General features: G+C 53.9%; 49 protein-coding genes and 1 tRNA gene (2 of these 50 cut by a window edge). 38 read left to right on the top strand and 12 right to left on the bottom strand.

The window, feature by feature from the left end; genetic code table 11:
- From leuB to ABO_RS07520, 17 genes are all read left to right on the top strand, one after another.
- Positions 1-564, top strand: partial view of a 3-isopropylmalate dehydrogenase gene (gene leuB / locus ABO_RS07600; RefSeq protein WP_011588748.1) — the 3' portion only. It extends 513 nt beyond the left edge of the window; the window shows 564 of its 1,077 coding nt (coding positions 514-1,077); the start codon falls outside the window, past its left edge; the stop codon is at positions 562-564.
- A 77-nt stretch (positions 565-641) separates the two neighbouring features.
- The gene (gene asd, locus ABO_RS07595) at positions 642-1,754 is read left to right on the top strand and encodes an aspartate-semialdehyde dehydrogenase (RefSeq protein WP_011588747.1); all 1,113 of its coding nucleotides are present in this window, start codon (positions 642-644) and stop codon (positions 1,752-1,754) included.
- Positions 1,755-1,777: 23 nt separating this feature from the next.
- Complete coding sequence (locus ABO_RS07590) at positions 1,778-2,794, top strand: aspartate-semialdehyde dehydrogenase (RefSeq protein ID WP_011588746.1); 1,017 nt, start codon at positions 1,778-1,780, stop codon at positions 2,792-2,794.
- 161 nt (positions 2,795-2,955) lie between these two features.
- Positions 2,956-5,994 (top strand): FimV/HubP family polar landmark protein, encoded by a 3,039-nt coding sequence (locus ABO_RS07585; RefSeq protein WP_011588745.1) that lies wholly within the window; start codon positions 2,956-2,958, stop codon positions 5,992-5,994.
- 101 nt (positions 5,995-6,095) lie between these two features.
- Entirely contained in the window at positions 6,096-6,899 is an 804-nt protein-coding gene (gene truA, locus ABO_RS07580) for a tRNA pseudouridine(38-40) synthase TruA (RefSeq protein WP_011588744.1), read from the top strand.
- Between the two features lie 40 nt (positions 6,900-6,939).
- The gene (locus ABO_RS07575) at positions 6,940-7,596 is read left to right on the top strand and encodes a phosphoribosylanthranilate isomerase (RefSeq protein ID WP_011588743.1); all 657 of its coding nucleotides are present in this window, start codon (positions 6,940-6,942) and stop codon (positions 7,594-7,596) included.
- The gene (gene trpB / locus ABO_RS07570; protein ID WP_011588742.1) at positions 7,589-8,800 is read left to right on the top strand and encodes a tryptophan synthase subunit beta; all 1,212 of its coding nucleotides are present in this window, start codon (positions 7,589-7,591) and stop codon (positions 8,798-8,800) included. Before ABO_RS07575 ends, trpB begins: the two co-directional genes overlap by 8 nt.
- Before the next feature lie 108 nt (positions 8,801-8,908).
- Positions 8,909-9,712 (top strand): tryptophan synthase subunit alpha, encoded by an 804-nt coding sequence (gene trpA, locus ABO_RS07565; RefSeq protein WP_011588741.1) that lies wholly within the window; start codon positions 8,909-8,911, stop codon positions 9,710-9,712.
- A 12-nt stretch (positions 9,713-9,724) separates the two neighbouring features.
- Positions 9,725-10,606 (top strand): acetyl-CoA carboxylase, carboxyltransferase subunit beta, encoded by an 882-nt coding sequence (gene accD, locus ABO_RS07560; protein ID WP_011588740.1) that lies wholly within the window; start codon positions 9,725-9,727, stop codon positions 10,604-10,606.
- A complete protein-coding gene (locus ABO_RS07555; protein WP_011588739.1) occupies positions 10,599-11,831 on the top strand; it encodes a bifunctional folylpolyglutamate synthase/dihydrofolate synthase in 1,233 nt (410 codons plus the stop codon). The genes accD and ABO_RS07555 overlap by 8 nt, the downstream gene beginning before the upstream one ends.
- A gap of 53 nt (positions 11,832-11,884) precedes the next feature.
- Positions 11,885-12,508, top strand: coding sequence for an SPOR domain-containing protein (locus ABO_RS07550; protein ID WP_231483461.1), 624 nt, complete (start codon positions 11,885-11,887; stop codon positions 12,506-12,508).
- A 218-nt stretch (positions 12,509-12,726) separates the two neighbouring features.
- Positions 12,727-13,221 (top strand): CvpA family protein, encoded by a 495-nt coding sequence (locus ABO_RS07545; RefSeq protein ID WP_011588737.1) that lies wholly within the window; start codon positions 12,727-12,729, stop codon positions 13,219-13,221.
- A gap of 11 nt (positions 13,222-13,232) precedes the next feature.
- Complete coding sequence (gene purF, locus ABO_RS07540; RefSeq protein ID WP_011588736.1) at positions 13,233-14,753, top strand: amidophosphoribosyltransferase; 1,521 nt, start codon at positions 13,233-13,235, stop codon at positions 14,751-14,753.
- A 79-nt stretch (positions 14,754-14,832) separates the two neighbouring features.
- Positions 14,833-16,047, top strand: coding sequence for an O-succinylhomoserine sulfhydrylase (locus ABO_RS07535; protein ID WP_011588735.1), 1,215 nt, complete (start codon positions 14,833-14,835; stop codon positions 16,045-16,047).
- A 180-nt stretch (positions 16,048-16,227) separates the two neighbouring features.
- Positions 16,228-17,139, top strand: a complete 912-nt coding sequence (locus tag ABO_RS07530) for an AAA family ATPase (RefSeq protein WP_011588734.1) — start codon at positions 16,228-16,230, stop codon at positions 17,137-17,139.
- Positions 17,140-17,148: 9 nt separating this feature from the next.
- Positions 17,149-18,105: a DUF58 domain-containing protein gene (locus ABO_RS07525; RefSeq protein WP_011588733.1), complete on the top strand. Its 957-nt coding sequence runs from the start codon at positions 17,149-17,151 to the stop codon at positions 18,103-18,105.
- Entirely contained in the window at positions 18,105-20,141 is a 2,037-nt protein-coding gene (locus ABO_RS07520) for a transglutaminaseTgpA domain-containing protein (protein WP_011588732.1), read from the top strand. The genes ABO_RS07525 and ABO_RS07520 overlap by 1 nt, the downstream gene beginning before the upstream one ends.
- A 349-nt stretch (positions 20,142-20,490) precedes the next feature.
- On the opposite strand, the gene ABO_RS07515 is transcribed toward ABO_RS07520, so the two are convergent.
- The gene (locus ABO_RS07515; RefSeq protein ID WP_011588731.1) at positions 20,491-21,057 is read right to left on the bottom strand and encodes a hypothetical protein; all 567 of its coding nucleotides are present in this window, start codon (positions 21,055-21,057) and stop codon (positions 20,491-20,493) included.
- A gap of 140 nt (positions 21,058-21,197) precedes the next feature.
- On the opposite strand from ABO_RS07515, the gene hrpB reads away from it, so the two are divergent.
- The gene (gene hrpB, locus ABO_RS07510) at positions 21,198-23,642 is read left to right on the top strand and encodes an ATP-dependent helicase HrpB (protein WP_011588730.1); all 2,445 of its coding nucleotides are present in this window, start codon (positions 21,198-21,200) and stop codon (positions 23,640-23,642) included.
- 137 nt (positions 23,643-23,779) lie between these two features.
- Here the strand turns inward: hrpB and ABO_RS07505 are convergent.
- Positions 23,780-23,856 (bottom strand) — tRNA-Pro (locus ABO_RS07505).
- Between the two features lie 142 nt (positions 23,857-23,998).
- Here ABO_RS07505 and ABO_RS07500 point away from each other — a divergent pair.
- On the top strand, positions 23,999-25,171 hold the full coding sequence (locus tag ABO_RS07500) for a class I SAM-dependent methyltransferase (RefSeq protein ID WP_041704954.1): 1,173 nt from the start codon (positions 23,999-24,001) through the stop codon (positions 25,169-25,171).
- On the opposite strand, the gene mtnC is transcribed toward ABO_RS07500, so the two are convergent.
- The 5 genes from mtnC to ABO_RS07475 form a co-directional block, all read right to left on the bottom strand.
- Entirely contained in the window at positions 25,155-25,835 is a 681-nt protein-coding gene (gene mtnC / locus ABO_RS07495; RefSeq protein WP_041704953.1) for an acireductone synthase, read from the bottom strand. The two genes, ABO_RS07500 and mtnC, sit on opposite strands and share 17 nt — an antisense overlap.
- 94 nt (positions 25,836-25,929) lie before the next feature.
- The gene (locus ABO_RS07490; protein WP_011588727.1) at positions 25,930-26,475 is read right to left on the bottom strand and encodes a 1,2-dihydroxy-3-keto-5-methylthiopentene dioxygenase; all 546 of its coding nucleotides are present in this window, start codon (positions 26,473-26,475) and stop codon (positions 25,930-25,932) included.
- A gap of 52 nt (positions 26,476-26,527) precedes the next feature.
- Positions 26,528-27,163, bottom strand: coding sequence for a methylthioribulose 1-phosphate dehydratase (locus tag ABO_RS07485; RefSeq protein WP_011588726.1), 636 nt, complete (start codon positions 27,161-27,163; stop codon positions 26,528-26,530).
- A gap of 1 nt (position 27,164) precedes the next feature.
- Positions 27,165-28,205: an S-methyl-5-thioribose-1-phosphate isomerase gene (gene mtnA / locus ABO_RS07480; protein WP_011588725.1), complete on the bottom strand. Its 1,041-nt coding sequence runs from the start codon at positions 28,203-28,205 to the stop codon at positions 27,165-27,167.
- Entirely contained in the window at positions 28,195-28,650 is a 456-nt protein-coding gene (locus ABO_RS07475; RefSeq protein WP_011588724.1) for a PGPGW domain-containing protein, read from the bottom strand. Before ABO_RS07475 ends, mtnA begins: the two co-directional genes overlap by 11 nt.
- Positions 28,651-28,704: 54 nt before the next feature.
- Between ABO_RS07475 and ABO_RS07470 the strand changes: the two genes are divergently transcribed.
- A complete protein-coding gene (locus ABO_RS07470) occupies positions 28,705-29,076 on the top strand; it encodes a hypothetical protein (protein WP_041704952.1) in 372 nt (123 codons plus the stop codon).
- Positions 29,061-29,546, top strand: a complete 486-nt coding sequence (locus ABO_RS07465) for a DUF2489 domain-containing protein (RefSeq protein ID WP_046962306.1) — start codon at positions 29,061-29,063, stop codon at positions 29,544-29,546. Before ABO_RS07470 ends, ABO_RS07465 begins: the two co-directional genes overlap by 16 nt.
- Here the strand turns inward: ABO_RS07465 and ABO_RS07460 are convergent.
- Together ABO_RS07460 and ABO_RS07455 are read right to left on the bottom strand one after the other, a co-directional pair.
- Entirely contained in the window at positions 29,483-30,265 is a 783-nt protein-coding gene (locus ABO_RS07460; RefSeq protein ID WP_011588721.1) for a DUF3108 domain-containing protein, read from the bottom strand. The two genes, ABO_RS07465 and ABO_RS07460, sit on opposite strands and share 64 nt — an antisense overlap.
- 863 nt (positions 30,266-31,128) lie before the next feature.
- Complete coding sequence (locus tag ABO_RS07455) at positions 31,129-31,746, bottom strand: hypothetical protein (protein WP_011588720.1); 618 nt, start codon at positions 31,744-31,746, stop codon at positions 31,129-31,131.
- Between the two features lie 315 nt (positions 31,747-32,061).
- On the opposite strand from ABO_RS07455, the gene ABO_RS07450 reads away from it, so the two are divergent.
- The 3 genes from ABO_RS07450 to thrH all read left to right on the top strand — a co-directional run bounded on the left by ABO_RS07450 (position 32,062) and on the right by thrH (position 34,955).
- Positions 32,062-32,982, top strand: coding sequence for a 5'-nucleotidase (locus ABO_RS07450; RefSeq protein WP_011588719.1), 921 nt, complete (start codon positions 32,062-32,064; stop codon positions 32,980-32,982).
- Positions 32,983-33,188: 206 nt separating this feature from the next.
- On the top strand, positions 33,189-34,166 hold the full coding sequence (cysB, locus tag ABO_RS07445; RefSeq protein ID WP_011588718.1) for an HTH-type transcriptional regulator CysB: 978 nt from the start codon (positions 33,189-33,191) through the stop codon (positions 34,164-34,166).
- A 171-nt stretch (positions 34,167-34,337) separates the two neighbouring features.
- On the top strand, positions 34,338-34,955 hold the full coding sequence (gene thrH / locus ABO_RS07440; protein WP_011588717.1) for a bifunctional phosphoserine phosphatase/homoserine phosphotransferase ThrH: 618 nt from the start codon (positions 34,338-34,340) through the stop codon (positions 34,953-34,955).
- A gap of 73 nt (positions 34,956-35,028) precedes the next feature.
- Here the strand turns inward: thrH and ABO_RS07435 are convergent, their stop codons facing one another.
- Positions 35,029-36,165: an anthranilate synthase component I family protein gene (locus ABO_RS07435; RefSeq protein WP_011588716.1), complete on the bottom strand. Its 1,137-nt coding sequence runs from the start codon at positions 36,163-36,165 to the stop codon at positions 35,029-35,031.
- A gap of 500 nt (positions 36,166-36,665) precedes the next feature.
- Between ABO_RS07435 and ABO_RS07430 the strand changes: the two genes are divergently transcribed.
- The 6 genes from ABO_RS07430 (at position 36,666) to ABO_RS07405 (ending at position 45,181) form a co-directional block, all read left to right on the top strand.
- A complete protein-coding gene (locus tag ABO_RS07430) occupies positions 36,666-37,364 on the top strand; it encodes a GntR family transcriptional regulator (protein WP_011588715.1) in 699 nt (232 codons plus the stop codon).
- Between the two features lie 9 nt (positions 37,365-37,373).
- A complete protein-coding gene (prpB, locus tag ABO_RS07425; protein ID WP_011588714.1) occupies positions 37,374-38,264 on the top strand; it encodes a methylisocitrate lyase in 891 nt (296 codons plus the stop codon).
- Between the two features lie 102 nt (positions 38,265-38,366).
- Positions 38,367-39,512, top strand: coding sequence for a bifunctional 2-methylcitrate synthase/citrate synthase (gene prpC / locus ABO_RS07420; protein ID WP_035460365.1), 1,146 nt, complete (start codon positions 38,367-38,369; stop codon positions 39,510-39,512).
- A 121-nt stretch (positions 39,513-39,633) separates the two neighbouring features.
- Positions 39,634-42,225 (top strand): Fe/S-dependent 2-methylisocitrate dehydratase AcnD, encoded by a 2,592-nt coding sequence (gene acnD, locus ABO_RS07415; RefSeq protein WP_011588712.1) that lies wholly within the window; start codon positions 39,634-39,636, stop codon positions 42,223-42,225.
- A 146-nt stretch (positions 42,226-42,371) separates the two neighbouring features.
- On the top strand, positions 42,372-43,550 hold the full coding sequence (gene prpF / locus ABO_RS07410) for a 2-methylaconitate cis-trans isomerase PrpF (RefSeq protein WP_011588711.1): 1,179 nt from the start codon (positions 42,372-42,374) through the stop codon (positions 43,548-43,550).
- Between the two features lie 146 nt (positions 43,551-43,696).
- Entirely contained in the window at positions 43,697-45,181 is a 1,485-nt protein-coding gene (locus ABO_RS07405) for a bifunctional 2-methylcitrate dehydratase/aconitate hydratase (RefSeq protein ID WP_035460366.1), read from the top strand.
- A gap of 404 nt (positions 45,182-45,585) precedes the next feature.
- On the opposite strand, the gene ABO_RS07400 is transcribed toward ABO_RS07405, so the two are convergent.
- The gene (locus ABO_RS07400; protein WP_011588709.1) at positions 45,586-46,404 is read right to left on the bottom strand and encodes a posphoenolpyruvate synthetase regulatory kinase/phosphorylase PpsR; all 819 of its coding nucleotides are present in this window, start codon (positions 46,402-46,404) and stop codon (positions 45,586-45,588) included.
- 524 nt (positions 46,405-46,928) lie between these two features.
- Here ABO_RS07400 and ppsA point away from each other — a divergent pair.
- Positions 46,929-49,301 carry a phosphoenolpyruvate synthase gene (gene ppsA, locus ABO_RS07395; RefSeq protein WP_011588708.1) on the top strand — a complete coding sequence of 791 codons (2,373 nt, stop codon included), beginning with the start codon at positions 46,929-46,931 and terminating at the stop codon, positions 49,299-49,301.
- Positions 49,302-49,450: 149 nt separating this feature from the next.
- A complete protein-coding gene (locus ABO_RS07390) occupies positions 49,451-49,747 on the top strand; it encodes a Rieske (2Fe-2S) protein (protein ID WP_011588707.1) in 297 nt (98 codons plus the stop codon).
- A 177-nt stretch (positions 49,748-49,924) separates the two neighbouring features.
- Here the strand turns inward: ABO_RS07390 and ABO_RS14640 are convergent, their stop codons facing one another.
- Positions 49,925-50,575 (bottom strand): lytic transglycosylase domain-containing protein, encoded by a 651-nt coding sequence (locus tag ABO_RS14640; RefSeq protein ID WP_011588706.1) that lies wholly within the window; start codon positions 50,573-50,575, stop codon positions 49,925-49,927.
- Positions 50,576-50,841: 266 nt separating this feature from the next.
- On the opposite strand from ABO_RS14640, the gene ABO_RS07380 reads away from it, so the two are divergent.
- The 6 genes from ABO_RS07380 to ABO_RS07355 form a co-directional block, all read left to right on the top strand.
- A complete protein-coding gene (locus ABO_RS07380; RefSeq protein ID WP_011588705.1) occupies positions 50,842-52,416 on the top strand; it encodes an FMN-binding glutamate synthase family protein in 1,575 nt (524 codons plus the stop codon).
- 88 nt (positions 52,417-52,504) lie between these two features.
- The gene (gene gorA, locus ABO_RS07375; RefSeq protein WP_011588704.1) at positions 52,505-53,869 is read left to right on the top strand and encodes a glutathione-disulfide reductase; all 1,365 of its coding nucleotides are present in this window, start codon (positions 52,505-52,507) and stop codon (positions 53,867-53,869) included.
- A gap of 620 nt (positions 53,870-54,489) precedes the next feature.
- Complete coding sequence (locus ABO_RS07370; protein ID WP_011588703.1) at positions 54,490-55,272, top strand: ParA family protein; 783 nt, start codon at positions 54,490-54,492, stop codon at positions 55,270-55,272.
- Entirely contained in the window at positions 55,262-55,648 is a 387-nt protein-coding gene (locus ABO_RS07365; RefSeq protein ID WP_011588702.1) for a YkvA family protein, read from the top strand. The genes ABO_RS07370 and ABO_RS07365 overlap by 11 nt, the downstream gene beginning before the upstream one ends.
- A 412-nt stretch (positions 55,649-56,060) precedes the next feature.
- Positions 56,061-56,861 (top strand): hypothetical protein, encoded by an 801-nt coding sequence (locus ABO_RS07360; RefSeq protein WP_011588701.1) that lies wholly within the window; start codon positions 56,061-56,063, stop codon positions 56,859-56,861.
- Positions 56,862-56,954: 93 nt separating this feature from the next.
- A protein-coding gene (locus ABO_RS07355; protein WP_041704951.1) for a hypothetical protein crosses the window boundary here: on the top strand, positions 56,955-57,671 show its 5' portion. Its footprint extends 48 nt past the window's final position; the window shows 717 of its 765 coding nt (coding positions 1-717); the start codon lies at positions 56,955-56,957; its stop codon lies off the right edge, out of view.

Below are 57,671 nucleotides of genomic sequence, written 5' to 3'. Positions count from 1 at the left end.
AAAGTGGCCTTTGAGCTGGCCATGAAACGCGATAAGCGTGTGTTATCGGTGGATAAAGCTAACGTGCTGGAAGTCACCGAGCTTTGGAAAGAAGTGGTCACCGAGGAAGCAAAAGCCTACCCGGAGATCGAGTTGTCGCATATGTATGTGGACAACGCGGCCATGCAACTGGTGCGTGCGCCGAAACAGTTTGATGTGATTGTCACCGGCAACCTGTTTGGTGACATTCTCTCCGATGAAGCCGCCATGCTCACCGGTTCCATCGGAATGTTGCCCTCCGCGTCACTGGATGAAAACCGCAAGGGCTTGTATGAACCCTGCCACGGCTCGGCACCGGATATTGCCGGCCAGGGCATCGCCAACCCGCTGGCGACCATTATGTCGCTGGCCATGCTGATGCGTTACAGCCTTGAGCGTGGCGATGTGGCCGATGCCATCGAGGCAGCGGTGGAGAGCGTTCTTGATCAGGGGCTTCGTACAGCGGATATCTATACCGAGGGCACTCGCAAAGTGGGCACCGAAGAAATGGGCAGCGCCGTTGCCGATGCACTGTTAAAGGCATAACAGAGGCACAGGGCCAGGCGTCACACGCGCATTTATTCACTGATAGAAAGGGCAATCCTTTCAGGAGACAGTTTCTAATGAAAAAAGTCGGTTTTGTCGGCTGGCGTGGCATGGTGGGTTCCGTACTGATGGAGCGCATGACTGCCGAAAATGATTTTGCAGATATCGAACCGGTCTTTTTCTCGACCTCTCAGGTCGGACAGGCTGGCCCGGACGTGGGCAAGGATATTCCGGCCCTGGGCGATGCCAAAAGTATTGATGAATTGAAAGCGCTGGATGTGATCGTGACCTGCCAGGGTGGGGATTACACTAACGAGGTGTACGCGAAGCTGCGTGAAGCCGGCTGGGATGGTTACTGGATTGATGCGGCATCCACTTTGCGAATGAAAGACGATAGCGTCATCGTGCTCGATCCGGTAAACCGTTCGGTGATTGATTCTGCGCTACACAATGGCACCAAGGATTTTGTCGGCGGTAATTGTACTGTGAGCCTGATGTTGATGGGCCTGGGCGGCTTGTTCAACGAAGGGTTGGTGCAATGGGCCAGTGCCCAGACCTATCAGGCGGCGTCTGGTTCTGGTGCCCAGAACATGCGTGAGTTGATTGCCCAGATGGGTAAGATTCACGGTGATGTTTCCGACAAGCTGGCAGATCCTGCTAGTGCGATTCTGGATATTGATCGTCAAGTAGCGGCGAGCATGCGTAGCGATGCCATGCCCCGTGAGCACTTTGGCTTCCCGCTGGCGGGCTCTCTGCTGCCTTGGATTGATAAGGAAATGGAGAACGGGCAGAGCAAGGAAGAATGGAAGGCGCAGGCGGAAACCAACAAGATTCTCGGCCGTAGCAGCGACCCGATTGCCTTGGATGGCACCTGTGTTCGTATTGGTGCCATGCGTTGTCATGCCCAAGCACTGACCGTAAAGCTCAATAGCGATGTGCCTATGGATGAAGTTAACGACATCATTGCCAAGTCCAACGATTGGGTCAAAGTGGTGCCCAATACCAAGGAAGATACCTTGCGCGATCTGACGCCTACAGCGGTCACCGGCACCTTGGGTATTCCCGTGGGCCGTTTACGCAAGCTCAATATGGGCGGCGAATTCCTGAATGCCTTTACCGTAGGTGATCAGCTCTTGTGGGGCGCAGCCGAACCATTGCGTCGCATGCTGCGCATTCTTCTCGAACACTAAAGGCGACAAACCAGAGGTAAGTAATGGATCGGTCAATCAATCTGGCCATTGTCGGAGCTACCGGCTTGGTCGGTGAGGCCATCATCAAATTGCTCGCGGATCGGAAATTTCCGGTCGGCGAGCTTTTTGTTTTGGCTTCCGAAAATGGTGCAGGCAGCAAGGTTTCGTTTGCGGGCAAGTCTCTGACGGTGGGTAAGGCCGATGATTTCGACTTTTCCCAAGTGGAAATTGCCTTATTTGCAGCTGGGGCATCAGTCAGCCAGGCGCTGGCTCCGCACGCCGCAGAGTGCGGGGTGGTGGTGGTCGACCTATCTCCAGCTTTCCGCTACGAAGCGGATATTCCACTGGTTGTGGCGGGCGTTAATGACGAGATGCTGGCCCAAGCCAGGGAGCAAAATCTGGTGGCCTGTGCGGATGCGTCAACCGTGCAGTTGGTGCGCGCCCTGAAGCCGTTAACTGAACAGGGGCCGTTACAGGAGGTGGTGGTTACCCAGTTTCAGGCGGCATCAGCCACTGGTAAGGCAGGAGTGGACCAACTGGCCCAGCAAAGTGTGCGTCTGCTGAACGGCCTGGCGCCCAGTGAGGCCGCTCAAGCTCAGATCGCGTTCAATGTGTTGCCTGTAAGTGGCCAGATGCAGGAAAACGGTTTTACCAGTGAAGAGCTGAAGCTGATTTTGGAAACTCGCCGGGTCCTTGCAGATCAGCCGTTGTCAGTGCAGGTAACGATGGTGCGGGTGCCCGTTTTCTATGGTTATGGGCAAAGCGTTAGCCTGCGCAGCATTCAGGGGCTGTCTGCGGCGCAGTGTTATACGTTATGGGATGGCGATGAGGATATGTCAGTTGAGGACAGTGACGATCCCCAGGCCGTGTCCCCGGTAGCAATGGTTGAAGGGCCGCCCGCAATGCGCATTTCTCGTGTCCGCGAGGAGATGGAAGCGGGGGGTGGGTTGAGCTATTTTAGTGTTGCCGATAATGTTCGTTGGGGGGCCGCTCTCAACGCAGTGAAAATAGTGGAGAAGTTGCTAAAAGATTATCTGTGATGGATAGTTACTGACATTATGTGACGCGGTTTCTAGGTTTTTCTTCAAGCCTAAGGCAGAATGCGTAATGATGATGTAGGTAGCTTGCCGACTTGGGTACGTTCGCAGCGCCCGCGGGATTGGGCTGAGCACGGGAAACATAATAAATAAAGGGTTCGACCATGCTTCGAAAACTTGGGTTTGGCTTAACGGCTGTGGCGATGATGGCCCCTGGGGTAGCAGCGGCACTGGGGGTAGGCGATTATCAGCTTCATTCTTATTTGAACCAGCCTTTGGATATGGATGTTTCACTGCATGAAGTTGGTGACCTTTCAGCAGAAGAAATTCTGGTTAACCTTGCCCCTCAGTCGGAATTCGATGCCGCTGGTGTTGACCGCAGCTATTTTCTCAATCGCTTGGAGTTTTCTGTAGAGTTTCAGGATGGCGATAAAGCTCAGCTGCATATTTCTACGGATCAGCCGGTACGCGAACCCTATCTGAACTTCCTGGTTGAATTCCTTTGGCCCACGGGCCGATTGATGCGTGAATATACCGTACTGCTGGACCCGCCCAGCTTTGCGGATAGTACGGTGACCGCGGCCCCGGTCATCAGTCGTGTGCCGCAGCCAGCCACTCGCAGTCAGCCCTCAACTGCAACACAGTCCCCGTCTGAGAAAACGCTTGAATCCGAAATTGCATCCGAGCCTTGGCAGGCTGAATCTACTCCTGCTGAGGCTGACAGTGGCGCGCGTAATCGTTATACCGTGCGTTCTAGCGATACCATGTGGCAAATCGCGCTGAATAACCGGCCTTCTAACAGCGTGTCGGTACAACAGATGTTAGTGGCCATTCAGCAAATCAACCCGGATGCGTTTATTAACAACAATGTCAATTTGGTCCGCGAAGGCGTCGTGCTGCGTATTCCCAGCGAGCAGGAAGTGCGTACCATTTCTACTCGTTCTGCGATCGCGGAAGTGGCTGACCAGAACCGTCAATGGCGTGATATGTTGGAGCAGCGTGGCATTCAAGCGCCCCAGCGCGCACAGATCGATGGTTCGCGTCAGGTGGTTGATGCTGATGAAGAGGGTGTAGATTCGCCAGCTCGTGGTGAAATGAAATTGATCGCTCCGGAATCCACCGCGGGTGTAGATGATGGTAACAGCACTGGTGATGCTAGGCAGGGTAACGCTAATACCGCTACGCTAGAGAATGAACTGGCGATTCGCGATGAAAGCCTGGATCGCCTAGATCGTGAAAACGCCGAACTGAGATCTCGACTGAATGCTCTTGAAGAGCAGAGCGCTACCAGCTCGGAACTACTTAAGCTGCGTAACGATCAGATTACTCAATTGCAGCAAGAGTTGCGTCAATTACGCGAAGAGCAGGGCGTGGCTGCGCCGAACAGTGATCCGTTGATGGAAGAGCCGGTCGCACCGGAACTTTCCTCCGCAGATGGAGGCATGGCGGACGATACGGCAACGGAAGAAGCCGCTAATTTCAGTAATAACAGCAACGAGCCATCCACTGAAAGTGGTGTGGTTGCGCTAGAAGGTTCTGACGAAGAGTTAGCAAAAGAGGCCGCTAAGTCCAGCGCCACAGGTAGCTCGAAACAAGCCAATGCGATAGCTGATAATGCGCAGAGAGCGGAAGGTGAAGCGACGGCTACGGATAGTGTGGTCGAGCCGGTAGCGCCAGTGGGCAAACCGGAGCCGGTTGCCCCGGCGCAATCGCCGGTTGCTTTAGGGGGCATTGTCGATCTGATCATGGCCAACCTGCTGTACATCCTTCTGGGTGTTCTCGTTATTGTGCTGTTGATTTTTCTGCTTCTGCGCGGCAAGAAAAAAGACGATAACGAAGTGCTGGATGGCCCATTTTTTGAGGCTGCTGACGACCAGCAGGACAGTGAATTTGACCTGAATCTGGATGATGACGGGTCTACTGTCGCGACGGTCGAAGATGATGATGTGGTGTCGCCACCAGGACAAGAGCAAGGTGGTAGCCAGGACCCGCTGGAAGATGTGGAAGTCTATGTGGCCTATGGCCGTTACCCGCAAGCGGTAGATTTTCTGCGCAATGAAATTAACAAGTCGCCCGAAAGGTCAGATCTGAAAGTCCGCCTGCTGGAGTTGCTCAAGGAAATGGGCGATGACGCGGCCTTCCAGCAGCAGGCAACCGCCTATGCTGGTACTGGTGCCGATATGGATGCGGCTATCGCTCGCTTGGGTAGTGTTGCCCCAGTTTCCCAAGACGATGAAGAGCTGTCTCTGGATGATCTGGAAATGGGCTTGTCCTCGGGTTTGAATGACGAGGCCTTTTCTGCTCCGACCATCCAGGCAGAAGCGCTAAGCCCTGAGCCGGAGGAAATCTCCGATGAGCTGGCTGATTTTGATTTCGAGTTAGATGCTATTGAGGCTGACAACGCAGACGCCACTGTCATGCTGGGAGCTGACCGTGACTCAGCTTCTTCCGATGCTAGCATTGACGAAGGATTTAGCCTGGATTTCGATAGTGAAGGCGAGACTTCGCAAGCCCCTGAAATGTCTGATGCGGACAAGCAGTCGCTGTCAGCCGATTCTGTGCTTGAGCTGGATGACATCGGCACCTCTACCCAGAATGGCGACACGGTATTTGGTGATCTCAACCTAGATGAGATGAATGCTGAGTTTGACGATCTTTCTACCGATCCAGTTAATGATGAAGAGCTGGATTTGTCACTGGACGATCTGGATTTATCTGATGAAACGGGCAGTGCTCCACAGCATGAAGTGGATGATGTTCTGGCGGATCTCGAGATTGATCTGGATCTGGATGAAGCGGAGCAATCGCTGGTTGACGCCGTTGAGGCAGACGATTCTCTAGATCCAATCACTTCATTGGATCTAGAGGATGATCAGTCCCCATCACTAGATGAGTCTTCCGCTGTTGAAGCGACGGATGAGCAGAAACGCGAGGACGCGTCGTTGAACATTGATCTGGCGTTGGTGCCCGACACCTCGGAGGATGATGCGTCCGACTCGTCCAGTGCGGATGTGTTGGCAGATGAAGATGACTTCGACTTCTTGGGTGAAACTGACGAAAATGCCACTAAGCTAGATTTAGCCAAAGCCTATATCGACATGGGCGATAGCGAAGGGGCGAAGGATATTCTCAGCGAAGTGATCTCCGAAGGTAGCGCTCAGCAACAGAACGAAGCAAGAGAGCTGCTTGGGCAGGTGGGTTAACCCGCCACTCTGGCTAGGAAAAAGGGGGGCGATGCCTTATGGTATCGCCCCCCTTTTTTATGGGTAGCAGTTTTGCGTAAACGGCAACGAGACGGTGAACGATGACACGCATTGCGCTGGGTATTGAGTACGATGGCACTGATTTTCGTGGTTGGCAGATGCAACAATCAGGAGTGCGCACAGTTCAGGAATGCCTGGAAGCGGCACTGTCTAAAGTGGCCAACCATTCGGTGACCGTAGTGTGCGCCGGTCGTACTGATGCAGGGGTACATGGCACTGGGCAGGTGGTGCACTTCGATTCCGATGCGCCCCGTGAGATGAAGAGCTGGATTATGGGGGGCAATACCAATCTGCCAAGAGATGTGACCATACGGTGGGCGGTGCCAGTGAGCGATGATTTTCACGCGCGTTTTTCTGCTGTGAGTCGCCGTTATCGCTACGTAATTTATAACCATGCTCGCCCCCCGGCGCTCTACCGCAGCCAGGTAACCTGGAATCACCGTCCTCTGGATGTTGCCGCCATGCGTGAGGCTGCATCGTATTTGGTGGGTCATCATGACTTCACTGCCTACCGCAGCGTGCATTGCCAGGCCAAGTCACCGTTAAAGACTCTGCATAGCCTTGAACTATATGAACAGGGCAAAGTGCTGGTGCTTGAGGCACATGCTAACGCGTTCTTGATGCACATGGTGCGTAATATAGCTGGGGTCCTGATGAAGGTGGGTGCAGGTAAGAAACCGCCTGTTTGGGCCAAAGACGTTCTGGAATGTCGAGATCGGCGGCTGGGCGCTGCGACAGCTCCGCCCTTTGGACTATATCTGGTGGAAATTGAGTACCCTGAGCTCTTCGCGTTACCTGATGAGCCCCTGGGGCCCCTGTGGCTGCCGGACCGTCTTGAGGCATAATTAACCCTTATCGGCCTGCCTTTGTTACACTGGAGAACCCATGACCGTACCCCGGGTCAAAATCTGCGGCATTACTCGAATTGAAGATGGTTTAGCGGCGGCGAACGCCGGTGCCGATGCCATTGGCCTAGTTTTTTATGGGCCCAGCCCTCGTGCTGTTACTGCTCGACAAGCAGCAGAAATCTGTGCCAGCTTGCCGCCGTTTGTTACCACGGTGGCGCTTTTTGTTGATGCGTCTCGTGCTGAGATTGAAGGGGTGCTGGCCAGAGTGCCGGTGGACTTATTGCAGTTCCATGGAAATGAAAATCCGCAGTTTTGCGACAGTTTTAACCGACCATGGATCAAGGCAGTTCGAATGAAGGATGATGTGGATCTCCACCATTATGCTCAGATTTACCGTAATGCGGCAGGTTTGCTGATCGACAGTTATGTTGCTGGCGTGCCGGGCGGGACTGGGGAGACGTTTAACTGGGGCAGGGTACCTAAAACCTTGCCTCTGCCTGTAGTGCTGGCCGGTGGCCTGCACCCAGGGAATGTGGCTGCAGCTGTGACACAGGTTCAGCCATGGGCAGTGGATGTGAGTGGTGGTGTTGAACAGAAGAATGTTCAGGGTGGCCGCAGCGGTGGCATCAAAGATGCCTCTGCCATCCGTGTCTTTATTAATAGTGTCAAAACACGAGGAGTAGCTGGTGTCTGAACGCCCTGATTTTTCTGCTTTTCCTGATGCGCGTGGCCACTTTGGCCGGTTTGGTGGCAGCTTTGTTTCGGAGACCCTGATGGGGGCACTGGACGAACTGACGGCCATGTATGAGCGTCTTAAGGACGATCCGCAGTTCCGCGCGGATTTCGACTATGATTTGGCCCATTATGTGGGCCGCCCATCTCCGCTTTATCTGGCGGAGCGATGGTCGAAGCAGCTCGGTGGGGCGAAGATCTGGCTCAAGCGCGAAGATCTCAATCACACCGGCGCTCACAAGGTGAATAACACCATTGGCCAAGCTCTGCTAGCCAAGCATATGGGCAAGCCCCGTGTGATTGCAGAAACCGGTGCGGGCCAGCACGGTGTGGCCACGGCGACAGTGGCCGCACGGTTAGGTCTAGAATGCCAAGTGTATATGGGCGCGGAAGATGTGGAGCGTCAGAAACTCAACGTCTATCGAATGAAGTTGCTGGGCGCGGAAGTGATTCCGGTTACCTCAGGGTCTCGTACCTTAAAAGACGCTATGAATGAGGCCATGCGTGACTGGGTGACCAACGTTGACAACACTTTCTACATTATCGGCACCGTGGCCGGTCCTCACCCTTATCCGCAGCTGGTGCGCGATTTCCAGTGCATTATTGGGCGTGAGGCCCGTGAACAAAGTCTGAAACAGGCGGGGCAGCTTCCCGATGCGCTAGTAGCCTGTGTCGGCGGTGGCTCCAATGCTATTGGTCTGTTCCATCCCTTCCTCAACGATGAGGATGTGCTCATGTATGGTGTAGAAGCGGCGGGGGATGGTATTGAAACCGGTCGTCATGCTGCGCCTTTAAACGCGGGCCGCCCGGGTGTTTTGCACGGCAATCGTACTTACCTGATGGAAGACGATAACGGCCAGATCATCGAAACACATTCCGTGTCGGCGGGTTTGGATTACCCGGGTGTCGGGCCTGAACATTCCTGGCTTAAGGATATTGGCCGGGTTAATTATGTGGCTGCTGACGACCAAGAAGCCCTGTCGGCGTTCCGCGAATTGACTCAGGTAGAAGGCATTATGCCAGCTTTAGAGTCTGCCCATGCGCTGGCCTACGCTCGCAAGCTGGCCCCCACCATGTCTGCGGATCAGAACATTGTGGTGAATCTATCTGGTCGGGGTGACAAGGATATCCTGACCGTGGCCGCCATTGATGGAATCGATTTTTAATTCTGTTTAGGTCGTTTGCTTGTTAAGGCGATGCTTTCCCGCGTAGGAAAGTGTCGGCTTGGAAAGACCCATGGGGCCTTTCCTTTACCCGATTTTTAAGGAGCAGAAATGCGTCGTATTGAACGTTGCTTCCAGCGCCTAGACGGTGAGAACCGTAAAGCGCTGATTCCTTTTGTAACGGCGGGTGATCCGGTTAAGGATGTAACCGTGCCGTTGATGCACGCCATGGTGGATGCCGGGGCAGATATTATTGAGCTGGGGGTGCCGTTTTCCGATCCCATGGCCGATGGGCCGGTAATCCAGTTGGCCTGTGAGCGGGCTTTGCAGCACAACACGTCCACCCGTGATGTACTGGCCATGGTGAAGATCTTCCGTGAAACCAACACGCAGACCCCTGTGGTGCTGATGGGGTATTTGAACCCGGTTGAAGTAATGGGCTATGAATCTTTCGCTAAGGCCGCAGAAGATGCGGGTGTGGATGGGGTGTTGTTGGTGGATTTGCCGCCAGAAGAGGCTTTGGAAGTAAGGCCGGTTATGGATGCCCATGGCCTAGACATGATCTTTCTGGTGGCACCGACTACCTCTGATACTCGCATAAAGCTGATTGGCGAAGCCGGTTCCGGCTATCTGTATTATGTCTCTTTGAAGGGTGTTACTGGCTCTGCAACCCTGAATGTGGAAGAGGTGGCCAGCCGCGTTGAAACAATTCGCAACCTTGCCCAATTGCCCATTGGGGTCGGCTTTGGTATCAAAGACGCTGAATCTGCGCAGGCGGTGAGCCGGGTAGCCGATGGTGTGGTCGTTGGTAGTGCTCTGGTTAATCAAATTGCTGAAAATAAGAATACTCCCGACGCGATTAATGACGCGGTTGGGGGTATTCTCAGCGCTATGCGTAAAGCCATGGATCAATAACGGGACCCTTGCATGAGCAATAGCAACTGGCTGGAGAAAATCCTCCCTGCCGTACGTCGACCCCAGGAAAGTCGCCGCAACAACATTCCTGAAGGGCTGTGGCGAAAGTGCCCGCGATGCGAAGGGGTAGTCTACCGGCCGGAACTCGATCGCAACATGGATGTATGTCCAAAGTGCGATCACCATTTGCGTATTAGTGCCCGCCGTCGCCTTAAGCTGTTTCTTGATGAAGGTGTGCAGACGGAAATCGGTACGGAACTGTCCCCTGTGGATCGTCTCAAATTCAAGGATTCCAAGAAGTATAAGGATCGCCTTGTAGCGGCACAGAAGGCCACCGATGAGAAAGATGCACTGGTCGTTTTGAAGGGCGCTTTGCATGGTGAACCGCTGGTTGCCTGTGCCTTTGAGTTCAGTTTTATGGGCGGTTCCATGGGCTCCGTGGTGGGTGAGCGCTTTGTGCGTGCGGTGAATGTGTGTCTTGAGCAGAAGTTGCCATTAGTTTGTTTTGCAGCCAGTGGCGGGGCGCGCATGCAAGAAGCGTTGTTCTCACTGATGCAAATGGCAAAAACTAGCGCCGCGCTGGAGAAGATGCGCCAAGCAGGTTTGCCGTTTATTTCTGTGCTTACCGATCCTGTTTACGGCGGGGTGTCGGCGTCCCTGGCCATGCTGGGAGACGTGAATGTGGCTGAGCCTAATGCGTTGATCGGCTTTGCCGGCCCGCGGGTAATTGAACAGACTGTGCGCCAGAAACTGCCCGAAGGGTTTCAACGCAGTGAATTTCTACTCGAGCACGGTGCCATCGACATGATCGTCTCCCGCCACGATATGCGCGAGACCCTTTATCGCTTACTGGCTAACATGATGGGCTGGCCGCCACTAGCTCTGGATGACTGACAGCCCACTGCCAGGCTCTTTGCCCGAGTGGCTGCGTCGCATTGAAGCCATGCACCCGGCCGATATTGAGCTGGGCTTGGATCGGCTTCGTGACGTGGCCACCCGCTTGGAGGTGGCCCGCTTTTCTGTTCCAGTGATTACCGTTGCCGGCACCAACGGCAAAGGCTCAACGCTGCGTTTGATGACCGCCTTGGCAGAACAGCAAGGCCGCAAGGTTTGCCTCTACACCTCTCCTCACCTTCATGTGTTCAACGAACGGATACGGTTGCCAGATGGTCTGGCGAGTGATACGCAGTTGTGTGCAGCATTCGCACAAGTGGAGCTCGCAAGGGCAGGCGTGCCACTTACCTATTTTGAATTCACCACCCTGGCTGCTCTCTGGTTATTCAAGGATAGTAATGCCGACCTGATCTTGCTGGAGGTCGGCTTGGGGGGGCGGTTGGATGCGGTCAATATTGTCGAACCCGATGTGTCTGTGGTGACCTCCGTGGGGCTTGACCATCAGGACTGGCTTGGCAACACCCGTGAAGCCATTGCGGCAGAGAAATGCGGTATCGCGCGGCCCGGTAAGCCGCTGGTGTATGGTGAAGCGCTCTGGCCGGATAACCTTGTGCCCCTGGTTTCAACATTAGGCGCTATTCCAGTGTTCGCCGGCCGTGATTTTCACATTGATGGCGCTACACTGTGGTTGATTGATGGCGAGTCGGTGAACTTACCGGAAGTCGTGCGCCTAGGTGCTGATAATCTGGCTACGGCCTGTCAGGCGCTGAGCCTGGCCGGCGTAAACTGTCAGCAGGGGGATTTAGCGGCGGTTGCTACGTTGGGCTTGTTTGGGCGTTGCGAACATCAACTCATTGCTGGTGTGTCCTGTTGGTTCGATGTGGGTCACAATCTTCCGGCGGTGCAACGTTTTCTTCGACAGCTGCCTGATTGTGCCGGAACCCGACATCTGGTGTTTGGCATGATGGCAGATAAGCCCTTTGATGGGGTGATGGCATTATTCGAAGGGATGGCTGCACACTGGTATCTGGCCGCACCACGGATTCCCCGCGCAGCATCCACTAGGGTGTTACAAAGCGCTTTACCGGCTACAGCCCAGTACAATGAGTACGCGAGTGTGGCGGCTGCTACTCATGCAGCGTTGGCGGCGGCATCGGCGGATGATCAGGTGATTGTTTTCGGCTCCTTTTATACGGTGGCAGAAGCTCGGGAACCGCAATCGTAGGGCTAGGCCGTTATGTCTCAACGCCCTCCAATGAATGCTGAATGGAGAAACGGGTGGATAATCGAACGCGTCAGCGCCTTGTAGGCATTATATTGTTATTGGTTCTGGCGGCGACGCTGGCGCCGTTTCTGTTTCGTACCCCTGAGCAAGTACGTGGTGCGTTGGAGATGCATATTCCTGAACCGCCGGAGCACAAAACAGTTTTGGTTGAGCCGGTTGTTGAGCAGGAACTTCGTGAGGTAGCGGATGAGCGCATTGTCGCCGACCATGAAGCGGTACAGGAGGCGGCTGAACAACAATTAAATGAAGATAATGCCAGCGTCGTTCCGGATCAGCCAGAGCCCGTTATCCCTATTAAGGAGGATGCGGCAGTGCCTCCGCCGGAAGACCCTGTGAGCGCGCCTCAGTTGGGCCCAAGCGGCGGGCCTGTACTGGCTGGATTTGTGGTGCAGACGGGCAGTTATTCCAATGCCGATAACGCTAAGGGTATGGTCGACAAGCTTAAAGCGGCAGGGTACCGGGCCTATACGCAAACGGATAGCCATGATGGGAAAGTGCTTCATCGGGTCATGGTTGGGCCAGAGATTCGCAAGGAAGATGCCGAAGCAACGCGATTGCGATTGGCCAATGACGATCGTTTTAAGCTCAAGGGATTGGTACGCATTTACGTGCCCTGATCTGTATCAGTGAGCTCGGCTTTACTTTCCCGTGGCCTAGCTAAGTATTATTTCAGATTGCCTAAGAAGATGGAGGCAAAGGCCGGGATGCATGGGCAAGCGGGTTTGGCTCTGATAAACTGCGCCGTCTGTATTTACAGGACATCCTGCCAGCCTTTTTCTGGGTTTGGCATTGTCCATTTTTTCAGCCTTCACCCGCCGGCGAGAGCACGCTTTAAATGAATCTGGCAGACGGCATCATCCTGTTTGTTATCGCAGTTTCTGCCCTTTTGAGTGTTCGCCGGGGGTTTACCCGCGAAGCCTTTTCGTTGCTCACATGGGTTGCGGCCTTTATTATCGCCCGCCTGTTCAGCCCGGCCCTGGACCTTCTGCTCCAGGAACAGATCACCACCCCCAGCCTGCGTGCCGCTGTCGCCTTTGGTAGCCTGTTTGCTCTGACTTTGGCTGTAGGGGCTCTCATTAATCATTTGCTCGGTGAACTGATCCGCGTCACCGGTTTGAGTAGTACTGACAGATTAATGGGTATGGTGTTTGGCGCCCTGCGTGGGATGTTGCTAATGGTCGTACTCGTCGCCCTGGGTCAGCATTTGTTTGCTTCTGACCCCTGGTGGCACGAATCCACCCTGGTTCCGCATCTGGTGATGATGGAAGCGTGGACCCGGGACGTGGGCGAGAGCCTTCTCGCCTTTATCATGAATGTAAGTGGCAGCTAGAGGTAAGTACCATGTGCGGCATTGTGGGCATTGTCGGTCATAGCTATGTGAACCAGGGGATTTATGATGCCCTGACCGTTCTCCAGCATCGTGGCCAGGATGCGGCTGGTATAGTGACCTGTGACGGCGACCGTCTCTACCTGCGCAAAGATAATGGCATGGTGCGCGACGTTTTCCGCACTCGCCATATGCGCCGCCTTGTAGGCAACATGGGGATTGGCCATGTGCGTTATCCCACTGCAGGCAGCTCCAGTTCGGCAGAAGCTCAGCCGTTCTATGTAAATTCTCCTTATGGCATTACGTTGGCCCATAATGGCAACTTAACCAATGCCGAAGCCCTAGCCGAACATATCTTCCGTGCTGATCTGCGCCATATCAACACCACTTCGGATTCTGAGGTTTTGCTGAATGTTTTTGCTCACGAGCTGCAAAGCCGGGGCAAGCTGAAACCGGAACCGAATGATATTTTCGATGCCGTTGCAGCGGTTCATGATCGTGTGCAAGGCGCTTATGCGGTAGTTGCCATGATAACCGGTTACGGCATCCTGGCCTTCCGTGACCCTCACGGCATTCGTCCTGTGTGTTTTGGCCGCAAAGATACCCCCAACGGCCCAGAGTACATGGTGGCTTCTGAATCCGTGGCGCTGTCTTCACTGGGCTTTAATGTAGTGCGTGACTTGGCTCCGGGTGAAGCTATTTACATTACCGCTGAGGGTGAAATGCACACCCGCCAGTGTGCCGAAAATGCAAGTTTGCACCCCTGTATTTTCGAGCAGGTTTACCTGGCGCGGCCGGACTCCATTATTGATGGCATTTCTGTGTACAAGGCACGCTTGCGCATGGGCGAAAAACTGGCCGAAAAAGTAGAGCGTGAATGGCCTGATCACGACATTGATGTGGTCATCCCGATTCCCGATACTAGCCGCACCTCCGCTTTGCAGATGGCCAATCATCTGGGGGTGAAATACCGTGAAGGTTTTATCAAGAATCGTTATATCGGCCGAACCTTCATCATGCCCGGCCAGCAACAACGCAAAAAATCCGTGCGCCAGAAGCTCAACGCAATCGAGCTCGAATTCCAGGGCAAAAACGTGCTGCTGGTGGATGACTCCATCGTGCGGGGTACCACCTGTAATGAAATCATTCAGATGGCTCGCGAAGCCGGGGCTCGCAAGGTCTATTTCGCTTCTGCTGCGCCGGCGGTGAAATACCCAAATGTATACGGCATCGATATGCCCGTGGCTCAAGAACTGATTGCTCATGGTCGAACCACGGATGAAATTGGTGAACTGATCGGCGCTGATCGATTAATCTACCAAGACTTGGACGATCTGGTGGAAACGTGCAAGGAAGGTAATCCGCAGGTGGTGTCCTTCGATTGCTCCGTGTTCAATGGTGAATACCTTGCGGGTAACATTACACCGGATTACCTGGCCAACTTGGAAGCCCGCCGTAGCGATGCGGCCAAAGGCGATAGTGAAAAGACCCAGGCCTTGGCGGATAACGAAATTATCGATCTACATAATCACTGATACAGTGATGAAACCACCCCCGGAGGCGGCATGGGCCACCATCGGCTAAGTCGCCCGTAACGCGGAGTAGAATTTTCTGATGAGTGATGATCTGGATCCGACAACCCTGAATGTTGAAACCTTGGCCATTCGTACTGCGCAACTGCGCACGGATGAAATGGCACATTCCGATCCAATCTTCATGACCTCCAGCTTCGTGTATGAAAGCGCGGCGCAAGCGGCGGCACGGTTTAGTGGTGAAGAGCCGGGCAATATTTATTCCCGTTTTACCAACCCAACCGTGCGGGCATTCGAGCAACGCTTGGCCGCGTTGGAAGGCGGGGAGGCCTGTGTCGCCTTTGCATCTGGCATGGCGGCAATCAGCGGCACCTTTTTCTCCTTGCTGGCGCCGGGTGATCACCTTGTTAGTTCTCGTAGCGTGTTCGGCACCACCAATGTGATCTACGACCGTTACCTGAAAAAGTTCGGCATCGACACCACCTTGGTGGACATGAGCGACTTGTCCCAGTGGGAAGCCGCGATCCGCCCGGAAACGAAAATATTGTTTCTGGAAACACCGTCCAATCCACTGGCGGAAGTGGGTGACATTGCCGCCCTGGCTAAGCTGGCCCATGACAATGGGGCACTGTTGGTGGTGGATAACTGTTTTTGTACCCCGGCACTGCAAAAACCCATCGAGTTGGGCGCTGACCTGATCATTCATAGCGCCACCAAATATCTGGACGGGCAGGGGCGTTGCCTCGGAGGTGCCGTAGTCGGACCAAAAGAGCCCATGAACGAGATTCTGGGTTTCGTGCGTTCTGCTGGCTCCTGCATGAGCCCGTTTAATGCCTGGGTCTTTATCAAGGGCCTGGAAACGCTAAGTTTGCGCATGCAGGCACAGAGTGAGCGGGCCATGGCACTGGCCGAATGGCTTGAAGTACAGCCGGGGGTTGCCCGGGTGCATTACGCAGGGTTGAAAAGTCACCCGCAGCATGACCTAGCCGGCAGCCAACAGTCGGCCTATGGTGCAGTGATGTCCATTGAGGTGGAAGACGCCGCCGGCAATCGTGATCGTCAGGCCGCCTGGCGCTTTATTGATGCCACTCGCCTGATTTCTATTACCGCTAACCTGGGTGATGTTAAAACAACAGTGACTCACCCGGCGACAACAACGCATGGGCGGGTCAACGAAGAAGAAAAGCAGCGAGCTGGAGTAACCGAGAATCTCATTCGTCTGGCCATTGGCTTAGAAGGAATAGACGATCTGAAGGCAGACCTGAGCCGCGGCCTCAAGGCGTTAGCCAGCGCATAGCCAAGGTACAACCTTGGGAGGTGCGATAAAGTTTCCACGCTTTGCTTTTTTCAACTTTCCACGTTTGAAGGCTCTACTGAATCCCGCGAGCTAAACCACACTCTTTTGCACAGCGTTAGCTTGCGTTGCAGCTTGCAACCTTGGAGTGTTTTGGTAAGAAATCGGGGTTAAGGGGACATAATGCAGGCATTGGATAAAGCCTTGGCCCAGGTGGGCCGCGTTGTGCTGGGCAAAGAAGAGCAACTGAAACTGGCACTGACCTGCATGCTGGCCAGTGGCCACCTGCTGATCGAAGACCTGCCGGGCATGGGCAAGACTACCTTAGCTCATGCGTTGGCTCGAGTGTTCCAGCTGGATTACCGCCGAGTACAGTTCACCAGCGATATGCTGCCAGCGGATATTCTCGGCGTTTCCGTTTTTGACCCTACCACCCAGCAATTCTCTCTCCGCGAAGGCCCGGTATTTACTCAGCTGCTGTTGGCCGATGAAATCAACCGGGCCACGCCGAAAACCCAAAGCGCTTTACTGGAGGCCATGGAAGAGCGGCAGGTGACTTTGGATGGTGTCACTCGCCCTTTGCCGGCGCCTTTTTTTGTGGTCGCGACCCAGAACCCGATAGATCAGGCTGGCACCTTTGTGTTGCCAGAGTCCCAACTTGACCGCTTCCTGATGCGTATTTCCTTGGGTTATCCCGCCTCCGATGTGGAGCTGGAACTGCTCGCCGGCGGTGATTTGCGTCAGCAGGTCCGTGAGTTGAAAGCGGTAATCAATGGTGAAGGTTTGATGAAGCTGGCCCAGGTCGTGGGCAAGATTCGGGTAACACGTGAACTTCTCGATTATGTACAGCGGTTGCTGGACGCCACCCGCTCGGATGATCGCTTTGTTGCGGGGCTGTCACCCCGTGCAGGGCTGGGTCTGTTGAGAGCCGCACGCGCCTGGGCGCTGATAACCGGTCGTGACTACGTATTGCCGGAAGATGTTCAGGCTGTTTGGGCCTCTGTGGCAGAACACCGGTTGAGTGTCCGGCAGGGAGGCAGTGTGGCGGCCATCAGCCAGTCCTTGCTGCAGTCCGTGCCTGTGGTACGGCGTTAAGGTGCCGCGGTGAAATTTCCCCTTGGGGTGCGTGGACTCTATGAACGGTGGTTGACGCGCCGTTTACCCGCTGCCCGCCAGATAGTGCTGAATCAGAAACGCATTTTTATTTTTCCTACCGGTTACGGTTTTTTCTATCTGTTAGTGGCCGGGCTGCTGTTCATTGGCGGCATTAACTATGAAAATAATTTGATCTTGGCTCTGTCGTTTCTAATGGCGAGTTTATTTCTGGTTACCATCCTCCATACCTTTCGCAATTTATCGGCTCTTGGCTTGCGCAATGGCACGGCAGAGTCCGGTTTCAGTGGCGAAGAAGGGGCGCTGGAAGTGGTGTTATTCGCCGAGCAGCGAGCCCATCATTGTGTCTGGTTGTACTGGCCGGGGCAGGCCGCTCAGCAGGTCAGCGTTATGGCAGGGGAGGAGGAAAGCCTGTGGTTGAATTTGTTTCTGCCACGGCGGGGAAAAATAACCGCGCCGCGGTTAAAAGTGGAAAGCCGGTTTCCTCTTGGCCTGCTACGCAGCTGGTCTTATGTGACACTGGATCATTATTGCCTTGCCTGGCCTAGCCCCCAGGAAAATGAAAACTGCCCGGCAGATGGCGGCAAAAATAATCAGAGGGCCTTCAGCAGTGGCCAGTCCGGTAACGAAGAATTTCAGGGGCTGCGCCGTTACGTTCCCGGCGACTCGCTGCGCAAGATCGACTGGAAAGGCTATGCTCGAGGCAGAGGCCTAAACACCAAGTTGTTCGAAGAACCTGTGGGCGGTCGGCTCTGGTTGCGTTGGGACAAGCTGGAAGGTCTAGCAGATGAGCAGCGGCTTTCTATTCTGTGTCATTGGGTGCTTGAGCTAGACCGGGAACATCAGCCCTATGGATTGGTGCTACCGGGGCTGACATTAGCACCGGACACCGGTGATGTGCACCGCTGGCGCTTGCTGGATGCGTTGGCCTGTTACCCGGAGTTCTGATGGCGCGCATTTACCAGGTCCCTTCCCACACTCAGCTCTGGCTGACGCTTGCGGTGACGTTCTGTGCGATACCCCAGCTGCTCAAAGGTCCGCTTTGGCAGACCGGTTTATTTGCGCTGGTGGTGGTGATCCGCGCACTGGTGAACCGGCAACGAATGGCGCTCCCCGGTCGTATTATTCGCAGCCTGCTATTAATGGCTGTGGTGGCGCTCACCTTTTATAGTTTTGGCCGCCTTTATGGGCCGGAAGCCGGGGTCGCCTTGCTGGTTTCGCTGTTTGGGCTCAAATACCTAGAGGTAGTGAGCCAGCGCGATGCCTATGTGTTGTTAGTGTTGGGTTTCTTTGTCTGCGCCACGTCGTTGCTATTTTCGCAAAGCCCGCTGATGTTCCTCTACGTGTTGTTGTGCATGGTGCTGCTCACCGCGTGCTTGGCGGGGATTAATCACAGCGATACCCGCGCCAGCGGGGGGCAGCATCTTAAACGTGCCGGGGTGATTATGGCCCAGGCGATACCGTTGATGCTGATTCTGTTTGTGCTGGTGCCCAGGGTCGCCCCATTATGGAATATGCAGGTGGGCAACGGTAAAGCGCGCACCGGGATGACAGACAGCATGGCACCGGGACAGATTAGTGAGCTATCAGAGTCGTCCGCCCTAGCGTTCCGGGTTGCCTTTGAGGGCGAGATGCCGCCCCCGGCGCAACGCTACTGGCGGGGGCTCACTCTGAGTTATTTCGATGGCCGCGCCTGGCAGCAGGCTATTCCCAAAGGCATGGACAAAGAGAGCTATCTGTATCGTGGCGGCGGGAACGCGCCGGACTGGATGACGGCGCTTACCGCTGGACGTAGCGACGGCAATAGTTACGCCTACCAAGTGATTGTCGAGCCCACCCAGCGCCGTTGGCTGTTTGCCATGCCGGTACCTTTCGTGAGTGGCGAGGGGGTTAGTTTGGCCCGGGATATGCGACTTGTGTCAAATAATCCGGTCAGTCAGCGACAGAGCTACCGGGTGGTCAGTGTGCCAGCGGCGACCCGTCGGCTGCCATTGGCGCCCCAGGAAGAAGCGTTGATGCTGTCGATTCCGGATGACAGCGGTCGCCGGGCTCGAGGGCTGGCTCAGCGGTGGCGCCTAGATAGCGACGCAGATACGGCAGTGGTGCAGCAGGCTCTTGCCTATTTTCGTCAGCAACCTTTCCACTACACACTGCGGCCGCCAAAACTGGTGGCCGATCCCATCGACGATTTCTTGTTCCGTTCGCGCAAGGGCTTCTGTGAGCACTATGCTTCCAGTTTTACTTTTCTTATGCGGGCTGCGGGCATTCCTGCTCGGGTGGTGGTGGGCTACCAAGGCGGGGAACAGAATAGCCTGGGGTCTCACTTACTGGTTCGCCAGTATGACGCCCATGCTTGGAGTGAGGTCTGGCTGGAGGGGCAAGGATGGGTGCGGGTAGACCCAACCGGAGCGGTGGCCCCGGAGCGGGTGGAACACGGGTTGAGGGCGGCTCTTGAAGATGAACAATCCGGGACGGGGCTAAGCGGGATTGAGTTGGATGCTTTTGCTGGCAGTGGTTTGCTGGGGGCCATGCGTGAGTGGGCAGATTATGTGGATTTTCGCTGGCAGACCTGGGTGCTTGGCTATGACAGCCAGTTACAACTGTCCGTACTCGGCAAGTTGCTTGGGCAGGTCACCCCCCTACGGTTGGCCGTAACGTTGATAGTGTCTATTGCGTTGTTGTTGGGGTTGTATGGCCTGTATCTGTTTTGGCATACCCCGGCGCATCGTCAATCCTCAATGGAAAAGGAATTCTGGCATCTATATCAACATGTTCAGAGCCGAGGGTTGAGGCTGTCACCTGGGTTAACCCCTTCATTATTGGCTGAAGCCATTTCTGAACGCTGGCCTCGGGCCGCAAGCCCGGCCCATGACTGGGCCCGCTACTATCAACGGTCGCTGTACGATCCGCAGCAAAAACCCGGCAAACAGCAAATGCGCCATTTACGTGGCTTACGTAATCGCTTGTGCAAATTATTGGATTAGCCGGCTAGCCACAGACGGGTACGTTGGTGTTCGTTTAACGGTTACTTCGGGGGTGTTGCAGGAAACGAAAAATGCGCACGGTAAGGTACAAGAAAACGTTGGAGCGGGCAGAGTAAGCCCCTTGAGTTCAATTGTTCTGGGATGAATTGGCACCGCTCGAGAGCAGGGTTGGATCATGGATTCATGGAACGGATCAACTCATCTGCGTGATCCAGGAAAACCGGGATCGTGGCTTGAGGCCGAGCCTGCAGCGGTTTGCAGTGTTAGATTCAGCTGTTGCATTATTATTGTGATCAACCCCAGGAAACATAAAAGCCGCTAGCTGATGCGCGTCAGGCCTCGGGTATTGTTACATATACACTTTAAGCCTATCGCGAATCACTTGCTGGATGGCTTTTACCTCCATGGGAGAGCGATGCCCCAGCTTCGACGGTTGAATGCGGTGGAGATGTAAGCAGGGGGAGTCCTTACGAAACGCGCGTAAATCGCCTTTAGTAATTACCGGGAGGAAAGGGATCTCGTTGGTTCCTTTTTTCATTAGCGCCCACAATCCAACTTTCAGCGGTACCGGCCTGATAACACGTTTGCCGTACTTAAGTAGTCGCAGGGTCAGGTATAACCCCTCCTTGCCAAACAAATCCCCTGGGACAATATACATGCCGCTGGCATGCACACTGGTGTCACTAATACTGTTGAAGGTGTCATGGTATGCGTAGGGGTTGGGCAGAATAATCATCGAACGATCATCGCCATCCGGCAGTGAAATGTCGTAGTTAGTATAAAGCTGCTGTACCGGTGCACTGTAGACACACAGCGTGTCTTGGAACTGTTTGATAAAATTGACCGCCCGTTTATGGTTGTCAAAATGGTTCAGTTTCCAGATTAGATGCTCAGGAATCCCCAAATCATTCAGCATAAATCACTATATGTGTTAGTTATTAATTATTAGGTTTGTGCACAGAATATAGCATAGGTTTTGCTTGTTACACGTATCAGCGTGTGGCGAAAAGTGTCAGCGTGACGGCGGTCACTGAGAAACGAGGGCGGACGTAACGAATGGCGAGAGTTTTTCCGGTAGATAACGCGATTGAGCCGCTTTTAAAAGCGTTAAAAAGGTACAATCGTACCATTCTTGAAGCGCCACCTGGCGCCGGGAAATCCACTCGTGTACCGCTGGCTCTACTGGACAGTGAGTGGGGTGCCAACGGCAAAATATTGATGCTGGAACCACGCCGGGTGGCCGCACGCTCCGTGGCCACTTTTATGGCCTCCCAGCGGGGGGAGCCGGTGGGGCGATCCGTGGGCTATCGCACCCGTACTGACACCCAGGTAAGTGCACACACTCGCTTGGAAGTGGTGACTGAAGGCATACTCACGCGCATGTTACTCAAGGACCCGGAACTACCCGGTGTCAGCCTGGTTATCTTTGATGAATTTCATGAACGGTCACTGAATGCGGATCTTGGTCTGGCGTTAATGTTGGAGACCTGTGAGGCATTTCGTTTGGACTTGGGCTTGCTGGTGATGTCTGCCACTTTGGACTGCGGGCCGCTGGAACATTTGCTTGGAGCGCCGGTGATACGCAGCGAAGGGCAGAGCTACCCGGTAACGGTGTCCTATGTGCCCGTTTCTGCGCGCGAGGATTGGCGGGATCATTGTGCCGAGCAAGTCATGGCGTTGGTTGACACCGCTGGCGTGATGCTAGTCTTTCTGCCGGGTCAGGGGGATATACGCAGGGTTGCCAGTCAGTTAAATCAGTGTGGTTGTACTACACCGGTCACCTCACTCTACGGGGGGTTGCCGCTGGATAAGCAACAGCAGGTGTTGGCGCTTGCGGCCACTGAACCGCGATTAATCGTGCTGACCACCAATGTGGCGGAAACCAGCCTGACCATTGAGGGAGTGACCCATGTGATTGACAGCGGGTTTGCCCGTGAGCCGGTTTATGATCCGGCAAGGCATCGCAGTCGGCTGGTGACCCGCCGTATCAGTGAGGCCAATGCCCGTCAGCGCAGTGGTCGGGCCGGGCGGTTGGGCCCAGGTCACAGTGTCCGCTTGTGGGGGAAGTCGGAGGTATTGGCACGTTATCAGTTGCCGGAAATTCAGCGCGTGGGGCTTGATCGTCTGGTGCTAGATTTGGCCCGCTGGGGCAGTCGTGAACCGCAACAAATGCCATGGTTGGATGCGCCCCCTCAAGCGGCCTGGAACAGTGCGGTGCAGCGGCTGCAAAGCGCGGGTGCTTTAGACGAAAATGGCTCGCTGACCTCACGAGGAGAGGCCATCGCGCAGCTGCCCGTGGACCCGTCACTGGCGTCACTATTGATTGTTGCAGGCGAAGCCGGATTGGCGGAGTCCGCAGCTCAGCTGGTTGCGCTGCTGTCCGAGCGGGATATTCTCCCTGGCGAGGGAGTGGACCTGAGGCGACGGCTGGAAGCGCTGGAGAATCAACCTCAGCGTTTTGGGGCAGTGCTGGCCGAGGCGCGGCGCCTGAAAATCAATAACGGCCATTCCGAACAGCGCTGGCGTGATGCGATGGGGACGTTGTTGGCCTCAGTGTATCCGTTACAGATCAGTCGCCGGCGTAGCGGTGGTCGAGGGCGTTATCAAATGGCCGATGGCCCCGGCCTGTTTCTACACGATAGTGACAGTTTGCAGGGCACGGAATGGCTGCTGGTGATGGATACCGATGGTCAGCCTAAAGACGCGCGTATTCGGCTCGCTTGGCCACTGACAGAAGACGAAGTCGAGGCTGCCCAAGAGCAGCATGGGGTGTGGCGAGAACAGGTCGGCTGGGATGCAGAGAGGCAGCGTGTGAGTGGTCGCCGTGAGCGGATGCTGGGCAATCTGGTGCTGCAAAGCCAGACGTTGACGTCGCTGGATAGCGAGCAACGGATAACCGGGCTGTTAGCCGGTATTCGTCAGTTGGGACTGGCTGTGCTGCCCTGGGATGAGTCCTGGCGGCAATGGCAGGCACGGGTTGTTCGTTTGGCTTGCGTGCAGCCAGATGGGCACTGGCCGGATGTGAGTGAGGCAGGATTGTTGTCTGATCTAGAACAGTGGTTAGCACCGTATCTAGCAGGAATGCGCAGTGTGGTAGACCTGAAAAAACTGCCGCTGGGAGTGGCACTGTCGAGCCTTTTAACTCTGGAGCAGCAGCGCCAACTGAAACAGGACATGCCAGAGAGTGTGGTGATTCCCACCGGGCGCAGTGTGCGGCTGGATTATACCGGCGAGCAGGTGGTGCTGGCCGCCAAACTGCAGGAGTTGTTTGGCTTGAAAACGCTGCCGGCACTGGCTGGTGGTGCCCTGTCGATTACGGTGCATCTGCTTACGCCGGCGGGCCGCCCGGCAGCCATCACCGATAATCTGGCCCGGTTCTGGGCAGAAAACTACGCAGCGGTGCGCAAGGATCTGCGCGGACGTTACCCCAAACACCCGTGGCCGGAGAATCCGCTGGATGCTCAGGCTACCGGTCTTACCAAACGACGGCTGGGACAATAGCGGCTCTGACTTTGCGTAGGGTGTCGGCTTACGGCTATGGCGTTGTTATTAAGGCTTAGTTATTAAGTTACGAAACCTCTGTTCTCATCACCGATAAGCCCACAAAAAAAGGCCGCTGATTAGCGGCCTTTTTAAATTGGTCGGAGTAGCAGGATTCGAACCTGCGACCCCTACGTCCCGAACGTAGTACTCTACCAAGCTGAGCTATACTCCGATGGCTGCGCATTCTAGCAGCCAATCTAAAAAATGCCATACTTAAATCCCGTGGCAAAGCCCGGTTGCGCAGTTTCTGGCCAATCCTGCAGGTAACGGGCAAAATGCGCCCCGCTTGCTTTTGCTATGAATACAGGACAACGATGACGCCTTTTCACCACCCTTGGGGCGAGCTTTGCTTGCAGCGCTGGCCGCGTCGGCGCAACGAGACTCTGCAAGCCTGGGATAACGCCGATCTGTATCTGCTCAATACGTTAGCTGAACGAGGGCAGGCTCTGGGGAATGGGGATAATGCGCCCAAAACCCTGGTGCTTAATGATCAGCAAGGAGCGCTTTGCTTAGCTCTGCAACAGGCGGCAGCGAGCGCCCTTGACATTGAGAGCAGTGGCGATTCGTATACCGCGGCAGCGGCTGCCCGGGCGAATGCCGTAGACAATGGACTCGACCCCAATCTCCTCTTTTGCTGGCCGCTTGATGCGCCCAAGCAGAGCCCGGATCAGGTCATTATGCGTGTCCCTAAGTCCATTGCGCTTCTGCAATGGCAGTTGCAATGGTTAAGCGGGCATCTTCCAAAGGGTGTGCCGATATGGTTGGCGGGCATGGATAAGCATTTGCCACGGCAGCTAGTGCCATTGATGCAACGGTATCTAGGTAATGGTCGGGCGGAATATGGATGGAAAAAAGCCCGCTTGTTCAGTGCCCAGGCGCCGGGGCGGGTATTGGCCGATACCGACTACCCTTGCCGGGTAGACGCACTGCAGTGGCGCTTGACCGTGCACGCGGGCGTGTTTGCTCAGCAGCAACTGGATATTGGCGCACGATTTTTCCTAGACCACCTGCCTGAGGCTTTGCATACGGGGGCTAAAGTGGCCGATTTGGGTTGCGGAAACGGGGTGATAGGCATGGCCGTGCTGAAAGCCAATCCCGCGGCCAGGGTCACCTTTTGTGATGAGTCCTGGCTGGCGCTGGAGAGCGCCCGCGATAATGTGTCGCGTTATTTTTCTGATGCGGAGAGTCATTTCCATCTTGGCGATGGTTTGGCTGGCCTGGAGCAACGCTTCGACTGTATTTTGCTCAACCCTCCGTTTCATGATGGGTACGTGGTCGGCGACCATGTGGCACGGCGATTATTCAATCAGGCGGCCACAGCACTGGTGCCGGGGGGAGAGTTGCGAGTCATCGGTAACCGCCATCTTGGCTACCACAAGGTGTTGGCACGTCGTTTTACGTCGGTGACCGTGTTGGCCAGTAATGCCAAGTTTGTGGTGTGGCGCTGCCAGGGCCCGACCCCGTCGGCGTCTAATCCGCTAGATTGATGTGGTTAAAATTGCTGGCCACCGGGTGACGGCTTTCCAACCCTGCCTGTTGCCGGTCCAGTAGGCAGGTGTTAAACCCTGCTTCAGCAGCAGCATCCAATTCCGCTTCGATATCGGACAGAAACAGTAAGGTGTTGGCGGGTTTATCAATCGCCTGCTGGATCTTCCGATAGCTGTCTGTCTCCTGTTTGGGGCCAGTGGTGGTATCGAAATAACCAGATAACAGCCCGGTGAGATCACCGGCATCGCTGTAGCCAAAGAATAACTTCTGTGCGGTGATGGACCCGGAGGAATACACGTACAGAGCGATGCCTTTCTGATGCCATTTTTTCAGAGCCGGCGCAGTGTCCGGATACATATGGGCGGTATAGTCGCCATTTTCGTAACCGGCTTTCCAGATCATGCCTTGCAGGGTTTTCAGCGGGGTAGCCTTGCGGTCTTCCTCTATCCAGCGCAGGAAAAGCGCGGCGGCTTTATCAGCGGAGCCCAGCGTTTCTCCACTTTCCTTTTCGGCGGCTTTTATTTGCTCTTGAACGCAAGGATGATCCCAGTGATCCGCGAGAAAATCGGGAAACCGCTTGGCGGCATAGGGGAACAGCACCTCCTTCACAAATGCAATGCTGCTGGTGGTGCCTTCGATATCTGTGATGATGGCGTTGATCATGCCGTTTCCTTCCATGCTTGAGTGTCGGGACCGATGACGTGAGTGTGTGGCTGCACAAGAACGGCTAGGCTAAACGCCTTAGCAAGTATCGGGTTTAAGCGAGCCGGTTAAACTGTTGAGCAATATCACTTCCGGTAAAGTTAGCCACCCAGCCATCCGGGTTGTTGAACAGGCGAATGGCGACGAAGCGTGGTTCTGGACCCATATCAAACCAGTGCGGCGTGTTGGCCGGTACGCTTATTAAATCGCCCTTACTGCACAACACTTCGTAAACCTTACCGTTGATATGCAGGGTGAAGAGGCCCTGGCCTTCTACAAAAAAACGTACTTCATCTTCACTGTGACGATGTTCTTCCAGAAACTTTTGCCGGAAGGCAGTCTTTTCCGGATGATCAGGCACCATGCTGACCACATCTACGGTTTGGTAACCTTCATCGGCAATCAGCCGATCAATATCGGCCTGGTAAGCTTGGATGACTTCATCTTGCTGAGGGTCATCGGATAGAGCTTGGTTCGCTTGCCATTGTTCGTAGCGTATCCCAGCGCTGGCCAGTACCCGCGCCATGGCGGCCTTGTCGGTGAGGTGTTGCTCCACTCGCCCGGGGGCCTGATCAGAAAAGACTTTCAGTTCGCTATGCATAGCCGGTTCTCCATATCTGCAATATTTATTGGCACATTGAGACAATGCTGATTTAGCTGCCACGCAGCCTTCGGCATTCCAATTCAATGGCCAGCAGGGTTTCCAGTGCTTCCAGCTGCCGGTAACAGGTTGGCAGATCGTTAGCCCAGGTATACAAGCCGTGGCCGCGAATAAGATAGGCGTGGCTGATGTGGCCGGAGCGCATTTGCTGATCGACTTTGGCTGCCAAGGCAGCGATATCCTGGGTATTTTCAAATACAGGAATAGTTAACCGGCTGTTATGGCTGGTAATCCCTTGCAGGGCTTTGAGTAGCTCATAACCTTCTAAAGTAATGCTGTTAGCGGGCCAGTGCATGGTCAGCACGGTGGAGGCATGGCTATGGGTGTGAAGTACCGCCTGAATGTTGCCATCGAAGCGGTAAAGTTGGGTATGCAGCAAGGTTTCTGCAGAGGGCTTGCCGCTGGAAGCCGGCTGGCCGTCCATGTTCACAGCCATGATATCCGTTTCTCGCAGTAGGCCTTTGTCTTTGCCAGATTGAGTAACGGCGGCAAAGTCGGTATTGAGCCGCTGAGAGTAATTACTGCTGGTGGCAGGCGACCAGCCATTAGCGTAAATCCGTTGTCCGGTGGCCGCCAATGCTCGGGCAGCGTCGCGGAAGACAGTGGTAGAGTAGGGGCGCTCAGGCATGCTAGCTTTCCTTGGTCTGAGCCAGATGGCTGTTAATTTTGGCCGTATCCGGGCGGTGGACCACGCCTCGTTCGGTAACGATGGCGGTGATCAATTGCGCGGGGGTGATATCAAAGGCTGGGTTATATACCGGGCAATGTTCAGGGGCTAATGACTTGCCTTGCACGTTGCGCACTTCGTTAGCGTCCCGTTCTTCAATCACAATATGGCTGCCATTGGGCAGGGCCGGGTCCAGCGTTGAGACGGGAGCAGCCACGATGAAGGGAATATTGTGATGTTGGGCCAAAACGGCCAGATTGTAGGTGCCGATTTTGTTGGCAGTATCACCATTGGCGGTGATACGGTCTGCGCCTACGATAACGGCTTGGATTTTCCCCTGCTGCATCAGTTGGCCGGCACAGCTGTCCGCCACCAGCGTCACAGGAATGCCATCGTTTAGCAGCTCCCAGCTGGTCAGCCGGCTGCCCTGTAACCAAGGGCGGGTTTCGCCGGCAAACACGCCAGTGAGTTGATTTCGCGCCCAGGCACTGCGAATGATGCCCAGAGCGGTGCCATGCCCGCCGGTCGCTAGAGCACCGGTATTGCAGTGGGTGTAGACGGTGGCGCCGCTGGGCAACAGGTCGGCACCGAATTCGCCCATGGCCTGGTTAGCGGCGAGGTCTTCGCGATGAATCGCTTCAGCGTCCTCGGCCAGAGCCTGTGCCAGCGCCTTACCTTGTAAGTCCCCCGCATAGCGCTGCAGGCGTTCAAGTGCCCAGAAAAGGTTCACCGCCGTTGGCCGGCTGTCTGCTAGGGTGGCAACCGCATTTTGCAGTGTAACCCAGGATGCGTCATTGCCCATGATTTGAGCTTCTAGGGCTAGGCCATAGGCTGCAGTGATGCCAATGGCGGGGGCGCCACGCACGACCATGTTACGGATGGCGTCGGCTGCTTGTTGGCTATCGCAAATGTCCAACCACAGCGTTTCGGTGGGCAGACAACGTTGATCTAGCAATTGCAGGTGATCACCAAGCCAGCGGATTGCGGCGCTGTTAACGGCCATGGGTAGGCTCCTTGTTATAGGCATCAGGGTGTTCCAGCGGGCGGTGGTGGTATTTGGCCCGGATCCAGTTGGCGGCCCGGAAAACCCCGGGGCGGCGCATAATAGCGCTTTCCAAACGGTATTTCCCTGGGAATGTGCTGCTCATTATGGCTATCAGAATGGTGAGTAAACCTTGGCCTGGGAGCACCAGCATGATGATGCCTGCAATGAGTAATAGTAGCGCTAACAGGTTACGTAACAGCCAGAACAGCCATGCAATAACGCCTCGGTTCTGGTGGGGAGAATACGCCTGGGTAAAGTAATTTTCGGGTATGCGCACCAAAAACCAAGGTAGCGCAACCAGCGAGGCTACGGCCATGATGGCTCCGGTAATGGTCAGCGCAGGCAACCAGGGTTCAAGTTGTTGCGCAAGTGGCGCCAGCCAGCCAGGCAAGTCAGCGTTCAATAGGCCTCCGGGGAATAGTGTGAACGTATGCTCTGTGCAACGTACAATGGCGTTATGGTAGGCAATTTTCAATCATGGCTGTATCGACCTTCAGCGGCGGGGTGCGACCGCTGTTTAGAACCTCGTCGCATCGAATTTCACCTGCTTTCGGTGGGAGAGAACAGCTGGTATCTGGTTTGCCTTGCCGGAACATTAAGCATCGATCGGATTCATCGTCAGGGCCCACTGAGCAGCCGAGATTTAGCTCTGGGTCAGCTAAAGAAGATCACAGAGGCTCTGCTAGCCCTGGGTTATGAGCGCGTCGACGACCAGCAGTGGCAGCTGCCGGCTTGGCGCCAACGTAAATTATTGATGGAAGCGCGAAGCCCTCATCGGGTGGATTGTGTCTTCCGGGAGGACCAGGTATGGCCATGGCCGGGCAAGTAATTCTGGCAATTGTTATTGGGTTGATGATTGGCGGATTGTTGGGGGTGTTGATCTGGAAGATTTGGATGGTGCGTCACCGCCGCATTGAAAAACAGGCAGAAATGGCCCGTAGCGAAGCGCAGTATTTGCAAATACTCGATAGCCTGGAAGTGCTCTGCCGAGTAGTTAATCAAAAGCAGGTAGAGCTAAGTGAGGCCGCGATTCGGATCAGCGCTTTGTTGGACAGCCTGCCTGCCGATATCTCACCTAAAGTGGATGTGTCAGATATCCATCAATTTGCTCAGATCTGTCAGCAGTTCGATCGTGGAGATACGCGACAAGGTTTGACCGCCCGTGCCCGACATAACCAAGACAATTATCGTTGGCAGTTGGAAGAAGAGCAGGAGGTGGTGGTAGGTGATGCGGTTCAGCGGCTGGTTACGGTGCTCCCATCATGGCGTGTACTGTTGTTGTCAGGCTCATCTAAATAGCGAAAATCGGTAAGTTCAATTCGGCCGCGAATGAATGGGTTTTCTCGGTGATCCATTCGAACCATAAAGTAATCCAGTTTCTTCGCAGCCCAGAATTCGGAATGACGGCCTCGTTCAGCATATTCTCGCTCTAGGCCTGTGACTTTCCAGGTGCCAGCAGGGGTTTTAAGCGAGTCGTTGCCCAATGAAACGTAGTGATATTCAGCCATGCCATCGGGTTCTGCGACGGCGTAGCTAAATGAATCATCGCCGTTTGCCATGTGACAGCGGGCTACCATGGCTACGCTAAGGGCATCCAGGCTGGCCTCAGCCAAGCGATAGGTGGCTTTACTTCCCAGTGCTTGCCCTGTGCTCCAGTCAAAGCGAATTTCGCCGCCCCTTTCAATGCCGAAGCCGGCACTGGCGTGTTGATAGTAATAAGGCGTAGCAGTGCAGTTCTGCCAGTTAAAATGAGCACTTTCTTGATGGCTAAACAACCGGTTCTGGACGTTGAAATGAAGACGATATCCAGGGTTTGCCTTTTCCAGACGGATAGTGGCGCTGAGCCCTACAGGAATGCCGCTGACCACAACTCGGTAAGTGCCTTCGGCGGGGCGCAGCTGGTCAGGAAAAGTAACGGGGTCCTGTGCGTATGCCAGTGAATACAAGGACTGACACGCCACGATGGCTAGAGATAACGGCAGCCGTCCCAGCGTAAATATTCCAGTATTATTCGTCACTTGTCCTGTGTTCCTGTTCTGCAAAAGCTTTGGGAAATTTCAATGTACTGCGTGGCAGTCAGCTCGGGGACGCACCCGTTAAGGAGGCATTATTTTTTAGAGCGTATTGTTAGCGCGGTTGTACAAGTATAGATGAAAAAACGTTGCACGTCGTCTTTCGGACTCATGGTCTCTTGCGGCAGAGCACCGATATAGTTGGCTGGGTCTTCAGACGAAGTGGATCATCCCATGAAGCAGAACTGAACGCACTGATCACGGGTTTTCCGCATATTGCCTTAAGTTCTAAAAGCTCGTCATCATAGGCAATTCCCAGGGCGCTTTTCAACATCCGGTGATACTGGTCAAGGTTATGGGCCCTTTCGTTATCTCTTTGCAGCGAACCGCTAGTCGCTGGGCAAATACACAAGCCCCTTAACCTAACAACTCTTTCACTGCATGATGCGTCTACGGGGGGCGCAGACAAGCGAGCGGGCGTGACACCTAGACCAAGGCGGTGGATTATTGCAGTGAGACAATTGGCCTGCTCTCGCCGGTTCGATTCAGTAATGGCCCGATTGCTCTGCGGGGGTTGTATTCACCAGCCAAGAGTTTACTAGCGAGACGCTATTGCTGAGCTAGCGGCCAGAGGGTAGAGCAGACCCATCTCATGGGCTTGAGCATTTGTTGGCGCTTGCGGACGCGGAATGGAGATGCTGACTGACATAGATTTACTCTCTGGCTCGTATGGTGCCGTCTAGCGTATTTACGGGTTGAGTGTTGATGAGGCTTGTCGGCCTTATGCTAAGGGAGCGTCCTTATCGACTTCTAGCAAGCATGAAAAAACCGCCCAAGGGCAGTTTTTTCATGGTCGGTTCAAAGCCTATTTAAACGTCTTTTTTGGCCGGAGCTTTCTTGGCTGCGGCTTTCTTTGTAGGGGCTTTTTTGGCTGCCGCTTTCTTTTTGGCCGGAGCTTTTTTGGTTGCGGCCTTTTTAGCGGGTGCTTTCTTGGCAGCGGCCTTTTTCTTGGCCGGAGCTTTCTTGGCCGGGGCTTTTTTTGCTGTGGCTTTCTTGGGAGCTACCTTGCGTTGGATCTCTTTGGCGCGTTTTTCCAAATCTTTTTCATACTGGCCGATCACGCGAGCTAGGCTGTGCGCTTGCTTGGCTGTGGCCTTGAGAACTTTAACTTCCGTTTCCAGCACCCGTTTGCGAGCTTCGGAATCGTCCACCTGTTTGCGCGTGTCGTCAGCGGTCTTGCGGGCGCGATCAAGCTGACGTTTTATGGTGGTAGTGGCTTTTTCTCTGTACTCAGCTTGGAGTTTTTCCAGCTTGGCGAAATACTCGCGCTGGCGCTTCAGTTGCTGATTGAGGCTTTCACGCACTTTCTCTAGTTGCTTTTCCAGTTGTGCGATCTGTTTTTCGCGTTCCTTGTCGAAGCGCTCAGCCAGCTTGCGAATCTGAGCCTGAAGTTCCTCGACAGTATCTTTCACCTTGCTAGCAGCCATGGATGACTCCCTTTTTCCACTACGGATTGTTTCGTTAATGACCAACGGGCTCTTAATGAGCGCTGGCTCAGATCAACGCACTTGCTGTTGCAACTTTATGCCACATATGAACGTTGAACAACCATTGATCAATTAGAGGATGCCTGAGGAACAAACGGGTGCCGGTAGCTGGGGATTTATTTTATCTTGATCCGTTACCTTTACCTTCTTGTTAGGTGAATGTCGTACTTGCCGAGGCAGTGTCGGCTCTTGGCGTTGCGGTTTGTTTGGCAGGGCTGGATACTGAAGCCTATAACAACGACCGAGACAGGAATTATGCCAGTAACGTTCGATGGCAAATTGGTCATCGCGATTAGCTCACGGGCCCTGTTCAATCTTTCAGACAGCCACCGGGTTTACCTTGAAGAAGGCCTAGAAGCCTTTCAGGACTACCAGGTTCAGCATGAAGACGACTTGCTGGAGCCTGGTGATGCCTTTCCGTTGGTAAAAAAATTGTTGGCGATCAATGAGCTGGAGCAGGGTAAAGGGCGGGTCGAGGTAATCTTGTTATCGCGTAATAGCTCGGATACGGGGCTGCGGGTGTTTAACTCCATTGCCCACTATGGCCTACCAATTACCCGTGCGGCATTTGCTAGTGGTGAAAGCCCTCATCGTTATGTCTCTGCATTTGGTGCTCATTTGTTTTTGTCGACGGACCCGGGAGATGTGCAACAGGTGCTGGAAGCCGGTTATGCGGCGGCGACGATTCTGTCGGGGGGGCAGTGTCAGCGCCCGGATGGCATTTTGCGCATCGCCTTCGACGGCGATGCGGTGTTGTTTTCTGATGAGTCGGAGCAAATTTTTCAGAGCGACGGGCTAGCGGCATTTACAGAGAATGAACGGCAAGCGGCTAGAAAACCTATGAATGGAGGGCCTTTTAAGCCGTTTCTGGCGGCGCTACATCAGTTACAGAACAGCTTCCCGGTGGCGGGGTGTCCCATTCGCACGGCTTTGGTTACGGCTCGTGGTGCGCCTGCCCATGAACGTGTGGTGCGCACCTTGCGCGATTGGGATATACGCTTGGATGAAAGTCTGTTCTTGGGCGGATTATCTAAAGGTGAATTCCTGCGGGCTTTCGGTGCCGACGTGTTTTTTGATGATCAGCAGGGGCATTGTGAATCTGCTTCTGAACATGTGGCCGCAGGTCACGTGCCCCATGGCATCTCCAATACAAAGAAGGGGCCGTCGCAGGATTGAACGAGAATTACCGTTGTATAGGTCGTTTGAAGTCGACAGCGTTAACAATAAGCAGGAGTGGCAGCTTGAGCAGGGTGATCATTTTCTGTTTAGCCTTGGCCTCAGGCATAGTGCGAGATGGCCTTACCAAACACGGTTGGCTATGCGCTGAATGAATAATAGATTATATTTTTATAACTAATTGCGGATTTAATGCGGAGACAGGGATGAAACTGCAACAACTACGCTACATCTGGGAAGTGGCCCGCCATGACCTGAATGTGTCAGCCACCGCAGCGGCGCTTTATACTTCGCAGCCCGGTATCAGTAAACAAATCCGTATGTTGGAAGATGAACTGGGTGTGGAGGTTTTTGCTCGTAGCGGGAAACACCTTACCCATATTACTCCCGCCGGGCAGGCTATTCTTCAGATTGCCGGTGAAATCCTGCAGCAGACGGAGTCTATTCGCCGGGTATCTCAGGAGTTTCGTGATGAATCCCGGGGTGAGCTAAGTATTGCCACGACACATACTCAGGCTCGCTATGCTTTGCCGCCCGTTATTCGTCATTTTACTGGCCTTTTCCCTGATGTATCGCTACACATGCATCAGGGCACTCCCATGCAGATTTCCGAAATGGCCGCTAACGGTAGTGTGGATTTCGCCATTGCTACGGAAGCCTTGGATTTGTTCTCTGACCTGATCATGATGCCCTGTTACCGCTGGAACCGGACCGTAGTAGTGCCGCAAGGGCACCCTCTGGCAGAAGCAACAAAGCCTTTAACGCTAGAGGCGCTAGCTGATTATCCCCTTGTGACCTATGTATTTGGTTTCACCGGTCGCAGTAAGCTTGATGACGCTTTTGTTGATAAAGGGCTGGATCCCAAAGTGGTTTTCACTGCCGCTGATGCTGATGTGATAAAGACCTATGTTCGCCTGGGAATGGGGGTGGGGATTATTGCGCACATGGCAGTCGACCCAGTGGAAGACAAAGGGTTGATCGCACTGGATGCTAGTCACCTGTTTGAGCCTAGCACCACCCGAATCGGCTTTCGTAAAGGCACATTTCTGCGCGGTTTTATGTACGACTTTTTAGAAGCCTTCGCTCCTCATTTGACCCGGGAGCGAGTGGATGCGGCTATCAAGGCTCCTAATCGGGAAGAGCGGGAAATGTTATTTGAAAGTATAGAGCTACCTATTCGCTAGCGGCCTAATGGCGCCGTCTGGTTTTCCTCCCAGTGGAAAGCGATTGTATTGACAAAGCATTGGTTTCTCACCAGCACAACGGGCATGACACCCAAACCTGCTTCCCCGTTGCAAAGCGGCGGGGGCGCCGCTACATTGTGCGCGCCTTAACTTATCCAAAGGGGAAACACCGTGGAATTGTTGTGCCTGGACCTTGAAGGGGTGTTGATCCCTGAAATCTGGATTAACTTCGCTGAAAAAACCGGCATCGATGAGCTGCGTGCCACCACCCGGGATATCCCGGACTATGACGAACTCATGCGTATGCGCCTGAAAATTCTGGACGAGCATGGCTATGGCCTGCCCGACATTCAGGCGGTGATCGATACCTTGGACCCGATGGACGGGGCTAAAGAGTTTGTTGAGTGGGCCCGTGAGAATTTCCAGCTGATCATCTTGTCGGACACTTTCTACGAGTTTGCCAAGCCGTTAATGAAGAAATTGGGCTGGCCGACATTGTTCTGCCATCGTCTGGAAGTGGACGAAAAAGGTCGCATTACCGATTATAAACTGCGCCAGAAAGACCCGAAGCGAGCGTCCGTGATCGCCTTGCACAGCCTGAATTACCGGGTAATTTCAGCCGGCGACTCCTATAACGACACCACCATGTTAGGGGAAGCTGAGCAGGGCATCTTGTTCCATGCGCCGGATAACGTGATCGCCGAATTTCCGCAGTTCCCTGCAGTGCATAGCTACGAAGACTTGAAGAAAGAGATCATTAAGGCCAGCGAACGCGATATTTCGCTGTAACGTTGTGGCAGGCTGTACGCAACAGGCCAATAAATTTGGCGTGTTGCGTAGCACGCGCTGCACGAAGTGGCACTTAAAGAAATCTTTCCTCAAGAGCCCGCATCAGCTTTTCCACCTTGAACAGACTTTCCTCGTATTCTGCTAAGGGGTCTGAATCAAATACGATTCCGCCGCCGCCATGGCAGTAGATCCGATCTCCGTCAGTTTGCATAGTGCGAATCAGGATGTTGCTGTCCAGGTTCTCTTGATCGTCCATCCAGAAGAAACTACCGCAATAGGCTCCACGGGCGACAGGCTCAAGTTCGGTGATGATTTCCATGGCTCGTTGCTTGGGAGCCCCGGTAATCGACCCCCCAGGAAAGGCACGGAATAGAGCCTCCAGCGGCGTGATGTCGGCTTTCAGGGTGCCGGTGATGGTGCTGACAAGGTGTTGTACATTGCTGAACTGGCGTAATTCAAATAGTGGCGAAGCCTGGATGCTGCCCGATTCACAGCTGAGCCCCAGATCATTGCGTAGCAGATCCACTATCATCAGATTCTCGGCCAGGTCTTTGGGGTTGGCTCTTAACTCAGCCGCCAGCCGACCATCTTCTTCAGGGTTAGCGCCTCGCGGGCGAGAGCCCTTGATAGGCTCCGCCACTACCTGTCGATTCCTGATGGAAAGAAAACGCTCCGGTGAAACCCCGAATACACTGTTGCCGTCATCCGTTTGGAAATAGCAGCTATGTGGGGCGGGGTGGGCCTGTTGTAAGCCAAGCCAAGCGCTGAGAGTGGAGCCGCTGAAATGGGTAGAAAAACGCTGGGCTAAGTTGACCTGGTAGCAGTCGCCAGCGCGCAGATAGGCTTGGATCCGTGACAGGCTGGCCAAATAGGCTTGTTGCGTTTGTTCCGGCTTAAATGCCGACTCCAGGGCAAAGTTTTCTGCGCCGGTCGGTGTGCTGACGAGAGCGGCGTTAGGTGTGTTCTGGCTGGGAGCGTCTTTATACAGGTATGCCCAGGCAGTAAAGGGGGCGCAAGGTAATCCGTGTAATGCGGACCCTACTTCATAGGGCAGTATGCCTGCAACGAAACAGTATTCGTTTGCTAGCGCGTATTCTATGTTGGCTCGTAGCTCATGCAATTGTGACAATGACTGGGCGCTCAATACCGCATCCGGCTCACCGAGCCAGCGTAAGCTACCTTCAGATTGAAAAACGCAAGGGTAAGTCATGAGCTGCCAGAGTAAAATGAGGCGCTAGTCTACCCGCGTAATGCAACGATGCCCATTCTTGTTGCTGATGAGTAACGGTTATACCGCAGAACACAGGCCGCCATGGTCGCCTCGTTTTGGTGTCGTGATTACCGGCCTCTTCAAGGCAGGTCGTGGTGTGTTCATCGCCGGCAAGAGCAATGCGCAAAATAGCCAGCCCGCGGGTTTTATTATCTGCACTTTGCCAATACGAAGTGTGCCACTACCGTTTTGTTGCTGAGGCTAGCGGCGGGTGCGCTCGATAATAGCAATCGTGATCTGACTGAAGATTAACAAGGAATATTGGTGTCCCTTTCGTAGGGCCTAGTTCAATGCTGTGTCGATGATATCGCTGGTGGTACGATCCTTTTACACTGTGGTGCCTTAGGTGAGACGATTGTCAACAATTGCCCTTGAAGTCATTACTTTGAGGGCGTAAAGTCCAGCTCGGTCGTTGAAATTGTCAACAATCGGGCTATTTTATGTCTGTTGCTGTACCAGAATCCTCACGCACCTTGGCTGACCGGGTTTTTTCCCTGTTGCAGGATGATATTGTGCGTGGCGAGATCCCGCCCGGTTCCAAGGTCAGCGAGACCGAGTTGGCAGGCCGTTATGGCGTCAGCCGTGGCCCGCTCCGTGAAGCTATCCGCCGTCTTGAATCCCGCAAGTTACTCGAACGCGTTGTCCATGTGGGTACTCGTGTCGCGTCTCTGAGCTTTGACGACCTGATTGAAATCTACCATGTCCGTGAAGCTCTGGAAGGCATGGCTGCGCGCTTGGCGGCCGAGCAAATGTCAACGCAAGAAGTTGCGGGGTTATACGATGTGCTGGCTCAACATGAGCAACAGCAAGACTTGCAGCAAGATACCGCCTATTTTCAGCGTGAAGGCGACCTGGACTTCCACTACCGCATTATTCAGGGCAGCCACAATGGCACCCTCAGCCAGATGCTGATCGGCGAGCTCTACCACTTGGTGCGCATGTACCGGTACCAATTCAGTTCCGTAGCGAATCGCCCGCAGAAAGCCCTTAATGAACACCGCCGTATCGTGGAGGCTATTGAGGCCCGCGATGGCGAGATGGCGGAGCTATTGATGCGCCGCCATATCAGCAGTGCCCGCAAAAACATTGAAAACCAATATGCCGCCCACAAGGCGGAAACCTTGAAATCGGATAACTAGGAGAACGCCATGTCAGCAAACCTGACCGCCGGCGGCCGCTTCCGCAAAGCGCTCGCGGAAGAAAAGCCCCTTCAAATTATGGGAACCATCAATGCCTATGCGGCAATGATGGCGGAACAGGTTGGTTATCGCGCTATCTACCTGTCCGGTGGTGGTGTGGCCAATGCCAGCTACGGCATGCCTGATCTGGGCATGACCAGCATGAACGACGTGCTGGAAGACGTGCGCCGTATCTCCAGTGCCGTGCAAACCCCTCTGCTGGTAGACATTGATACCGGTTGGGGTGGGGCGTTCAATATCTCTCGTACCGTGAAAGAAATGATCAAAGCGGGTGCTGGCGCTGTGCACTTGGAAGATCAGGTCGCCCAGAAACGCTGCGGTCACCGCCCGAATAAGGAAATTGTTTCCCAGGAAGAGATGGTCGACCGGGTTAAAGCTGCTGTCGATGGTAAGACTGATGATGATTTCTTCATCATTGCCCGAACTGATGCTTTCCAAAAAGATGGTTTGGAAGCGGCGATCGAGCGTGCACGCGCCTGTATTGACGCAGGAGCTGATGGTATTTTCGCGGAAGCCGTACACACCTTGGAAGACTACAAAGCGTTCAAGAAAGGTCTAGGTGATGCGCCGTTGTTGGCTAACATTACTGAATTTGGGGCCACTCCACTGTTCAGCCGTGAAGAGCTGGCCGAGGCAGGCGCGGATATGGTGCTGTATCCGCTGAGTGCTTTCCGTGCCATGAACAAGGCTGCATTGCAGGTGTATCAGAGCATCCGCGAACAAGGCCATCAAAAAGACGTGGTGGACATCATGCAGACACGTATGGAGCTGTACGATTTCCTCAATTACCACGATTACGAGCAGAAACTGGACGCACTCTTTGCCAAGGGTAAGGGTTAACAACCACCGTAAAGACCTGCTGCAGGAGTCGCTCAAATGCGGCTCTTGCAGTACATAGATTCCGCCAAGGCGGTTGAAAATAGATTTACAAGGAGACAAATCATGGCTGAAGCAAAAAAACTCGGCGGCGCAGGTTTGCGCGGTCAGGTCGCTGGTAAAACTGCACTTTCCACTGTGGGCGTTTCTGGCTCCGGCCTGACCTACCGCGGTTACGACGTTAAGGATTTAGCAGAAAACTGCGAATTTGAAGAAGTGGCGTACCTGATCCTTAAAGGCAAATTGCCAAATCAAGCGGAGCTGGATGCTTACAAAACCAAGCTTCAAGGTCTGCGTAGCCTGCCTGCAGAACTGAAAACGGTTCTGGAGCAAATTCCGAAAGATGCACACCCAATGGACGTTATCCGTACCGGTTGTTCCATGTTGGGTAACCTTGAGCAAGAAGATACTTCAGTGATGGGCGTATTCCCGACCCAGGAAGCTTGCGTCGATCGTATGCTGGCGTGTTTCCCGTCCATCATTTGTTATTGGTACCGTTTTAGCCATGACGGTGTGCGTATCGACGAAAACACCGGTGATTCTTCAATTGGTGCACACTTCCTGCACATGCTGCGCGGTGAGAAGCCCAATGAGTTGCATGAGCGCGTAATGAACGTGTCCTTGATCCTGTATGCAGAGCACGAGTTTAACGCCTCCACCTTTACCGCCCGTGTGTGTGCGTCAACCTTGTCTGACATCCACAGCTGTATTACCGGTGCCATTGGTACATTGCGTGGGCCGTTGCATGGCGGCGCTAACGAAGCGGCCATGGACATGATTGAAAAGTTCTCTGATGCAGATCATGCCGAGCAGGAAATGATGGGCATGCTTAAGCGCAAAGAGAAAATCATGGGCTTTGGTCATGCGATCTACACTGAATCTGATCCGCGTAACGCCATCATCAAAGAGTGGGCGGAAAAGTTGAGTCAGGACGTGGGCGACACTGTGCTCTATCCTGTCTCGGTGCGTTGTGAAGAGGTGATGTGGCGCGAGAAAAAACTGTTCTGTAACGCAGATTTCTTCCATGCCTCCGCTTATTTCTTCATGGGCATTCCCACCAAACTGTTCACGCCGATCTTCGTGATGAGCCGCCTGACCGGTTGGGCTGGCCATGTGATGGAGCAGCGTGCGGATAACCGCATCATTCGCCCAAGCGCGGATTATACCGGTGAAGAACTACGCCCGGTAACGCCAATCGCAGAGCGAGATTAAGCGCTTCATTTTGCGAGCATGACTTCCCGCGATAGGAGTAGGCTCCTGCGGGAAGTCATGCTCGCATCGCGAGTGCCGAATGTTTTACCCAAGATTTACCTAGACAAGAGATCCCCAGGCTATGAACACCGAATACCGCAAATCCCTTCCCGGCACAGAGCTGGACTATTTCGACACCCGTGCGGCGGTCGATGCGATCCAGCCTGGGGCCTATGCAAAACTTCCCTATACCTCACGAATTTTGGCAGAGCAGCTGGTGCGCCGTTGTGCACCGGTTGATCTGAACGATGCGTTGACGCAACTAATTGAGCGCAAGCGCGATCTGGATTTTCCTTGGTACCCAGCTCGGGTTGTCTGCCACGACATTCTCGGCCAAACCGCATTGGTAGACCTGGCCGGCCTGCGTGATGCCATCGCCGAGAAAGGTGGCGATCCGTCCCAGGTGAACCCGGTGGTGCCGACTCAGCTTATTGTGGATCACTCCTTGGCCGTTGAGCATCCCGGTTTTGAAGAAGGTGCATTTGAGAAAAACCGCGCGGTGGAAGAGCGTCGTAACGAAGACCGTTTCCATTTTATCAACTGGACTAAAACCGCCTTCGATAACGTGGACGTGATTCCGCCGGGTAACGGCATCATGCATCAGATTAACCTGGAGAAAATGTCTCCGGTGGTGCAAGTGCGCGATGGTGTGGCTTTCCCGGACACCTGTGTGGGCACCGATAGCCACACCCCCATGGTGGATGCACTGGGTGTGATTTCCGTGGGCGTGGGTGGTCTGGAAGCGGAAAATGTGATGTTGGGTAACCCGTCCATGATGCGTCTGCCGGATATCGTCGGCGTGGAAATGACCGGCAAGTTGCACCCAGGTATCACCGGTACTGACTTGGTGTTAGCCCTTACCGAATTCCTTCGTAAAGAGCGCGTGGTCGGCGCCTATCTTGAATTCTTCGGTGAAGGTGCGGACAGCCTGTCTGTTGGCGACCGTGCCACCATTGCCAACATGACGCCGGAGTACGGCGCCACTGCCGGCATGTTCTTTATCGATGATCAGACCATCGATTACTTGCGCCTTACCGGTCGTGAAGATGATCAGGTTGCCTTGGTTGAAAAATTCGCCAAAGAAACGGGCCTGTGGGCCGACAGTCTGAAAGAGGTGGAATACGAGCGCGTGCTGTCGTTCGATCTCGCTTCAGTTGGGCGTAACCTGGCTGGCCCGTCCAACCCGCACTCCCTGCTGCCTGTCTCTGAATTGAGTAGCCGTGGCATCGCCAAGGAGTGGAAGCAGGAAGAGGGTTTGATGCCTGATGGTGCGGTGATCATCGCGGCTATCACTAGCTGCACTAACACCTCCAACCCGCGCAATATTATTGGTGCTGGTTTGTTGGCACGTAATGCTAACAGGCTGGGTCTGATGCGTAAGCCCTGGGTGAAAAGCTCCTTGGCCCCCGGTTCTAAAACGGTAAAAATGTACCTAGAAGAATCCGGTTTGCTGCCTGAGCTGCAGCAACAAGGTTTTGATGTTGTCGCATTTGCCTGTACTACCTGTAACGGTATGTCTGGTGCATTGGATCCGAAAATCCAGAAAGAAGTGATTGAGCGTGACCTTTACTCTACCGCGGTGTTGTCTGGGAACCGTAACTTTGATGGCCGGATTCACCCTTACGCCAAGCAGGCCTTCTTGGCATCACCGCCGCTAGTGGTAGCTTATGCCATTGCCGGTACCATCCGTTTTGATATTGAAAAGGATGTGTTGGGCCATGACCAGGACGGCAACCCGATTATGCTTAAGGATATTTGGCCGTCGGATGAAGAGATTGATGCCATCGTGAAGTCGGCGGTTAAGCCTGAGCAGTTCCGCAAGACATACATCCCCATGTTTGAGAAGAAGGACGATGGTGTACGTGCGGCGAGCCCGCTGTACGATTGGCGTCCGCAGTCCACTTACATTCGTCGCCCTCCTTACTGGGAAGGCACCATGGCTGAGGCCCGTGCGCTGAAAGGCATGCGTCCATTGGCTGTGTTGCCGGACAACATCACTACGGACCATCTGTCGCCATCCAACGCGATCCTGCTGGACAGCGCAGCCGGTGCTTACCTAGACAAAATGGGCTTGCCGGAAGAGGACTTCAATTCCTACGCGACTCACCGTGGTGATCACCTAACGGCACAACGGGCCACGCTGGCTAACCCGAAATTGTTCAATGAAATGGTCAAGGATGAAGATGGCAATGTGATTCAGGGCTCCCTGGCTCGGGTTGAGCCAGAAGGGGAAGTGAAACGCATGTGGGAAGCCATTGAAACCTACATGGCGCGTAAGCAGCCGCTGATCATCATCGCAGGCGCCGATTACGGTCAAGGCTCGTCCCGTGATTGGGCGGCTAAAGGGGTGGCGTTAGCCGGGGTGGAAGCCATCGTTGCTGAAGGCTTCGAGCGTATTCACCGCACTAACTTGATCGGTATGGGTGTGATGCCTTTGCAGTTTGAAGAAGGTACTACTCGCAACACCCTTAACATTGACGGCACCGAAACCTTTGATGTGGAAGGGACGCCGGCGCCCCGCGCCAAGTTGACGCTGATCATGCACCGCGCTAACGGTGACGTTGAGCGTATCCCTGTGCTCTGCCGTTTGGATACGGCAGAAGAAGTGTCCGTGTATTGCGCGGGTGGCATCCTACAGAAATTCGCAAATGAATTTATGGAAGAAGCAGGCTGATTCGCCGCCCTTGCCAGTAGACGTTTGTCTGTCAGCCAACCAGCCCCTTAAGCAAGGGCCAGGTTGGCCATAGTAAGCGCCCTAACGGCCGATAAATTCTCAAACCCCGGCTGTTTAGCTCCGGGGTTTTTTGAAGGAGCAAAACTATGCCTCACGCACCACAGATAAAAATCCCCGCCACCTACATGCGCGGGGGCACCAGTAAAGGTGTTTTTTTCAGCCTGAAAGACCTGCCCGAAGCGGCACAGGTTGCTGGAGATGTGCGCGACAAAATCCTGTTACGGGTGATCGGTAGTCCCGATCCTTATGGCAAGCACACCGATGGTATGGGGGGCGCGACCTCCAGCACCAGTAAATCGGTGATTCTGGCCAAAAGCGAAAAAGCGGACCACGACGTGGATTACCTGTTTGGTCAGGTTTCCATCGATAAGCCCTTTGTGGATTGGAGTGGCAACTGTGGCAACCTGACCGCGGCAGTGGGGTCTTTTGCCATTAGCAACGGCTTGGTTGCAGCGGATCGGATACCGGAAAACGGTATTGCCGAAGTGCGTATTTGGCAGGTTAACATTCAGAAAACGATTGTTGCCCATGTTCCCGTTACCAATGGCGAAGTACAGGAAACCGGTGATTTTGAGCTGGACGGTGTGACTTTCCCCGCGGCTGAAGTAAAAGTGGACTTCATGGATCCGGCAGACGGGGAGGGCGCCATGTTCCCCACCGGTAATGTGGTTGATGAGCTTGAAGTTCCAGGTGTAGGAACCTTTGCGGCGACCATGATCAACGCCGGTATCCCGACGGTTTTCGTTAACGCCGAAGATATCGGGTACAACGGTACCGAGCTGCAGGGTGACATCAACGAAAATAGGGAAGCGCTGCAAACCTTTGAGACCATTCGCGCCTACGGCGCTAAACGTATGGGCCTCATCGACAATATAGAAGAAGCCGAGGCACGCCAGCATACCCCGAAAATAGCGTTTGTCTCCAAGCCCAAGAGCTACTCCTCCTCCAGCGGCAAGCAAATTGAAGAAGGGGATATCGATCTGCTGGTTAGAGCCTTGTCCATGGGCAAGTTGCATCATGCCATGATGGGTACCGCAGCCGTGGCCATCGCCTGTGCCTCCGCAGTACCCGGTACATTGGTGAACCTGGCAGCCGGCGGCGGTGAGCGCGATAGCGTTACCTTCGGCCACCCCTCCGGTACATTGCGGGTTGGGGCAGGGGCTAAACAAGTGAATGGTCAGTGGACCGCCACTAAAGCCAGCATGAGCCGTAGTGCGCGTGTGCTGATGGAAGGCAATGTCCGAATTCCCGGTGACAGTATCTAGTTAGCATTGACGGCATGGCGGATATGGATGCCTATTCATATTCGCCTGTTTAATCGTATAGCGCCCTTTTCATGCCAACCAACCCTTGACCCTGTGCCACCTGTAGGGCGACTCTAAACGCCAACCCATTGAGGGGAGGCTTCTACATGCCCAGCAATACCGACCAGAATCTACGACCCGATTACGATCAGGAAATTCAGGCTATTGTGGACTATGTCCGTGATTATCAGGTGGTCTCCGCCGAAGCTTGGCAAACTGCTCATATCTGTTTGCTAGATACCCTTGGCTGTGGGTTGCTGGCCTTGCGTTTTCCAGAATGTACCAAACACCTTGGGCCGATAGTGCAGGGCACAATAGTGCCTCATGGTGCGCGTGTGCCTGGTACACCTTACCGCTTGGATCCGGTTAAAGCCGCCTGGGACATAGGTTGCATGGTGCGCTGGCTGGATTACAACGACACTTGGCTTGCCGCTGAGTGGGGGCACCCTTCGGACAATATTGGCGCAATTCTCGCTGTGGCGGACTATCTATCCCAAAAACGGGTTGCTGAGGGCCGACCGCCTTTAACCATGGGCGTGGTGCTTGAATCTATGATCAAGGCCCATGAGATTCAAGGGGTGTTGGCACTTGAGAATTCGTTCAATCGCGTTGGGCTGGATCATGTATTGTTGGTGAAGGTTGCGTCCACGGCGGTGGTGTCATACCTGATGGGCGCTAACCGAGAGCAAATGCTTTCTGCTGTCTCCCATGCTTGGGTCGATGGCCAGGCGCTGCGAACGTATCGCCATGCTCCGAATGCGGGATCACGCAAATCATGGGCTGCTGGGGACGCCACTAGCCGAGCTGTGCGCCTTGCTGATATCGCCTTACGTGATGAAATGGGCATACCCGGCGCCCTAACCGCCCCCCAGTGGGGTTTTTATGATGTGTTGTTCAGCAAGAGCAACAAAGATCAGGCAATCAAACCACGCGAGACGCGCCAGTTCCGTTTGCAGCGTGATTACGGTTGCTACGTAATGGAAAATATTCTTTTCAAGGTTCGCTTTCCGGCGGAATTCCACGCCCAAACAGCCTGCGAAGCGGCGGTATTGCTTCATCCGAAGGTAAAAGAGCGCTTGAATGATATTGAGCGAATTGAGGTGACTACCCATGAATCTGCAATTCGAATCATTTCCAAACAAGGGCCATTAGCGAACCCCGCGGACCGGGACCATTGCTTGCAATACATGATCGCCGTTGCGTTGATCATGGGCGATCTCAGCGCTGAGTACTACGAAGACGTTTTTCATGCCAATAACCCGATGATTGATACGCTTCGGGACAAAATGCAGATCATTGAAAGTGCTGATTACACTCGCGATTACCTGAACCCGGCTAAACGCTCCATTGCCAATGCCATTCAGATTTTTTTCAAGGACGGAACCCAAACAGAAGTAGTTTCCATAGAATATCCTATCGGTCACCGCCGCCGCAGGGAGGAGAGTATCCCTGACTTAATGAGCAAGTTTCACCAGAATGTTTTGACCTGCTTCCCGCCAACACGAGCGAACCGCATTCTGGATACCTGTAAGAGCCGTGAGCGGCTGACAACAAAATCGGTGCATGAATTCATGAACATCTTAGCGTTATAACCGCCGAGTAGCTGTGCCGCTCGCGGCGTGCCCCCTTTTACCGCGCTACAACGCCGCTATTACAGCGGCTTGCGTGTAAGCAAAATTTATTGGGTGGCAGGGGCGCTTTGCAGAAGGGAGGCATCTCAATAAGGTATGACCCGCCCCTTTAAACATAAGCATACGGGTATATCTGCATTCAGAGAGGCTCACTCAGCGGGTGAAACAGCACTGTGGAGTTCGGCAACCGATATTTGTTAGGGCGAGATCATAGTATGGCTGACGCCTAGAAGAGCTCACCACCCCATGGGTAATGAAAATCTGGTGTCGGCGCAGAGGGGCTGCCGCCACTAATATGCTAGCAGTTTATGAGGGCTATCATCGTAATGTATCGCTTGCAGGCCCGCTGCCCACGGCGGGACTGACTACTGCAGCCGCCGCTTCAGCCCCTTCATCGCCAATACCCGCGTACTAATTTCCTCGATCGAAAGCTCCGTTGCATCCAAATAGGGAATATTATGCTTGTTGTACATGGCTTCCAGTGCTCGTAATTCCATATCACACTGACGCGGAGAGGCATATTTGCTACCGGCTTTGCGCTCGCTACGGATGGCGCTCAGGCGGTCGGCATCGATGGTGAGGCCGAACAGTTTATGCTTGTGCTCCATCAGAGCTTTGGGGAGGCGCAGGTCGTCGAAATCATCTTCGGTGAGCGGGTAGTTGGCGGTGAACAGGCCGAATTGCAACGCTAGGTAAAGGCATGTCGGGGTTTTGCCGGAGCGCGAAACGCCGATGAGGATGATGTCGGCCTGGTCATAATGCCGAGTGCGTGCACCGTCGTCATTATCCAGGGCGAAATGCACCGCGTTAATGCGGATGCGATAAGACTCTGCATCGCGAATGGCGTGGCTTTGGTTGATTTTGTGACTGGAACGCACCCCAAGCTCGTCTTCAAGGGGCCGTAGGAAGGCGCCAAACAAGTCGAGAATCAGGGCGTCACAGCCGTGCAGTATGGCGCGGTGATCAGTGTTTACCAGCGTGGAAAACACTACTGGCTTAGCGCCATCTTCTTTTGCGGCTTTGTTGATACGAGCCACCGCTTCACGAGTTTGCTCATCGGATTGGACGAAAGGCAGAGTCACCTGAATAAATTCGATGCTGCCGAATTGGCTAAGCATGCTGTGACCCAAGGTTTCTGCGGTGATACCGGTACCATCGGAAAGGTAAAAAGCGGTTCGTTTCATTGTGTTTGCCGTTTCTTTTACCGTAGGAGCGGAGCGCCTCTGCCCGGTTAGGGGCTGGTCGTGGAAAGTGTGATGTTCATGACTTAAGCGCCGCTCCTGCAGAGGGTAAGTCTTTGTTTTGAATGGATCCAGTCTAGACGCTGAGTTGGCGTGCGGCCAGTGCTATCTGACAGTGTTGGCTGATTTGACAGACGTCTAAGTCGCCATGGGTCGTCTGGATAGGGCGCGAGTCATACTCGCTGCCTGACAATTCTAGCAGAGCAATAGTTTTCTTTATTTTCAAAGAGATAGCGCTCCGTAACGGTGTGTGCCAATGGTCTGGACAGAGTATTGACCCAACTCCTACCCAAATACCGTGTAAATCTGAAAGAGGGGGCAGGCAAACTGCCGTGGTTTTGAGTAGAATGTCCGCTCGATTTGAGCCGGCACCTTGTGCTGCGCCTGCATTCAGGCGTTATCGGCACAAGGTGTGCCGACCTGCTTTGGCTAACAAACCAACCGGTAATACGTAAAAGGAGACGACCTTGGCGGAATATGTAGTCTGGTTTCAGGACCTGGGAAAAGATGACGTTGAGCACGTAGGTGGCAAGAACGCATCCTTAGGTGAAATGATCAGCAATCTGTCGGCAGCGGGTGTCTCCGTTCCAGGCGGCTTTGCCACTACCGCTGAAGCCTTCCGTGAGTTTCTTGAGCACAACAACCTGACCCAGAAAATCAACGAAGCGTTGTCTGCGCTGGACGTTGAAGACGTGGTCGCACTGGCAAAGACGGGTGAAGAGATCCGCCAGTGGGTAGTTGATGCTCCGTTCCAGCCTGAGCTGGACAAGGCGATTCGTGATGCGTACGCCCAGATTGGCGAAGGCAACGCAGACCTGCCAGTGGCCGTGCGCTCTTCAGCGACCGCGGAAGATCTGCCCGATGCGTCTTTTGCCGGCCAGCAGGAAACCTTCTTGAATATTCGTGGCGTAGACAGCGTCATGATTGCGGTTAAAGAGGTTTTCGCCTCATTGTTTAACGACCGCGCCATCAGCTACCGCGTTCACCAGGGTTTTGATCATAAGCTCGTTGCTCTGTCTGCCGGTGTGCAGCGCATGGTGCGTTCCGAAACGGGCGCTGCGGGTGTGATGTTCTCCATGGACACCGAATCCGGCTTCAAGGATGTAGTGTTCATTACCGCGTCCTACGGCTTAGGTGAAATGGTCGTGCAGGGTGCGGTTAACCCGGACGAATTCTACGTTCACAAGAAAACCTTGCTGAACAAAAAACCTGCTGTGCTACGCCGCAATTTGGGCAGCAAGATGCAGAAAATGATTTACGGTGCCGAAGGCAGCGCGGGCAAGTCCGTTAAAATCGTGGATGTGGACAAAGACGATCGCATCCGCTATTGCCTGACTGATGAACAAATCGAGGATTTGTCCCGCCAGGCGATCGAAATCGAAAAACACTACGGCATGCCCATGGATATCGAATGGGCGCTGGATGGCGACGATGGCAAGCTGTATATCGTTCAGGCGCGTCCGGAAACCGTGAAAAGCCGTTCCGATGTGAACGTTATGGAACGCTACCTGCTTAAGCAGACCGGTAAAGTGCTGGTTGAAGGGCGCTCCATTGGCCAGCGCATCGGCGCGGGTAAAGTGCGCATTGTTACCAGCATCAAGGAAATGGATAAGGTCCAGCCTGGCGATGTGCTGGTAACCGATATGACCGACCCGGATTGGGAACCGGTGATGAAGCGCGCTGCGGCTATTATTACCAACCGTGGTGGGCGTACTTGCCACGCGGCGATTATCGCCCGTGAACTGGGTGTGCCGGCCATCGTGGGTTGTGGCGATGCTACCGAGCTTCTAAAAGATGGCCAGGAAGTAACAGCCTCCTGTGCAGAAGGGGATACCGGCAAGATTTATGAAGGCCAGCTGGCGTTTGATATTCAGCGAAACTCCATCGAATCTATGCCCTCATTACCGTTCAAGATCATGATGAACGTGGGCAATCCGGATCGTGCCTTTGATTTCGCTGGTTTACCGAACCAGGGTGTGGGCCTTGCTCGTCTTGAATTCATTATCAACCGCATGATCGGTGTGCACCCGAAAGCGTTGCTGAATTACGATTCCATGCCCAACGATGTTAAGCAAAACGTCGACAAACGCACTGCGGGTTACGGTGATCCGGTAGATTTCTATGTGGAAAAATTGGTTGAGGGCGTGTCTACGCTGGCAGCGGCTTTCCACCCGGAGAAGGTGATCGTGCGTCTGTCGGACTTCAAGTCCAATGAATACGCGAACCTGATCGGCGGCAAGCTGTACGAGCCTGAAGAAGAGAACCCGATGCTAGGCTTCCGCGGCGCTAGCCGTTACATCAGCGAAAACTTCCGCGATTGTTTCGAGCTTGAATGCCGGGCCATGAAGAAAGTCCGTGATGAAATGGGCTTTACCAATGTGGAACTCATGGTGCCATTCGTGCGTACAGTGGGCGAAGCGGAGCAGGTTATCGACTTGCTTGGTCAAAATGGCCTTAAGCGCGGTGAAAATGGCTTGCGCGTCATTATGATGTGCGAGTTGCCGACCAACGCCTTGTTGGCTGATGAGTTCCTCCAGCACTTCGATGGCTTCTCCATAGGTTCAAACGATCTCACGCAGCTAACTCTGGGGCTGGATCGTGACTCCGGCATTGTTAGCCATTTGTTTGATGAGCGCGATCCGGCGGTCAAGAAGCTGCTGAAGATGGCCATTGATGCCTGTAATGAGCAGGGCAAGTACATTGGTATTTGCGGCCAGGGGCCGTCAGATCATCCGGATCTGGCCAAATGGTTGATGGAGCAGGGCATCTCGTCTGTATCCCTTAACCCGGATTCGGTACTGGATACTTGGTTCTATTTGGCCGAGAAGCACGGTAACTAATGCCTGCTTGACCGGCTGGCCATGACGCAGCACAGTAAAAAGCCCGCGAAAGCGGGCTTTTTACGTTGTGGGTTGCTGAGCGTTGGGTGTTTTGCCGCAGCCACGCTGACACCGCGTAGGGGTTTAATTCTGTGTGTTGAGAGGGGCCGATGTTTCATCGATTGATCAAAATAATAGATCTTTATGATGGTTTGCGAATGCCAGTGAAGCTGGGCCGTAAAGAGCTGCTGTTGATTCATGAGGACGGGCGAACCTGGTTAATGCAGCGACGTTGCCCCCACGCGGATTTTCCTCTGGATCGTTGTACGGTGATAAATGAACAGTTGCGTTGCCCAGGACACGGGCTGACGTTTTCTCTGCGCAGTGGCAAGTGTGAGACGGCGGCCTATCAACTGGAATCATTTCGAATTGATTACGATGGGCAGTGGTTAGGGGTAGAGGTCTAAGTGGCGTTCCCGTGGCTGTATGATTTGTCGATTTTTAGATTAATCAGGCCTACGTCGTAATAATTAAACTCAGGTCTGTTGCATTTTGTATGGTCGGATTAGCCTGAAAGGCGTAATCGAGCAAGGGGGGGCTGTTAGCCAAAAATCGTGCTTGAGACATTGCGATGGCCAGGCCGCCTATCGAGATGCAAACACCGTTTCGTCCCCCTGCTGGGCCACGAACTGGTGGGCATAGCGCAGGCGCAACTGCTTCACTTTCTTCACGTAGGCTTGGGTTTCCTTGAACGGCGGAATGCCACCATAGCGTCGCACATTGCCTTCACCGGCGTTGTAGGCGGCCAGGATGTGATCGAGCTCGGAAAACTTGCCTTTTAGGTAAGCAATGAATTGGGTGCCGCCGGCAATATTAGCCCTGGGGTCAAAGGGGTTGTTGACCTTCAAATAAGCGGCGGTTTCTGGCATCAGTTGCATAAGGCCTTGAGCGCCAACCCGAGAAATGGCATTGCGGTTGAATAGTGACTCTGCATGGATAACCGCCTTGACCAGTGCTGGTTCTACGCGAAAGCGAGTGGCTGCTTGGGTGATCAGGGTGTCGTACTGGTCACGCTGGGCATTGGAGAGTACACGCGGGATATCGCTCCAGCCTTTACGCACCGATAGGAAGGTGTATTGCGGGCCGACCTGTCCCTGAGCCTGGTCAGTGAACAGAATCGTGCCATCCGCGGCGCGGTATTTATAGATACTGTCGGCAAGCGCACCGTCGCTGGCGATTATGCCGCCTGCCAATAGGGCCCCAGGCAGCCAAGATTTAATGGATAAAACCCGCATTGAAGCCTGTCCCCCTTTTCAGGTGCGTCGGAATGCTTGAAGGGCACCACGAACACCGTTATTTTTTGTTTTCTATCTATCCGTCTTAACGTTACCCCATGATAACGTCATTCTTTTTTCTTTCTGGCCAGCATCAGACGAATTGACCGCACTGGCCGCTAAACGTAGCAAAATTCTGGGCGGGCATCATACTATTGGCTGGTTGTGTCCCAAGTGCGTCAACGCACAGTTCTGTGCCGGCGCCGTCTTGCTGACAAGGAGAGCAAATGTTTCCTGAGTATCTGGAACCGTGGATGAACAACGCCATCGCCTGGCTGGAGCTGATTTTTTTGCTCCTCACCTTGTTGGTTATATTGGTTGCAGCAGGGTTTTGGTTGCAGGACCGGTTCTTTCAAAAACGTCACGCCATTCGCAGAAATTATCCGCTCATAGGGCGTTTTCGCTATTTTTTTGAGACTCTTGGCGAATTTTTCCGTCAGTACTTTTTCGCGATGGATCGCGAGGAGCTACCTTTCAACCGGGCGCAACGTACCTGGGTATATCGGGCCTCAAAAGACTTGAGTAATACCATGGCGTTTGGCTCTACTAAGCAAATTGGTGCTGGGCGAGTCATTTTTATGAATTGTCCATATCCGACGTTGGAAAAAAACGCCGCTAAAACCCTGCCGCTGATGATTGGCCCCCACTGCGACCAACCCTATGCGGCGCCCAGTTTCTTTAATGTGTCAGGGATGAGCTTTGGTGCCTTGTCGCGCCCAGCGGTGCAGGCATTGTCTCATGGGGCCGCCATTGCTCATTGCTGGATGAATACAGGGGAGGGCGGATTATCCCCCTATCATCTAGAAGGCGGTTGTGATGTGGTTTTTCAGGTTGGCACCGCCCGTTATGGTGTACGAGATGCTGACGGAAAGCTGGATGACGAGCGCTTAGCTGCCATTGCCGCTCGGCAACAGGTGAAAATGATTGAGATCAAACTCAGCCAAGGTGCCAAGCCCGGTAAGGGGGGCATTTTGCCCGCCGATAAAGTGACCCAAGAGATTGCCGCTATCCGTGGCATTCCTGCCGGGCAGGCTTCTATCAGCCCCAATGGTCAGCCGGGGGTGAACAGCGCGGATGATTTGCTGGATTTGATTGCCCATGTGCGCAAAGTCAGCGGCAAGCCTACGGGTATAAAGTGTGTGCTTGGCGCCTGGTCATGGGTGGAAGACTTGTTTCTGGCCATTCATGAGCGGGGGATGGAATCTGCCCCTGATTTTATCACCATTGATAGTGGCGATGGCGGCACTGGCGCGGCACCTATGTCCTTGATGGATGACGTAGGGTTGTACTTAGCTGAATCCTTACCGTTGCTGGTAGATTTGCGCGATGGTTATGGGCTAACGGATCGTATTCGTATTATTGCTTCAGGCAAACTGATTACTCCCAGCATGGTGGCCTGGGCGATAGCCGTAGGGGCGGATTTCTGTGTGTCTGCTCGGGGTTACATGTTCGCGCTGGGCTGTGTTCAAGCGCTCCAGTGCAACCGTAATACTTGCCCCACCGGTGTCACAACGCATAATCCACGGCTACAGAGAGGTCTGATACCAGCAGAGAAATCCCTGCGCGTGGCGCATTTCCATAACAATCTGGTTAAGGAAGTGGAAACCATTGCTCACTCCTGTGGCGTCACCGAACCACGCGAGTTACGCCGCTATCATGCGCGTATGCTCAGCAGTAACGGTGAATCCATCCCGTTGGACCGTTTGTGGCCGCCGGTCGAACCTGGCATTTATCTGCGTGAAGGGCGGCCCAGTGAAAAGCAGCCTTTTATGCGTTGGCAGGGCATCGGCACCGGCCCGTAATTGCCCGTGGCTATAAGAGAGATCAAGCGGTTGCGTTGGTGCTGATTGCGACAGCTGTCACAATGAATAAAACACGAAGGAGTATTCAGTGACCACAGAATTTGATCTTGTTGTAATTGGTGCCGGTTCAGGCGGCGTGCGTGCAGCGCGGATGGCAGCATCCCATGGCGCTAACGTGGCTATTATTGAGGAACGCTTCTTTGGTGGGACCTGTGTAAATGTGGGATGCGTCCCTAAAAAATTGTTCTCTTACGGTAGCCATTTTCCGCAGGAGTTTGCCTTGGCGGAAGATTATGGCTATAGCGTAAAAGGGTGGGATTTTGACTGGGCCACATTACGCGACAACAAAAGCCGGGAAATTAGCCGGTTAAACAGTATTTATCAGCGCATTCTGAACCAGGCTGGGGTGACGATTTTTGAAGGCCACGGGCAAGTGCTGGGTGAGGGCAAGGTCTCAGTCGGTGAGATAACGCTATCGGCTCGCCATATCGTTGTGGCCGTGGGTGGCAAGCCTTTCGTTCCAGATTTTCCCGGCCGTGAGCATGTGCGTATTTCCGATGATCTGTTCTATCTCGACACACTTCCCAAGCATGTTGCCGTGGTGGGCGGGGGCTATATCGCCACTGAATTTGCCGGCATCTTGCATGGCTTGGGCTGTAAGGTCACTCAAGTCTACCGTGGCGATCTGTTCCTGCGCGGTTTTGATGACGACATTCGCGGCTTTATTGCCGAGCAGATGGAAGAGCAGGGCGTCACGCTGAAGTTCAATGCAGACATCGCCAGCATTGAGAACAGCGAGGGAGAGAAGCGCGTTACCTATAAAAATGGTGAGCGTGGGGTGTTTGATGAAGTGTTCTATGCCACCGGTCGTATACCCAAGCTGGATGATCTGTTTGCCGAAGGTGCTGCTCCGGCAATGACTGACGCCGGGGCCATCAAGGTAGATGAGGGTTTTGCTACCAGTGTGCCAGGCTTGTATGCGCTTGGTGATGTCATTGATCGAGTGCAGTTGACGCCGGTGGCATTGGCGGAAGGCATGTGGCTGGCCGCTCAACTTTATGGGCAACAAAAGCCGGAAGCGACCATGGATTACCATAATATTGCCACCGCCGTGTTCAGTCACCCGAATATCGGTACGGTGGGCATGACGCAGGAGCAAGCGTTGGCCCAGGTGCCTGCGGTGCGCGTCTACAAGAGTGCGTTCCGGCCCATGCGGTACACGCTGGGTGACAAACACGCACGCTCACTGATCAAGTTGATTGTGGACGATACGACCGACAAGGTACTTGGCCTGCATATGGCCGGCGAAGACTCTGCAGAAATTACCCAGGGCTTTGCTGTGGCCATTAAGATGGGAGCCACTAAGGCGGATTTTGATGCCACCGTGGGAATTCACCCCACTGCCGCTGAGGAGTTGGTGACTTTACGCCAGGGCGTGCGTATTACGGCCTGACTAGTGACGCCGCTAGCTCAATCTACGAAAACCCAGGGTGATTATTCAACGGCGTGTCAGCGCTATTGGAATGCCGTCGGTGGCTACTGGCACGTTGCTGGTTTCCCCGGCCGCTGATGGCCATCCGGTATCGAATAGCGATAGCTAAGCAATACCGGCTTTTAGTCGCATGTCAGTAAAAAGTTCAGACCGATGTATTTATGCATTTCGCCCCATAGGGGAGTCGGATATAGGGGGCGCCTTGTGTCTGTGACGTTCGAGGCTGAATCGTTCTGACTGAAATGAGAGCGAGCCTTCAGCCTTTAAAGCAACGAGAGCATCGAGGTGGAATATCGTGTTTACTGTTAACGATATTCATGGCACCCGGTGAGGCAAAGCAAATACATTTGTCGTGTGGGGTGTAGTCACGTTTGTTTTGAGTGTTTTTTAATCGAACTGTAACTTGCGCGTGGGTGATAACGGTTTGCGAGTTCCGCCCAATGGTTATTAACCAAGTTATCCACAGTTTCTGTGGACAGTCTTCGCCGCAGTGTAAAGCGGTCACTTTGGTACTGTGAGTGGCTTTGCTGGCTGTGTATGATTCGACAACGCCGATACCTGCTGTTTAAGGAGAACAAGGAATGCGTAGAGTGGTGTTCAATCAGAAAGGGGGCGTGGGGAAATCCAGCATTACCGTCAACCTTGCCGCCATCAGCGCGTCGGAAGGCAAGCGCACCCTAGTTGTCGATCTGGATCCACAGTGCAACGCCAGCCAATATTTATTGGGCATGGAAGCGTACAGCGATGGTCATGGTCCGAAACCCAATATCGGCACCTTCTTTGCGCAAACCCTGTCGTTTCGCCTAAAAGAAAAAGATCCTCGCGATTACGTACACGCTACCCCGTTCGAGAATCTGTTTGTGCTGCCCTCGGATGGTGAGCTGGGAGAAATCGAGCACATGCTCGAATCCAAGCACAAAATCTATAAATTGCGCGGCTTGCTGAAGACCTTGTCAAAAGATTATGACGAGATTTTTGTCGATACGCCGCCAGCCTATAACTTCTATACTCTTTCTTCGCTGATTGCTGTGGACAGGGTGTTGATTCCGTTCGATTGCGATGCTTTTTCTCGTAAAGCCCTGTACACCTTGCTGGAAAATATTCAGGAAGCGCGTGAAGACCATAATGACGAACTTCAGGTAGAGGGAATCGTGGTCAATCAATATCAGCCCCGCGCCCGCTTGCCCCAAGAGTTGGTCGCATCACTTGAAGAAGAAGGCTTGCCGATCCTCACTAACAAGCTATCGAGTAGTGTGGTGATGCGCGAATCCCACGAGCAAGCTACGCCATTAGTGAACATGCAGCCACGCCATAAGCTTACCGAAGAATATCGGGCGTTATTCCGGGAAATCAGTGCCAGTTAACCCCTTTCGACTGGAGGCCCGGCGTAGGGCCGGGCGGATTCTTCGTTCTGCCACGGCGACCCGCTGGCTCGTTCAGGCGGTATTTAATCGCTCAGATCGGCTTAAGGGGCGACTGGGAGAGACCTTCAGTGACCTGATTTTGTTGGCCTCCTTACTGCGTGACTGGGTGACAGGCCGGTACAAGAATGTTCCCTGGGGCAGCTTGCTGACGATTGCTGCGGCGCTGGTTTATTTCTTGATGCCGTTGGATGCAATTCCCGATCTGGTTGTTGCGCTGGGGCTAATGGATGACGTCGCGGTGATATCGCGAGCGTTGACGCTCACTCGTAGTGATCTAGAGCGTTATCAGCAATGGCGCAATGAGCAAGAACGTTAGCGCCTTTTCTCAGACGCCGCGTTTCTATAGAGGGGTACGTGGCAGGATTGTCGTTATTGGCAATCAAAATCACTTTCCATATTACTTTCCATAGGCGATGCGCATTGCGGGTGCTTTAGGCCGTGCCCTGCGGATCTTCCAGACTGGTCGGCGCCGCGGTTCTGTGTTTTTCAATGGATGCACCCTATTCCCTACTGAACGGCTGTTGCCTCACCTTATTGAGCTTCCATAGCCGTGGGGGCTATCACTTGCTCAACCGTTCAACCCGTTGTGGCTATTAGTCGCGGGCGCCTATTTTTTGCTACTTTATATGCTATTGTTTTGTGGTGTAGGTCAGGAGATGGGCTGGTCTGCTAACTGAATAACGTCATAATAACTGACTAACAACAATAGTGATTATTAGGGAGCAGCTATGAGAAAGCGTCTTCTGGGGTCTCTCATTGCGATGGTATTGCTGCCAATGCAAGGGCTTGCAGCCATTAGCAATGCGACACTCGAGGATTTTGAGTTGGCGCTGTGGAAAGTACGTTCCGATTTTCACATGTTGACCGTGATGGCGGGCAGCAAAACCTATATTTCAAATCTTGACGGTGCCATTACCCGAGCTCAATCGGGAATGGATACCCTGCGCAGGGACGCGGAAGGTAGCGAAGAGCGCAAATTGGTTGCTGACCTTACGCGCCACTGGGATATTTTCAAACCTGCAGCTCAGGGCAACACCATGGCTGAGCAAGGGTTTACCCGTACTTACACGATTCAAGATGTGAACGAAACGGCGGCAGAAATGAGCCAACGCATTGAGTCATTCAGCGGGGCGACAGAAGGCGAATACGATGATGTTCGTGCACTTTCGGCTTACCTGCAGAGGATGACCTCAGAATATCTCAATGTGGCAGCGGATCCGGGCGGGGGCATGGCCTCTGGTGCTGATGTCAATCGTATCGAATTCAAGGATGCGGTTCCTAATTTCGAAGGTATGTTGGCAGCAGCCAAAAAAAATCATGCAGACGATGAAGCCCTTAGTCGCGCTCTTAATCAGACTGGCGTGAAATGGATGTTTATTCGCGAATCTATGGTCAAGTTTTATGAGAACGCGGTGCCTTATCTCATTTACCGTTACACGAATCAAATGGTCGAGACCATGAGCCAAGCGATCAATCTGGCGTCAACCGATGTAGAAATAGAAAAGCCCAGTTTTGGGCCTGTTGAATAAGGTGCTAAGTGCGGCAGTGTTGTAAACCCTCGCATTTATGCGGGGGTTTTGTCTTTAAGAATGGCGCTTCACAATCTGACGGGGGAGTACGGAGTGAAGAAAAAAATTCGGCATAGCCTAGTCGCGGCATTGTTTCTGGTGTCAGCGGGAACCCAGGCAGCAATGTCCGCCACAGAGTTGGCGCAGGTTCAGGCGGATGCTTGGCGGGTTCGTATGGGGTTTCACATGCTTTCCATACGCGGAGATAACCCAGAGGATCGCGAAGCACTCAAGGCGCTGTTGGCGGATGGCCGGCAGCATCTGGACGCGCTTGCGTTGCAAGCGACGCCTGAACAAAAGGAAACCGTGGCACAGCTCCAGGCATCCTGGACAGCGCTTAGCAAACGAGCATTGGATAATCCGTTGGCCTCACTGGGATACGCAGATTACCGTGCCATGAGCGAAATCAATACGACCACCTTGGCGGTGGACTCATTGGTGAACAACGCAGAGCCGACAGGGGACGATCGTTATCAGGATATCAGCGAGCTATCTGTGGCCATGCAGCGCTTGGCTAGTGAATATGCTGCGCTGGCAGCATTTCCCTCAGCGGGCCTGAAAACGGGCACAGGGTTGCCGTCTATGGATTTTGCTGCGCAAGCTCTCGCTATTGATGAGATCTTGGATGAGTTGCAAGGCAAATATGCTGGCGATGAAAAGGCCCGTGAAGTGCTAGCATTTATCGATCAGCGTTGGGCCTTTGTGCGTAAATCCATTCCCGGTATGGATGACCCGAATACGCAGAAAATTCCTTACCTTTTTTATCGCTAC

Source organism: Alcanivorax borkumensis SK2 (assembly GCF_000009365.1).
Taxonomy (GTDB): Bacteria; Pseudomonadota; Gammaproteobacteria; order Pseudomonadales; family Alcanivoracaceae; genus Alcanivorax; species Alcanivorax borkumensis.
Note: the sequence above shows the minus strand (reverse complement) of the source record. Positions and strands in the feature narration are given on the sequence as shown.

What these genes read in the sequence shown, in the direction of transcription:
- asd (WP_011588747.1), top strand. Translation starts at nt 642, where the DNA reads ATGAAAAAAGTCGGTTTTGTCGGCTGGCGTGGCATGGTGGGTTCCGTA.
- ABO_RS07590 (WP_011588746.1), top strand. Translation starts at nt 1,778, where the DNA reads ATGGATCGGTCAATCAATCTGGCCATTGTCGGAGCTACCGGCTTGGTC.
- ABO_RS07585 (WP_011588745.1), top strand. Translation starts at nt 2,956, where the DNA reads ATGCTTCGAAAACTTGGGTTTGGCTTAACGGCTGTGGCGATGATGGCC.
- truA (WP_011588744.1), top strand. Translation starts at nt 6,096, where the DNA reads ATGACACGCATTGCGCTGGGTATTGAGTACGATGGCACTGATTTTCGT.
- ABO_RS07575 (WP_011588743.1), top strand. Translation starts at nt 6,940, where the DNA reads ATGACCGTACCCCGGGTCAAAATCTGCGGCATTACTCGAATTGAAGAT.
- trpA (WP_011588741.1), top strand. Translation starts at nt 8,909, where the DNA reads ATGCGTCGTATTGAACGTTGCTTCCAGCGCCTAGACGGTGAGAACCGT.
- accD (WP_011588740.1), top strand. Translation starts at nt 9,725, where the DNA reads ATGAGCAATAGCAACTGGCTGGAGAAAATCCTCCCTGCCGTACGTCGA.
- ABO_RS07555 (WP_011588739.1), top strand. Translation starts at nt 10,599, where the DNA reads ATGACTGACAGCCCACTGCCAGGCTCTTTGCCCGAGTGGCTGCGTCGC.
- ABO_RS07545 (WP_011588737.1), top strand. Translation starts at nt 12,727, where the DNA reads ATGAATCTGGCAGACGGCATCATCCTGTTTGTTATCGCAGTTTCTGCC.
- purF (WP_011588736.1), top strand. Translation starts at nt 13,233, where the DNA reads ATGTGCGGCATTGTGGGCATTGTCGGTCATAGCTATGTGAACCAGGGG.
- ABO_RS07535 (WP_011588735.1), top strand. Translation starts at nt 14,833, where the DNA reads ATGAGTGATGATCTGGATCCGACAACCCTGAATGTTGAAACCTTGGCC.
- ABO_RS07530 (WP_011588734.1), top strand. Translation starts at nt 16,228, where the DNA reads ATGCAGGCATTGGATAAAGCCTTGGCCCAGGTGGGCCGCGTTGTGCTG.
- ABO_RS07520 (WP_011588732.1), top strand. Translation starts at nt 18,105, where the DNA reads ATGGCGCGCATTTACCAGGTCCCTTCCCACACTCAGCTCTGGCTGACG.
- ABO_RS07515 (WP_011588731.1), bottom strand. Translation starts at nt 21,057, where the DNA reads ATGCTGAATGATTTGGGGATTCCTGAGCATCTAATCTGGAAACTGAAC.
- hrpB (WP_011588730.1), top strand. Translation starts at nt 21,198, where the DNA reads ATGGCGAGAGTTTTTCCGGTAGATAACGCGATTGAGCCGCTTTTAAAA.
- ABO_RS07500 (WP_041704954.1), top strand. Translation starts at nt 23,999, where the DNA reads ATGACGCCTTTTCACCACCCTTGGGGCGAGCTTTGCTTGCAGCGCTGG.
- mtnC (WP_041704953.1), bottom strand. Translation starts at nt 25,835, where the DNA reads ATGATCAACGCCATCATCACAGATATCGAAGGCACCACCAGCAGCATT.
- ABO_RS07490 (WP_011588727.1), bottom strand. Translation starts at nt 26,475, where the DNA reads ATGCATAGCGAACTGAAAGTCTTTTCTGATCAGGCCCCCGGGCGAGTG.
- ABO_RS07485 (WP_011588726.1), bottom strand. Translation starts at nt 27,163, where the DNA reads ATGCCTGAGCGCCCCTACTCTACCACTGTCTTCCGCGACGCTGCCCGA.
- mtnA (WP_011588725.1), bottom strand. Translation starts at nt 28,205, where the DNA reads ATGGCCGTTAACAGCGCCGCAATCCGCTGGCTTGGTGATCACCTGCAA.
- ABO_RS07470 (WP_041704952.1), top strand. Translation starts at nt 28,705, where the DNA reads ATGGTAGGCAATTTTCAATCATGGCTGTATCGACCTTCAGCGGCGGGG.
- ABO_RS07465 (WP_046962306.1), top strand. Translation starts at nt 29,061, where the DNA reads ATGGCCGGGCAAGTAATTCTGGCAATTGTTATTGGGTTGATGATTGGC.
- ABO_RS07455 (WP_011588720.1), bottom strand. Translation starts at nt 31,746, where the DNA reads ATGGCTGCTAGCAAGGTGAAAGATACTGTCGAGGAACTTCAGGCTCAG.
- ABO_RS07450 (WP_011588719.1), top strand. Translation starts at nt 32,062, where the DNA reads ATGCCAGTAACGTTCGATGGCAAATTGGTCATCGCGATTAGCTCACGG.
- cysB (WP_011588718.1), top strand. Translation starts at nt 33,189, where the DNA reads ATGAAACTGCAACAACTACGCTACATCTGGGAAGTGGCCCGCCATGAC.
- ABO_RS07435 (WP_011588716.1), bottom strand. Translation starts at nt 36,165, where the DNA reads ATGACTTACCCTTGCGTTTTTCAATCTGAAGGTAGCTTACGCTGGCTC.
- ABO_RS07430 (WP_011588715.1), top strand. Translation starts at nt 36,666, where the DNA reads ATGTCTGTTGCTGTACCAGAATCCTCACGCACCTTGGCTGACCGGGTT.
- prpB (WP_011588714.1), top strand. Translation starts at nt 37,374, where the DNA reads ATGTCAGCAAACCTGACCGCCGGCGGCCGCTTCCGCAAAGCGCTCGCG.
- prpC (WP_035460365.1), top strand. Translation starts at nt 38,367, where the DNA reads ATGGCTGAAGCAAAAAAACTCGGCGGCGCAGGTTTGCGCGGTCAGGTC.
- acnD (WP_011588712.1), top strand. Translation starts at nt 39,634, where the DNA reads ATGAACACCGAATACCGCAAATCCCTTCCCGGCACAGAGCTGGACTAT.
- prpF (WP_011588711.1), top strand. Translation starts at nt 42,372, where the DNA reads ATGCCTCACGCACCACAGATAAAAATCCCCGCCACCTACATGCGCGGG.
- ABO_RS07405 (WP_035460366.1), top strand. Translation starts at nt 43,697, where the DNA reads ATGCCCAGCAATACCGACCAGAATCTACGACCCGATTACGATCAGGAA.
- ABO_RS07400 (WP_011588709.1), bottom strand. Translation starts at nt 46,404, where the DNA reads ATGAAACGAACCGCTTTTTACCTTTCCGATGGTACCGGTATCACCGCA.
- ABO_RS07390 (WP_011588707.1), top strand. Translation starts at nt 49,451, where the DNA reads ATGTTTCATCGATTGATCAAAATAATAGATCTTTATGATGGTTTGCGA.
- ABO_RS14640 (WP_011588706.1), bottom strand. Translation starts at nt 50,575, where the DNA reads ATGCGGGTTTTATCCATTAAATCTTGGCTGCCTGGGGCCCTATTGGCA.
- ABO_RS07380 (WP_011588705.1), top strand. Translation starts at nt 50,842, where the DNA reads ATGTTTCCTGAGTATCTGGAACCGTGGATGAACAACGCCATCGCCTGG.
- ABO_RS07370 (WP_011588703.1), top strand. Translation starts at nt 54,490, where the DNA reads ATGCGTAGAGTGGTGTTCAATCAGAAAGGGGGCGTGGGGAAATCCAGC.
- ABO_RS07360 (WP_011588701.1), top strand. Translation starts at nt 56,061, where the DNA reads ATGAGAAAGCGTCTTCTGGGGTCTCTCATTGCGATGGTATTGCTGCCA.